Raw genomic sequence first — 57,249 nt, 5'->3', positions numbered from 1 at the left:
GAGCGGACCTGTCCTCGCAAACGATGCCGAGCACGGGCTCCTTCACCGCAGCAACTGCGTTCCGGCATGGATTCGGCTACGCCGAATACCAAGTCAACTGACGACACGACAACCCAAAACGCACCGCAGCAGGACAGCAGGACAGCAGGACAGCAGGACAGCAGGACAGCAGGATCCAGCAGCAGCGAAAGTCAGCAATGTCTTTCGGTCTGTCTGTGAACGTCCGTCGTTCACAGTGCGGCTGCACGCCAGAGTGGAAGACGACAGCCGACGCACGGATCAGCGCAGCAAGGTTTTATTGAGCGTCTGCGCGTGGCTGGCATCCCAGACTTCAAACGCGCGCGGCACACCTGCCGCGCGCGTCGCGCCGATGAAGTCGGTCGACGCGAACAAAAGCGAGCCCCGGCTAGAGGATATGGCTCAGTCTCAAGGCATTCTGATTGCGGTGCAGGAAATCGCCATTCAGGTCGAATGTGCGGGCTGTTCAGCCGGAACTGGGGACAACAAGACGCTTGCGCGCCGATCATCGCCGGTGGCCTCGATCTTCGTACCGCTCTGCAAACACTCCCGTTCTGACGACGGAGAAGTCGAACCATCCTTGGGACTTGCGCCATCTGTCATCTGAAATTTCGATCATCTGATCAAAAAATTTCTTGTTTGCCTCGGTCCTGTCACGTGAGTAAAGTGCGTTGGCATGAGACAGACCCTACATAAAACAGCCGTCCAATTAGTGGCCGATGCCAACGAGCAGATTGAGAGTCTTTCCGTAGAGGAGCTTGACGCGGAGATCCAATCGAACGGGCTGGTGCTTCTGGATGTGCGGGAAGCAGATGAGTATCGAGTGGAAGCCATACCCGGCGCTCTGCTTGCGGCAAGAGGCATGCTTGAGTTCTATGCGGACCCGACAAGCAATTTTCATCGCTACGGCTTGCAGCCTACCCAGCGAGTCGTTCTTTACTGCGGCTCCGGCGGGCGTTCTGCGCTGGCGGCATTGGCTTTGAAATCTATGGGCTATTCGAGAGTCGCACAGCTTCGAGGAGGCTTCAAAGCGTGGAAAGCGGAAGGCAAAGCGTGTACCCGCGACATCGTCGTTAAATGAGATCACGCGCGATCCATACACTCTGTGCGCTGGGCTTCTGCATGTCGGCCGTTACACAGGTGCTTTGATGAAATTTCGCAGGCGTTCCAGTGCACATTAATATCGTTCGAGTCACCTGCCCTGCAACGTCTACGACATCCACGCTACAGCTCGGACAGCCCTAAGTTTTGAGATTGCGAGCATGAACCTGCGATTCGTCGAAGCCTTCTACTGGGTAGCCTCCTTGCGCAGTGTGACGCGCGCGGCCGAGAAGCTGCACCTTACCCAGTCAGCCATGTCGAGCCGCGTGGCGGCTCTTGAAGAAGAACTGGGCGTTCTGCTCATGGACCGCAGTGATAAGCGGTTCAAGCTCACCGTGGCGGGGGCGCGCTTTCTGACCTACGCGAAGCGCATGCTCGAATTGCAGCGCCAGCTCAAGACCGAGATGGGGTCGGGGGCTCCCATGGAGGTTTCCATTCGTCTAGGAGCTATCGAGTCGGTGCTTCATTCCTGGCTGATCTTGTGGATCGAGCAACTGCGCAAAGACAATCCGTTGCTTGAGTTGGAGCTCACGGTTGAAACAACTCCCGTGTTGCTCGACCAGATTCGTCGCGGCGCACTGGACGCAGTGTTCGCCGCGCTGCCGGCGCCGGCAGAGGGCATCCGCAGTCAGGCGCTTGCGCCCATGGACATGGTCTTCGTGGGCAATAGCAAACTGCATCGCAAGCGGCACTATGCGCTTGCAGACTTCGCCGAGACCGACATTCTGACCTTCCAGCGCGGCTCGCAGCCGCACGTGACATTGCTCGACGTGCTGCGCCAGGGGCAAGTCGAGCCGCGCCGCGTGCACACCATCTCCTCCATCTCGGCCATGGTGCAGCTGGTGCAAGGCGGATTCGGCATTGCCACGCTGCCGCGCGATGCCGTGCAGCGGATGCTGGCATTTCCAGGTCTGCGGGCACTGGCCTGCGACACGGAGTTGAGGCCCTTGCCGATCCACCTGAGCTACCGGGAAGACCCATCCACCCCAGTTGAAAGTGTGACGCGTTCGGCACTGGCCTTCCTCGAACTGCAGGCAGAACGCAACAAGATCACGACCTAGGCTGAAGCGAAACTGACGGTCCGAGTGCGCGAATCTGTTTGCGCACACCCTGCTGCGAGGCAGCAGGAGCCTACGCGTCTGGTTTCTGCGCATGCGCCAGTGCGCTGTCCGTCGTGCAGCCCTCCCAAGCATTCTTCTAGTGCATGTTGCCCGCATCGGCTGGCCCCAGGCACCCACCTGAGCGTGTCGAAGGGCCCGGAAATCCCTTCGGTAAGGAGGCCGTAGACCCATGCAGCGGCAACGGAATCCTTGCAGCCTGATGGCCTTCGCGGCAGCAAGACTGCCTATCAACCAACGCTTCGTTCTGGTGCTTTGCAGCCCTAGGGTTTTTCCTAGGCACCAAACTTGGGTAATTGTGTTCGGACATGGTGCATCGGAAAAATCGATGAGCTGATAGAAAATCTTTGCGTTTGCCACTTACGAGGGGCCGCCAACAGAATCCTTACATCGTTATGCATTTGGCATTTCGAAATGCAAGGAAACACGGTGGAACTGGAACAAACACAAACACTGGCCGCCTTTGGCCCTCAAGGTCCCAGCGATGCAGCCCACGTGCGCGGCGTCATCCGCAAAGGGCTGTGGACGCAACACACCAGCGGCTTGGCAGACGGCTACGTGCAGGGGAACATCGTGATCCTGCCCGAGGCCCTTGCAAGCGATTTCATGCGCTATTGCCAGCGCAATCCGAAACCCTGCCCGCTGCTGGCAGTCGGCGAGCCCGGCCAGCCCGCGCTCCCCAGCCTGGGCAAGGACATCGATATCCGCACCGATGTGCCCCTGTACCACGTCTGGCGCCACGGCGAGCTCAAGGAAGAAGTCGCCGACATCACGGAACTGTGGCGCCCCGACCTGGTGACCTTCGTGCTGGGCTGTTCGTTCTCGTTCGAGTACGCGCTGCAGGAGGCCGGCATCCGCCTGCGCCACATCGAGGAGAGCCTGAACATCGCCATGTACCGCACCAACATAGCGACCGAGCCCGCAGGCCCGTTCAGTGGGGCCATGGTTGTGACCATGCGGCCCATGCCTGCGGCTGATGCCATCCGGGCGGTGCAGGTCACCTCGCGCTTTCCCAACGTTCACGGCGCACCGGTGCACATCGGCGACCCGTCGCTCATCGGCATCAAGGACCTGGGCCGGCCCGACTATGGCGACGCGGTGGAACTGGCACCCGGCGATATCCCTGTCTTCTGGGCCTGTGGCGTCACCCCACAGTCCGCCATCCTGACCGCGCAGCCTGCCTTCTGCATCACGCACGCCCCCGGTGCCATGTTGGTGACATCGCTGCTCAACCACCAGTTGGCCTCGTTCTAAGTAGTCCACCACGGCAAGTCGTTCAAATTATTAAAGGAGCAACTGAGATGAAAAAAACCCTCTGGACCCGAGTAGCCGCTGCGATCGGCGGCGCCTGCATGACCGTTGCCGTCCATGCGCAGCAGGAAGTCAAGATTGGAGTGATCTACCCGCTGACCGGCGCTGGCGCTGCCGCAGGCGCCGAAATGCGCAACGCGCTGGAACTAGCCGCCGACATCGTGAACAACGGTGCTCCCTCGGTGCCCAACCTGCCGTTCTCCGCCGGCAAGGGCCTGCCCAACCTCAAGGGCGCCAAGATCAAGCTCGTGTTCGCCGACCACCAGTCCAACCCGCAGATCGGCGCGACGGAAGCCGAGCGCCTGATCACGCAGGAAAAGGTGGTCGCCCTGATCGGTTCGTACAACAGCAACGTCACGGCCACGGCCAGCCAGGTGGCCGAGCGCGCCGGTGTTCCTTTCTTGAACCCCGAGTCGTCCTCTACCTCGCTCACGCAGCGCAACTTCAAGTGGTTCTTCCGCATCACGCCGCACGATGACTTGTTCGTGCATAACGCTTTTGAGTTCCTCAAGGAGTTCGAGGCAAAGCGCGGAATCAAGCCCAAGGTGGTGGCATCGCTCAACGAGAACGGCCTGTGGGGAACGGAAACGACCAAGCTGCAGACCAAGCTGGCGACAGAGTTTGGCCAGAACATCGTCAAGCAGGTGTCCTACCCGGCCAAGACCACGCAGCTCACGTCCGAGGTGCAGACCCTGAAGGCGGCCAACCCCAACCTGGTGCTGCAGTCGTCCTATACGGCAGACGCCATCATGTCCATCAAGACGTACAAGGAACTGGGCTTCTCGCCGGACATGATCCTGGCCAACAACGCGGGGTTCACCGACACCGACTTCATCCGCACGCTGGGCAAGGACGCCGACTTCATCATCACCCGCGAGACCTGGGCGCTGGACCTGGCCACGCGCAACCCGATGATCAAGGAGGTCAACGACCTCTTTCAAAAGCGCTACAAGATCAACTTCACCGGCAACAGCTCGCGCACCTTCACCGGCCTGATGGTGATGGCCGACGCGATCAACCGTGCGGGCTCCACCGAGCCCGAGGCCGTGCGCACCGCGCTCACGCAGACCAACATCCGGGCCGACGACATCATCATGCCGTGGAAGGGCGTGAAGTTCGACACCTCGGGCCAGAACACGCTGGGCCGCGGCATCCTGGTGCAGATCATCGACGGCAAGTACCACACGGTCTGGCCCTTCAACATGGCGACCCGCGAAGTGGTGTGGCCCATGCCCAAGTGGGACCAGCGCAAGTGAAGGCCCCACGGGCTGAATCCTGAAAGAAAACCATGACTGCGGAAATTCTGTTTCAGACGCTGGCCTCGGGCGTGATGATCGGGTTGATATATGCGCTGGTTGCGATCGGATTGACCATGATTTTCGGGGTCATGGACATCGTGAACTTCGCGCACGGCGAGTTCCTGATGCTGGGCATGTACTCGGCGTTCTGGATGTTCTCGCTGTATGCGCTCGACCCCCTCTACACCCTGCCGCTCACGGTGCTCATGCTGTTCGCGTTCGGGGTGCTGCTGTACCAGTTCGTGATCGTGCGCATCATCAATGCGCCCATGCTCTCGCAGATCTTCACGACCTTCGGAATCATGATCCTGCTGCGGGGGGTGGCCCAGTTCTTCTGGAAGCCTGACTTCCGCTCCATCGAGAACTCGCTGGTCAGCGGCACCGTCAAGGGCTTCGGCGTGCAGGTCGGGCAGCCCCAGCTGGTGGCGGGCATCGGGGCCATCGTCATCACCGGCCTCATCTACTTCTTCCTCAACAAGACACGCCTGGGGGCGGCGCTGGAAGCCACCGCGTCCGACAAGGAAGCCGCGCGCCTCATGGGCATCGATTCGCACAAGATGTTTGCGCTGGCCTGGGGTGTTGCTGCTGCCTGCGCCGGCGCTGCCGGGGTGCTGCTGTCCACCTTCTTTCCCATCTTTCCGGACGTCGGCGCGAACTTCATCCTGCTGGCCTTCGTGGTGGTGAACCTGGGCGGCTTCGGCAGCATCACCGGTGCGTTCTGGGCCGGGATCCTGGTCGGCGTGATCGAGGTGATGGGGGGGCTGCTGCTCGGGCCCCAGTACAAGACCGCGGTGGTGCTGGTGCTCTTCCTCGGAGTGCTCATGTTCCGCCCGCAAGGCCTCATGGGCAAGGCGTGATCACCATGAAAAACTCAATCCTTATCGCAGCGCTGCTGCTGGCCACCCTGGCGCTGCCGTCCTTCGTGGATGCGTCGCACCTGAACATGGCCATCCTCGTGCTCATGGCCGCCCAGCTGGGCGTGGCGTGGAACATGCTCGGCGGGTACGCCGGGCAAGTGTCCCTGGGCCATGCCGCGTTCTTCGGGCTGGGGGCCTACACCTCCACGCTGCTGCTGCTCAAGTTCGGCGTCAACCCGTGGATCGGCGCGCTGATCGGCGGCGCCCTGTCGGCCTTGCTCAGCCTGGCGTTCGGCTGGTCGTGCTTTCGCTTGAAAGGCCACTACTTTGCCATGGCCACCATTGCCGTGGCCGAGCTGGTGCAGATCTTCTTCAACGAGTGGGAATACGGCGGCGCCGCCGTGGGCCTGTACGTGCCCATGGACAAGCAGGGCTGGCTGTGGATGAACTTCGCCACCAAGCTGCCGTACTACTGGCTGGCGCTGGGCCTGCTGGTGCTGACCCTGGCCGCCAACTGGTGGGTGGAGCGCAGCTACCTGGGCTACTACTTCCGGGCCATCAAGGACGAGCCCGATGCTGCGCGGAGCGTGGGTATCAACATCGCCCGCTACAAGCAGGTGGCCCTGTCGTTGAGCGCCTTCTTTGCGGCGCTGGGGGGCAGCCTGTATGCCCAGAAGGAGCTGTTCATCGACCCGGGCTCGGTGCTGTCCACGGCGCTGTCGATCAAGATGGCCCTGGTGGCCATCCTGGGCGGGGTGGGCACGCTGTTCGGTCCGGTGGTGGGTTCCATCGTGCTCACCAGCATCGAAGAGTTCACACGCATCGTCTTCGGTGGCACGGGCCGGGGCACGGACGTGATCATCTACGCCACCATGATCATCCTGATCGCCGTGTACTACCCCATGGGGATTCTCGGATGGGTCAAGAGCTTCAAGGAGCGTCGTGCAGCGCGTGCCGACGCATCGCGTCAGGTCGCCGAGCATGCGGATGCCGTCAATGTGCAGCGAGTCAAGGCCGCCGGCCAGGGAGAGGTGTGATGAAGCTGCTTCAAGTCAAACAGGTCAGCAAACGCTTTGGTGGGCTGACCGCCAACCAGGACGTCTCGTTCGATGTGGACAAGGGCACCGTCGTAGGGCTCATCGGGCCCAACGGCGCGGGCAAGACCACCATGTTCAACTGCGTGGCGGGCTACTTCGCACCGACCGAGGGCAGCATCCTGCTGGACGGTCGCAACATCGCCGGCCTGCCGCCCGAGGCCTGCGCCCGTGCCGGCGTGGCACGCACCTTTCAGGTGGCGCGCAGCTTCACCAGCATGACGGCGTGCGAGAACGTGATGACCGGCGCCATGCTGCTGCAGCACAACGTGGCCAAGGCCCGGGCTTCGGCGATGCAGTGGCTGGCGTTCGTCAACCTGCACCGCTTTGCCGACAAGCCTGCGGGCAGCATGACCATCAGCGAGCAGCGCCGCCTGGCGGTGGCCCGCGCGCTGGCCATCGAGCCGCAGATATTGCTGATGGACGAAGTGATGGCGGGATTGAACCCGTCCGAAGTGCGCGAAGCCGTGGACGTGGTGCTCAAGATCCGCGAGCGGGGCATCGCCTGCCTGATCGTGGAACACGTGCTCGAGGGCATCATGCCCATCGCCGACAAGATCGTGGTGCTGGACCGGGGCGTGAAGATCGCGGAGGGAACGCCGCAACAGGTCTCCAGCGACCCGCACGTCATCTCCGCCTACCTGGGAGACGAATGAAAATGCTCGACATCAAGAACCTCAAGGTCTGCTACGACGACGTGCTGGCCATCTCGGACGTGAGCCTTACCGTGGAGGCCGGCGAGATCGTGGCCCTGGTGGGCGGCAACGGCAACGGCAAGTCGACCACCTTGCGGGCGGTGGCGGGCCTCAACGCTGCCGCAGCGGGGGACGTGTCCTTCAACGGCCAGTCCATCGGCGGCCTGCCTGCCCACCGGCGGGTGTCGCTAGGGCTGTCCCTGGTGCCCGAAGGGCGCCGGCTGTTCCCGCGCCTCACGGTGCTGCGCAACCTGGAGCTTGGCGCCTTCACCCGAGGAGACAAGCACGAGGTGGCCAGCAGCATCGACGAGATGCTGGGGCTGTTCCCCATCCTCAAGGAGCGCGCGACGCAGCTCGCGGGCACCATGAGCGGTGGCGAGCAGCAGATGCTGGCCATCGCACGCGGGCTGATGGCGCGACCCAAGCTGCTGATGCTGGACGAACCCTCGTGGGGCATCGCGCCCAAGTTCGTGACCAAGGTGCTGGATGTGATCCAGCAGATCAACGCCAAGGGCGTCTCCATCCTGCTGGTGGAGCAGAACCTGCACAAGGCGCTGGCCATCGCACACCGCGGCTACGTCATACAGACCGGGCGCATTGCGATGGAAGGCCCGGCCCAGACGCTGCTGCACGACGAAGGCGTCAAGAAGGCGTACCTGGGCCTCTGAGCCTTCGCGCCCGCGTGCCCGACCTGCCACGCCCAGCCAGCCAGTCGCCCAACGTTCCTGGAGTTCCTGTGAAAACCTTTTGCAAGACCGCACTGTGTGCGGTGGGGATGGGCTGCGCCTTCGCAGCGCTCGCCCAGGCCTCTGCAGCCCCTGCCCAGGCGCAATGGAAGCTGGCCACGGGCTACCGGGCTGAGTCGTTCCACACGCGCAATCTGGTGCAGTTTGCGCAGGAAGTCGAAGCCGCTTCGTCAGGGGTGCTGCGCATCGAGGTGTTCGCCAACAACACACTGGCAAAGCTTGCGGACATACCGGCCGCTGTGCAGAGCGGCAAGGCGCAGGCGGGTGAGACCATCATGACCAGCCTGGTAGCAGACATGCCCATCGCCGGGGCCGATGCCGTGCCATTCGTGGTGCACAGCTATGCCGATGCACGGCGCATGTGGAGCCTGCAGCGGCCGTTGATCGAGGGGCACTTCGCACGCAAGGGCCTCATTGCCCTGTATGCGGTGCCGTGGCCGCCGCAAGGGCTGTTTTCCATCGCGCCCGTGAAGTCGGCTGCCGACTTCAAGGGCACGCGCATGCGCACCTACAACCCGGGCACGGTGCGCATCGCCGAGCTGCTGGGCGCCACGCCGGTGGACGTGCCCATGGTCGAGGTCAACAAGGCGCTGGGTGCGGGGCAGCTCGACTCCATGATCGCCTCGGCCCTCACCGGCGTGGAGAACCAGGTCTGGGGCCAGATCCGCCAGTACTACGGCATCGACGCGTGGTTCCCCAAGAACATCGTGTTCGTGAACCAGCAGGCCTTCGACGCGCTCCCGACTGCGACGCGCCAGGCCGTCATCAAGGCGGCCGCCGAGGCGGAGACGCGCGGCTGGGCGATGAGCGAGGCCGTCGCCCAGGAGTCGGTGGCCGAGCTGCAGCGCAAGGGCATCAAGGTAGACCGTCCCACCGCCGAGCTCAACGCCGAACTCAAACGCCTGGGCGAGCGCTTCTCGCGCGAGTGGCTGCGCTCGGTGGGCGGCGAGGCCAACCAGCTCTTCATTCCTTACTACACGCAGCGCTGATTCCGTTCAGACGCCGGAGCCAAGAACATGCATTCCCCCCAGAACACCATAGAAAACTACCTGCTTGCTAAGGATGGCAACCGCCCACACCTTCTGGACGGGGCTTTTGCCGACTACGCATTGCTGCAGATGGAAGTGCGTCAGGGCGCAATTACTTTTCCACCGCTGGCGCAAGGGCGCGAAGCGATTGCCGAGACGCTGGTCCGCAACTTCAACCGCAGCTTCGAGAACGTCTACACCGTGTGCTTGGCCGACCCGCCAGCTTCGGACTGTGAATACTTCCAATGCGAATGGCTCGTGGCCATGACCGAAAAGGACAGCCGGGCCGTGCGTGTTGGCTGCGGCCAGTACGAATGGCGCTTCGCACCAGATAGTGGTTTGGCCCAAGAGCTGCGCATCACGATTGAAACCATGCAGTCCTTGCCTGCAGCCGACACCCTTTCCGTCATGACCTGGGCTACGGCGTGGGGCGGTCCGTGGTGCTCCAAAGCGTTTGCCTTGGCCAGCGCGCCGTCCATTGCAGGGGTCCGCGAAGTGCTGGAGCGCTTGGCTCCGAAATCTGCGGTTGCCACCTAACCCTGCCTTTCCCGCTTCTTTCTTCCATTGGAAACACCATGACCGAAATGACAAACCAAGTACAGATTCCCCGCTGGCAGTTCTGGATCGACCGGGGGGGTACGTTCACCGACATCGTGGGCAAGCGGCCCGATGGCACGCTGGTCACCCACAAGCTGCTGTCCGAAAACCCCGAGCAGTACAAGGACGCCGCGGTGGCGGGCATTCGCCACCTGCTGGGCCTGGCGCCCGGCGAGCCGGTGACGCCGGCCCAGGTCGAGTGCGTGAAGATGGGTACCACCGTGGCCACCAATGCGCTGCTGGAGCGCAAGGGCGAGCCCACGCTGCTCGTCACCACCCGGGGCTTTCGCGATGCGCTGCGCATCGCGTACCAAAACCGCCCACGTCTGTTCGACCGCCACATCCAACTGCCCGAGCTGCTGTACACCGAAGTGATCGAAGCCCGCGAGCGCATGGGCGCTCGTGGCGACGTGCTGCAGTCGTTGGAAGAGGCCACGCTCAGGGGCGACCTCCAGGCTGCCTACGGGCGCGGCCTGCGCAGCGTAGCCATTGTGTTCATGCACGGCTACCGCTACACGCAGCACGAAAAGGCAGCGCAGCGTATTGCACAGGAAGTCGGTTTCACGCAGATCAGCACGTCGCACGAAACCAGCCCGATGATGAAGTTCGTGAGCCGGGGCGACACCACGGTGGTGGACGCGTACCTCTCGCCCATTCTGCGCCGCTACGTAGAGCAGGTGGCCAGCGAGATGCCCGGGGTCAAGCTGTTCTTCATGCAGTCCTCGGGCGGCCTGACGGACGCGACCACCTTCCAGGGCAAGGACGCCATCCTGTCAGGCCCGGCCGGTGGCATCGTCGGTATGGCACGAACGGCAGGCCTCGCGGGGCACAAGAAGGTGATCGGATTCGACATGGGCGGCACCTCCACCGACGTGAGCCACTATGCGGGGGCATTCGAGCGCGAGTTCGAAACCCATGTGGCCGGCGTGCGCATGCGCGCACCCATGATGAGCATCCACACCGTGGCAGCCGGCGGCGGGTCGGTGCTGGCGTACGACGGCTCGCGGTTTCGCGTGGGCCCGGAGAGCGCGGGTGCCAACCCCGGCCCCGTCAGCTACCGCCGCGGCGGCCCGCTGGCCGTGACGGACGCGAACGTGATGGTCGGCAAGGTGCAGCCACGCTACTTCCCCAGCGTGTTCGGCCCGGCTGCCAACGAGACGCTGGATGCCGACGCGGTGCGTGCACGTTTTCAGGACATCGCCACGCAGACCCAGCGCAAGCCCGAGGAAGTGGCCGAGGGCTTCATCCAGATCGCCGTGCAGCAGATGGCCAACGCCATCAAGAAGATCAGTGTGGCGCGCGGCTACGACGTGACGCGCTACACCCTTCAGTGCTTTGGCGGTGCGGGCGGCCAGCACGCCTGTCTGGTGGCAGATGCCTTGGGCATGTCACGGGTTTTCGTGCATCCGCTGGCAGGGGTGCTCAGCGCCTATGGCATGGGCTTGGCCGATCAGAACGTGATCCGTGAGCAGGCGGTGGAGATGCCACTGGCCACCGAGGTGCTGCCCTTGATTGCCGAGCGGCTGGACGCGCTGGGCTCTGCCGCCCAGGCTGAGCTGGAGCGCCAGCAGGTCAGCGCCAACCCCGTGCAAGTGCGCTACAACGTGCATGTGCGCTACGAGGGTACCGATTCTGCGTTGATCGTGCCCTTTGGCGACGTGCCGGCCATCCAGTCTGCCTTCGAAGCGGCATATCGCCAGCGCTTTGCATTCCTGATGGTGGGCAAAAACCTGGTGATGGAGGCCGTGTCGGTCGAGGCGGTGATCGCCGGCGATGCCCCCGCAGAGCCGCGCCTGCCTGTGCACCCGCAACGCAAGCATCCGCTGCGCGAAACGGTGAAGATGTACTCGGGCAGCGAGTGGCACGATGCGGCCCTGGTGGTGCGCGAGGACCTGCGCCCTGGCGACGTGGTTCCCGGCCCCGCCATCATTGCCGAGAAGAACACCACCACCGTGGTGGAGCCCGGCTGGTCGGCGCGCCTGACCGACCTGGACCACCTGGTGCTGGACCGCGTCACCGCGCGCAAAGTGCAGTACGCCGCCGGCACCACGGTGGACCCGGTGCTGCTCGAAGTCTTCAACAACCTGTTCATGAACATCGCCGAGCAGATGGGCCTGCAGCTGCAGAACACTGCGTATTCGGTGAACATCAAGGAGCGGCTGGACTTCAGCTGCGCGCTGTTCGATGCCACAGGCAACCTGATCGCCAACGCCCCCCACATGCCAGTGCACCTGGGCTCCATGGGCGAGAGCATCAAGACCGTGATCCGTGAGAACGCCGGAAAGATGCACCCAGGCGATGTGTTCATGCTCAACGACCCCTACCACGGCGGCACCCATCTGCCCGATGTAACGGTGATCACGCCCGTGTATGTGGCGGCAGGGGCGGAGCCAACCTTCTACGTCGGTAGCCGCGGGCACCATGCAGACATTGGTGGCATCACGCCCGGCTCCATGCCACCGTTCTCCACGCGCATTGAGGAAGAGGGAGTACAGATCAACAACGTGAAGCTGGTGGATCGCGGCATCTTCCTGGAAGAGGAGGTGCGCACGCTGCTGGCCACGGGCGGCGGCACCACACAGTACCCCAGCCGTAACCCAGACCAGAACCTGGCCGATCTGCGCGCGCAGATCGCCGCCAATGAGAAGGGCGTGCAGGAACTAGGCAAGATGGTGGATCAGTTCGGCTTGGATGTCGTGCAGGCCTACATGGGCCACGTGCAAGACAACGCCGAAGAATCCGTGCGCCGCGTGATCACGCAGTTGAAAGACGGGCAGTTCACCCTGCCGCTCGACAATGGCGCGCGGATCAGCGTGTCGGTCAAGGTCAACGTGGCCGAGCGCAGCGCGGTGATCGACTTTGCGGGCACCAGTGCGCAGCAGACCAACAACTTCAACGCGCCGCGTGCGGTGTGCATGGCCGCGGTGCTGTACGTGTTCCGCACGCTGGTGGACGACGACATTCCGCTCAACGCCGGGTGCTTGAAGCCCTTGCAGGTCATCATCCCGCAGGGCTCCATGCTCAACCCCAACCCGCCGGCCTCAGTGGTGGCGGGCAATGTGGAGACCTCTACCTGCATCACCAATGCGCTGTTCGGCGCGCTGGGCGTGATGGCGGGCAGCCAGCCCACGATGAACAACTTCACCTTCGGCAACGCGCAGTACCAGTACTACGAAACCATTGCGGGCGGCAGCGGTGCGGGTGCGGTGTTCGATGCATCAGGCCGCGCGGTGCGCGGGTTCGACGGCACCAGCGTGGTCCAGACCCACATGACCAACTCGCGCCTCACGGACCCCGAGGTGCTGGAGTTCCGCTTCCCGGTTGTGCTCGACAGCTACGAGATCCAGCGTGGGTCGGGCGGCGCGGGGCGCTGGGCCGGCGGCGACGGCGGCGTGCGGCGCGTGCGCTTCCTGGAGGCCATGACGGCCAGCATCCTGTCCAACGGCCGGATCAACCCCGCCTTTGGCATGGCAGGCGGCCAGCCGGGCCGCGCGGGGTCCAACCGGGTGCTGCGCGCCAACGGACAAGTCGAGGAGCTGGGGCACATCGGAGCCGCGGAGATGAAGCCGGGGGACGTGTTCGAGATTTCCACCCCGGGCGGTGGCGGCTTCGGCGAGCGCCTGAGCGCCGGCTGAAACGTGACGTGCCCAGCAATGGAGGCAACGAAGAGCCGCATCGCTGGGCGCGCCTGTTCGGCACTCGCGCTCATTCATGTTGCGCCTGAATAACCTGAATTTTTTGAGCACTGGCCCCAGCCATGAGAAACCTATCGCTTCGCCAAAAATTGTGGCTTCCATTTGTTTTTGCTTGGCTCGGCCTGCTAGCACTTACTCTGATGAACGCATGGCAAACCCGTGAAGTTCAGTTTCAAGCACGACAGTCCGCGCTAGCCGATATTACGGACATGTCTTTGAGCATTATTTCCAACTTTGAAAGACAGGTTGCGTCCGGGAAAACTACGGATGAACAGGCTCGAATTTCCGCACTGGAGCAAGTGGCAGCACAGCGCTACGGAAAAGATGGATATGTGACATTGGTTCGAAACGACTCAGTTGTCGTTATGCACCCAATCAGGCCCGATTTAGCCGGGAAGGACATGAGTGGATTCAAGGATGCTAAAGGAAATTCACTTTACGTCGACATAGCCTCAACCGGGGCGAGTTCTGAAGGCAGGGGCTTTGTACATTATTGGTGGCCACGCCCAGGCAGTACTGATCCCAGTCCAAAGATCGGCTATGTCGTTCGGTTCAAGCCGTGGAACTGGGACTTGGTTGCAGGGGACTACGTGGACGATATAGAGCATGCATTCAGGGCCGCGCTTTATAGATCAGTCGGAATGCTTGTAATGCTTGGAGTTGTGATCTCCGGATTAACACTATTGGTCGCGAGGGAAATTGAAAAATCTGTTGGAGGGGAACCGAGCGCTGCAGCAAAATTCGCTCTAGAAATCGCAGAAGGTGATTTGAGGCGAGAGGTTCCTGTCCGACCCAATGATCGACGGAGTCTCATCTTCGCGATCGCTTTCATGCGCGAACGCTTGACGGACATACTGTACAAAATTCAGCAGGCAACGACCACCATCGACCAAGCATCGCGCGAAATTGCCCAGGGAAATAGTGATCTTTCTGCTCGTACTGAGCAGCAAGCCTCCTCGCTTCAGCAAACTGCTGCAAGCATGGAAGAGTTGACAGCCACGGTGAAGCAAAACGCCGACAATGCTCGGCAGGCGGCCGAGCACGTAATCACCACTGCAAGCACGGCGGAAAATGGTGGGAAAGTCGTGGCACAGGTGATTGATAGCATGCGGTCGATCACAGCTAGCTCTCGCAAGATCAGCGAGATCATCGGGGTGATCGATGGAATCGCATTTCAAACCAACATACTCGCCCTCAATGCGGCTGTCGAGGCGGCACGCGCAGGCGAGCAAGGGCGTGGGTTCGCAGTGGTCGCAGCTGAAGTCCGCGGATTGGCACAACGGAGCGCAGCGGCCGCGAAGGAAATCAAGGTCTTGATCAATGACTCCGTCAGTGAGGTAAATGCAGGTTCTGAGCTGGTGGAGAAAGCGGGAGGAACCATGGATGAAGTGGTTCAGTCCGTACAGAGGATCAATGCGATCATGCAAGAAATTGCATCTGCAAACTTGGAACAAACGGCTGGGATCGAAGAGGTCAACCGTGCCGTGACTCAGATGGATGTGATGACGCAGCAAAATGCCGCGATGGTTGAAGAGGCAAGTGCCGCAGCCGCTGCAATGGCAGCCCAGGTTGCTGTTCTACGGCATACGATCTCCATTTTTCATCTGAGCCCCTTGGAATCTAGTGCTGGAGCATGAGCTCGGACAGTGCGCACAAATTTTTCGAAGCCTTAGATCTTTGCATGTCATTCAACCACCGATACCTTTGGAGTACCGCCTTCGTCACCAGCTCCTTGCGTAATGAGCGTCTTTCGGAGACAGCCACTTTCTGCTATTTCCTGGCAATCATGGCTTTCGATTGGTTGCAGTTCACGCTCATTGCCACGACACCAAACACCAGCATCAGCTTGTGGTCCACGGTGGGTTCCTGGTCTACCTTTGCTGTCACCGTGCTTGGCCTTGTGTACCTCTATCGCATGAACGGCGGCAGCAATGGCAGGAAATTTCTGCAGCGCTATTTCCCGCTGTCCGTCACGGTAGGCTGGAAGTTCGTCGTCGCAATGTTTGTCGCCTTATGGCTTATTCCTAGGGTCTTGGCTGGGCAAAACCACGAAACGTTGGGCTGGAGCGCCACCGTTTCATTCACAGTCATCAATATTCTCATGTTCTGGCGCATTGGGGCTCACCTCAGGTCGCTGTCCGATGAACCTAGCGTCTAGCCGTTCCATAGAGAGAACGTCATTCGGCAAGCCGGGCGTCGCCTCCAATACCAAAGATGAGACCCCGATGACACACTGGAGTGCTTGAATGTTCAACATACGCTTGTACGTCTTGCTGTTCGCTACTCTTGCCACAACCAACGCAATGGCCACTTGCCCCTTGCTTGATCTGGTGGTGTACCAGGGGAAGGACTATCCCCTTGCGGGCTATACGAAGCCTCCACGGAACCAGGAAATTGACGACTGGGTCAGCACACTTCCCTCGTGTTCGGCTCCGGGTCAAGGTCGAGCTGTCTACGAGACCGACGGGAAGAACATTTTTCTCGTGAAGTTTCGCAGTTGTAGTTCCGAGCTCAGCGTCTCCGATGCCTACGGAACGGCAGAGTTAAAAATTCCTGCCAAGTGGCTCGATGGCAAGTTCGATGTTGCGCTGGGTAGCTGTCATGGCGGGTGGGATCCTGCAAAAGAATCCTTCATCGTCAAAGAAGGAGCACTTGTAGAGTTTTCGAAGACTCCCTAAATGAGCCAGTCACAAATTTTGTGCGGGTTAAAAGGTGCCAGCGACCAAGACAACCAAACCAAAGTCATTGCGCTGCAGTCAGTTTTTCAGGTGAGCAGCTACGATGGATTCCTTCCGAGCGGCAAACCCATCAGCTTCATATGCCGCGATTGCTAGAAAGCTCCAAAGATCGTTGATATCGTCTTCGGTCGCTGGCGTGACTTCACTTGCACTATCAACCACCAGTAACTTTGACACTGCAGTGAGCTCGATATAGACAGTGCTCGCTCAACCAATGAGCGTCTGGAAGGGAGGGATGGATGAAAGTCAAGGAATCTCGTTGCATCCCCAAGCGCTGCATGACGGACTCCGACCGAACGTTTTGCACAGATGTGAAAGCGACGACTTCGGAAAGCCTCAGCCCCGTGAACGCAAAGTCCAGGCATGCCCGGGCGCCTTCCGTTGCAAGGCCGTGGCCCCAGTGTTTTTTCCCCAGTCGCCAACCTACTTCTACACACGGGGAACATGGCAATACCGCTGCCGGCACATGCAAGCCAATGAAGCCGACGAACTCGCCTGTCGCCAGCTCTTCCGCCGCCCAAAAACCCCAGCCACGCTCTTCGATCAGCTCCCGGCAACGCAGAGCCATGCTGTCGCTCTCTTGTCGGCTCAAAGTCTCAGGAAAGTAGCGCATGACCTCGGGGTCTGCATTGAGTGCGGCAAACGGTTCAAGGTCGGATTGCCTCCACTGTCGAAGTAGAAGCCTGGCAGTGCGGAGTTCTGTCATTCAAGTCGCTATGTCAAGGTGAACCTGGGTACGGAGAACATCATCGGACAGGAAACCCTATTCTTGCCGAATCTCGAAAGCCGCCGGAACGACACAACCACTCCCAGGCGTCGGCCCGGGCCTGACGTTGTTGGAACGCTTGCGCGCCTGCGTGGACACGCTGATACGTTAGCCTGCGTGGCGCGCGAATCTGTAGACACGCCAGCCATCTTGAGCCGTGCGGCGCAGTGTGATGCCAAGAAGGCACGCCCCAGTGAACTCGACTTGTACCTGTGGCATCTCGATTTCTGTACCAAGGGCCAAACGACGAAGGCGATTGCCATTCGACTGAAAAGGAAATGTGGAGGCTAGGCGATCCAGCTTGCATAACTCTCGCGCAGAGATCGCCTGAAGTTCTTCGGCATTTGCTCCGACATGGCCATGCTTGACGGTTAGCTCAAATGCTTGGCCGAACTGCTTCGCTTCAAGCAGCCCAAGGAATCCATCGGCAACTTGAATCGCCTCTTGTGGCTTGTGCTCGGATTTGGCCCATAAGTAGAAGAATCCTAGCATCAGCAGCAAAGCAACTACGACGGTAAATGCTGCTCTCTTGTGGCTCATACGTCTCAACGTTTCTACGTCAGTTTGGGCGGAGCAGCCAACCGCAGCCAGACGCTTGCGCGTTACTTCAAAAATATACCAGTCTAGTGCTCGAAGACGGCCATATGCAGCATGCGCGCAGCGCAGACGCACAGGCCACCAGCATGCGAGCTACGGCGTATCCGCCGTGCCGTGACGATTGCGACGAAGCGTTTCCTTGGTCAATTCGGGAGTGCCGATTCGGTACTCTGGAAAGGGGCGCTACGTATCGCAGGGCGGGGATGGGCTTTAAACCCGCCCCTGGAGGCAAGCGAAGCGCGCGGCGCCGTAGGCGCGAGGGCTTGAAGCCCAAAGGCTGTGACGGCGAAGACGGCGCGGGGCACAGCCCGCAAAGCCCGGCGGCGCGTTGCGCCGACACGCTCACTGTCCGACTATTTCAGGACGTGCGCAGAGACATGTAGCCGATCTTCCCATCCGAGGAAAACGAAATGTCATCGATCAAGGCATCAGAAGAGTGAGCGCCATCAATACTTTCAAGCACGATGCTTGGAGGAACGCCTAGAACGCTCCTGGCGATGTCCCTCACGCGCTCTGTGCTGCCAACAGAGACATTGAATGAACCCTTGTCATGGCGAGTGCCGTCATCGTTCCAGGATGCCTGCATGTTCTTTGCGGCGGTGTGCTTCTTCTTTGCGATGTGGACGTGACGTTTCAGAGGAATTCTTGGATCCGCGGGGTCTACGCGGTACATCCAATCCTTGTTTCCCGACGGCATCCAGATGCTTTCCAACGTGATCTGCAGACCGCAGCGGCGAAGCGCATCGATTGAGACAAGAACGGAAATCTCATCTGGTTCCGCGTCGACATTCGGCTCTCTCAAAATTTCAACCACTTTCATGTGCATCATCCCTTCTGGTGTACTTGCTCGACCATAACAAATGAGCGAGCACGGCGGCACGCTCTTCTGGCTGGTCGGCATCAAAGCCGGGCGCGGCGACCGCCGCGCCCGGCTCTTCTGAATCAACTACCCTCCAGGCACGAGGAAAAGCGCAGGCGCATAGGGTGAGTGTTCGTGAGCTAGGCGCGGCCCGCCTGACCCTGAGGGCGAGCGTGCCAGATTCATTCAGCACCGCCATAGGTGGGTGGCTCGGATTCGTAGTGTCGGTAGGCATGATCGTGCTCTTCTGAAAGCAAGCGCCCTGCCGGGGCCGGGGCGCTGCTCTGCGTCGAAGATCAAGCGACAAGCGCTTCAGCAGGTTCGTGCACAACGGCGACCGGTGCCCCCGTACCGTCCTGATTCAAGCCGTCCTCGGGTGCTTGCTCCTGTTGCCCTTCAGCGCTGAAGATGGCAGGCATCCAGTCCGTCCCTGCGGCCAGCCGCTCGGCCTCGCTGGCAAGGTCGGCCTTCTTGAGCTTTGCCAGCCGGTTGACGTGTTCCGGCGCGTACTGAGCGACGGCTTCCAGAATCACCGCCTTGGCAGTGTGCGAGAAATACCCCTTGGCGGTCGGCTTCCACCATGGCGCCATGTCCAGCCCCACAGCCCGGGCCAGCACCTTGCCCGGCGCATCGGATTCTCGCGATGAAACAACGTCCACCGTCGATGCCACGCACGCGGCCAGCAACCGTACCAGCTCGTCCTGCGGCATCGCCAGCAGCACCGCGAATAGCTTGCCGTCATCCTCAGGCAGCTTCTCTCTCCACGCCGTTTGCAGTGCTTGCAACGCGATGGCGGCAGGCGACTGCGGATAGTCCGGGGCGTAACCCTCCAGTTCGCTCTGCGGCCGAGCGCTGACGCCGATAGGCAGTCCTACCGCGTAGCCGTGCTGCAGGACGCGCTGCACCATGCCATGCACCAGCGCGGCCAGTGCCGCCTGCGGGTTCCGCGCGAGTTCGATCTGCAGCGCCGCCGTGCGGTGCGCGCTCAGGCGCCGCGCCAGCTTCTCGGAGATAGCGGCCTGCTTCGGTTGCGGGTCGTTCTCGCCTGTGTCGTCACGGTCCGGGTCAAGACCCGCCTGTACCTTCGCCAACGTGCGCAGGGCCTTGGCTTCGGCCTCGCGCAGCAGACCGCGATGCACCACAGCCTCCCCTTGCCGGTCGATCGTGACGACGGCACCGGCCGCAGCGCGAACGCTCGGGCCATAGGCCAGCAACTCGGCTTCCAGCGCTTCCAGTTGTTCACCCAGACGTTCACCGTCATCCTGCAAAGTATCGGCCTTCTCTTCGTCCTCCGCTTCAAGCGCGGCGTCCAAGGCTGCACCGATTTCCTGGACCTTGGCTTGCAGCTTGGCAATGCGCTTCGCTTCGCGGGCGTTGGGCCTGCGCCGTTCCTTCGGCGCGCGCTGGAACGCTTGCAGGTCAGCATGGGTGGCGGCGGGAGCAGCATCCACCCATCCCCAGCCTTCGGCACGGACTTCCTCGGCGAGGCTCGCCAACTTCTCCTGCGCGAGCCGGTCGAGCAACGCCGCATCAGTCAGGTACACGCCAACATCGTCTTCGGCGAACAGGTCACGGCGCACGCCACCGCCTGCGGCCTCGTAGGCGTCCAGCCCGACAAAGCGCACCAGCGGATGGCGGTGAGCGTCGATCTCGCGCTCGGTCAGCCGTTCGCGCAGGGCGGATGGGCTGCGCTGCCAGTGCGGCGCGTCGTAGAACGCGGCTTCCTGCGCGGCGTGGTCGTCTGTGATTGCCAGGGCCATCAACTGGTCGAGGTTCACGGCATCGGCGCGGTAGTCGGCCATCAAACGCGGCGACACGTTCGCCAGCTTCAAGCGGCGCTGCACCACCAGTGGCGTGACACCAAAATCCGCTGCAATGTCCTCGACGGGTCTACCCTCCGCAATCAGCGCGGCGAAGGCCTCGAACTGGTCGGCCGCGTGCATGGCTTCGCGCTGCACGTTCTCGGTGAGGCTCACGGTGCGGGCAGACGCATCGGCCACCAGCAGGCAAGGCACTGGCCAATCCTTGGCAAGGCGACGCGTCTTCGCCAGCAGCTTCAAGGCGGCAAGGCGACGGCCACCAGCGACCACCTCGTAGTGCTCGCCATCGGCGGCAAGAACCACGGTCAGATTCTGCAGCAGGCCGACGCGGCCGATACTCCCAGCCAGCGCATCGATGGATGGCCCAGCCGTCTTGCGCACGTTGCGCCGCGACGGGCGTAGCCGCGAGAGCGGCACCAGCAGCATGCTTTGCGAGGGCTGCACCGGCATGAGAGTGTGCCGGGCTTGGGCTTCTTGAGAGGTAACAGCATTCATGGCGTAGCTCCTATCGATGAAAGAAGAAAACAAGGGAAAGAGGCGGAGAACAAGAGAGGGAATGGAGGGGCGGCGCCCCTCCGAAAATCAGGCTTTCAGCTGGCGCATGCCATCGGCCAGCAACCACAGGGCGCGGTTCAGGCGGAGGTTGGTGTCGATGCCCTGCACAGGGCGGGTGCTCTGTCGGCGCCCGTTGGCGGCACGGCCGTTCAAGCCACCTTTGATAAGGTTTTCCTGTGTGCGGTTGAACACGCTCCACAGGTCCGGGCGGCTGTCATCGACGCGGCGCGGCATCAGCACTTGGGTTTCGGTGATCGGCGCGGGCTTGTCCGGGTCGTCGTATTTCAGCGCCAGGGCAGCACGGGCGAACACCTCGGATTCCCCGGTGTCCAGCGTCACGGCCTGCATGGACTCGCGCGATGCCAGCGCCCGGTCGAAGCCGTGCAGCACCTCATAGGCGCCCTCGATGACCTGCCCGGCCACGTCGCCCTTGTGGGGCACGCGCACATCGGCCACGGTGTCGCCGCAGACAAGACCGTTCTTGCAGACGAAGCGAAACATGCCCGCCAACAATTGATAGCTGCTCGTCCCGTCATGGGAGTTCAGCAGAATGATTTCGTTGGCCTCGGCCGCGTTGATCTGGCCCGCATGACGCAGCCGGACCATGTGCTTGGTGAAGTCGCGGCGTTCTTCATCGCGCACGCGGGTCTGCGTCACCATAAAGGGCTGGAATCCCTCCTTGCGCAGTTCCGTCAAGACAGTGGCGGTCGGGATGTATGCGTACCGCTGGGAACGGCTCTCATGCGGCGCGTCCGCAAAGATGGACGGCGCCACGGTGCGGATCTGGTCGTCCGACAGCGGATGTTCGCTGCGCAGGACCGGGGAGCGGGAAGCGAAACGTGATGCGAGTTGCATGGTCTTTCTCCAATGAAGTTACTGCGGTTTCAAAGCTGACCGGATTCCAAGATTCGGAGCCCGTTGTGGCTTCGGTGGGTTCGGCGCATGGACCTGGGCCGGTCCGTGTTTGCCGCCGTCTTTCCTGAGTTCATCGCCCGCGAAGAACCGGGCCAGCGAGGGACTGGCCGTCAAGGAAGAAGCGCAGGGTTGGTGCGGCCCGCAGCGAAGCGAGGACTCGGCCCTGCGCGCCTTGACGGCCAGGCACCGCGGGCTACGGTCGCGGGAGAAAGCGATGAACTTGGGGGAAGACGAGAAGCGGCGTAAGGGCCAGGGGATGCGCAGAGACCCACGCCGCGCGGCGAGCGCCCCCGCGTGCCGGTGCACGCCTGATCAGATGGGTTTCAGGCGATCAGGCGCAGCCTGTTCGCCGGCACCGCAGGGGCGCCAAACGCAGTGCGGCGGGGATGGGCTGACCAGCCGATCCCCTGGAGAGCAAGCGCAGCGCGCAGGCGTCAGCCGAACACAGGGAGGGAACGATGAAAGCCCGCAGGGGGCGAGACTCGCGCAGCGAGGCTCGATGCGCAGCACGACAGCGCGGCCGGCTTCGCCGGCGACGTCCTGTTCAGTGGTTTTTACTCAACGGCGCAGCGAACTGATCAAGTACCAATGCGACGAACAGCAGGCCACGCATTGCGCTTCAGCGACGACAAACTTGAAGGTATGAATGAATCATTGTCACGAGTTCACTCTTCAACACCGGCGACTTCAGTGTCCTGCTCCGGGCCGCTTTGTGGATCACACCTTCCACTGCCGCGGAAAGCACGAGTACAACCATTTCAACGGCCGGATCGTTACGGCGACCAGATACCTCAACGATTTCTCGATAGCGCGCCAGGTACTCGGCTTCAAAAGCCCGATGCGCCGACCTCGTCCCCGCATCGCCTGGCACTTCGTCCAGCAGCACCCGATGAAGCGCAGGCTGAATGCTGTGCGCCGCGATCATGCCGCGAACGAGATCATCGACCAGTTGACTCAGTGACTCTCCATCGCTCCCAAGTCCGCGCATGACGGCCAGCACGTCGTCGAGGTGACGTCGGCGGATCGCGTTGACCAGCGCTAGCTTGTTGGGGAAGTACTGGTAGAGCGATCCGATGCTGACACCCGCGATTTCAGCGACCTCATTGGTCGTGAAGCCAGCCCAGCCTCGCTCACCCAGAACGCGAGCCCCTGCGCGAACGATGACCTCGACGGTGGCCCGCGACCGGGCTTGGCGCGGCTCTTTGCGCATCGTAGGCCGGGGCGCTGGAACGCGAGTAGACACGTGGAACCGTCCTCACAAGAATATGTACATCGTACTCACATTCTTGAACAGTAAAGGACGCTAAGACATGAGCACCCTCTCACTGCTGCGCACACTCTTCAACTACCGCGCATGGGCCAATGCCGAGTTGCTTAAGAAGATGGAGAACTTCGACATCGACCTGCACGCCCAGGATCGAGAGGCTGCTTTGCGGTTGGTGAATCACACCTACGTTGTCGACAAGATCTTCGCGGCGCACCTCATGGGCACGGGCCACGAGTTCACCACAGACAACACGGCGGACACGCCCCCGTTGAGGGATCTGCGCGCCGCACTGACGGCATCCGACGAGTGGTACCAGAACTTCCTGGAGACCGTGACACCGGAACAGTTGTCGGAGTCCGTGTCCTTCGTGTTCACGGACGGCGACAGGGGTTGCATGTCGAGGGAGGAGATGCTGACCCACTTGATCATCCACAGCGGCTATCACCGTGGCGAAGTCGGGCGCATTCTGTCTCGGCTCTCCCTCAGCCTGCCCTGGGACACGTTCGCGGTGTACCTCCATCAGGCTGAGCCCTCACGTCGGCTTGCTGCGTAGCAGCTCAGCAGCCCCCTTCGTTCTGTTGAAACGCTTTATCCTGATGCTCAATGCTCGACGCCACACCGCCGCAAGAAACGACTGCCCCTCAGGCAGGGAGCGCTGACCTTCAACGCGAGGTTCAGCGCCTGCTGGGCCGCTGCATGCTGCGACTGCAGCAGTACGAGCGCCTCCTGAAAGCCATCGTGGCGCACCACGAGCTCGCCGGCCCGGCGCACTAGCTGGCAGGGATCCTGGACGCCCGCGTCCAGGACGCCGCGACCAAGACGCTCGGCACGCTGATCGGCAAGCTCCTTGACAGCTACGTCGTCGTCGACGGCGTCGAGCGCGAGATCCTCGGCGACGACGCTCCCGCCGACGTGATCTCCTTTGGCTTCCGGATGAACATCCAGATGGCGGCCGAAGACTATGCCCGCACCCGCGATGGGCTCAAAGAACTGGCGGAACTGCGCAATGGACTTGTCCACCACTTCATCGAGCGGTACGACCTCTGGCAACCCGAAGGTTGTGCCGCAGCGCGGGAGTACCTGTTGGACTGCTACACCCGCATCGACGGGCACTACGAGCAGCTGCGATCTTGGGCCGAACACATGGAACAAGCCCGCCAGCTCACCGCATCGTTCATGCAGTCGAACGTGTACCAAGACTTCGTGGTCAACGGAATCGCACCGGACGGAACCGTGGATTGGACGGCTGCAGGCTGCGTCAGCGCGCTGCGCCAAGCAGCCACTGCGCTTGCTGTCGATGGTTGGGCGTCACTCGACGCTGCCATTGAATGGATCGGCGCCCGCCATCCGGATCAGACGCCCGAGAAATATGGCTGCCGCACCTGGCGCCAGGTGGTTCATGAATCACGACGGTTCGAACTACGTTACCGGGAGGAAGACGGCCGCAAGCTGGCTTGGTACCGCGAAAGAGGCAATGTCAAGGACTACCGCCGCTGACTCCACATCGAGATATCCGCCATGCGCCTTCGGCACCGGCACCGGCACCGGCACCGTTGGCGCAGCCTAGTGCTGGAGGCGGAGGCGCGCCTTCCGAAGGAATGGCGCGAGCCGCCAGCACGATAGCCGACGGCTCAGACACGCAGTCCTCCCAGAAGGCTACGCGACGATGCGCCGGGCCATCCGGGCTTCACGCGCATAGGTGCTGATGGATTTGTCCGCCTTGAAGTACAGGTCGCGCTCCACCGGCAGACGCAGCGACCCGCGCAGAGCGCTCAACTCCGCCAGGCTCACCCAACCCAGCTCAGGAAACCCCAGATTCAAATCGGCGAGTCCGAACGCATGATCGTCGTCATGCGGATCGATGCTTGAGATCAGCCAGGTCGCTCCGGCGTCGGGCGTGAACAGCTTGACCACCGGATACGGATCGAAGTCCGGGTTCTCGATGGATTGCCGGCCGTTGGTCAGCAGCTGTGCACGTTGTTCGTCAGTGATGAGCTTCGTCATGTCGTTCTCCTTGAACGGAATCAGGGCGGGATTGCCCGAGACCGCAAAGAGGCACGGCGCAGCGCAGCAGTCCAGGTTCAAAGACGGCCGCCAGGACGCCAGCGTGCGGAGCACGCGCAGACCTCGACGGCGAGAACGCCGTGACACGATGAAGGTCACAGCAAGCCAGCCCTACACACCACCTGCCTTGGCAAGCGAAGCGCGCAGGCGTCAGTGATCGGCGCCCGAAGGGGCGAGACACCGTGGGTGGCTCAATGCGCAGCACAAGAGCGCGGTCTGGCTTCGCCGGAGACGCCCGTATTCCCGTGGAACTTGAAATGCGCTTCTGCTCGAAACCGACGAAGCACAAAGCCCCTTTTGTTCCTTTACGCCGATCCGTGGAAGCACAGAAGAACGAAAGCGGCTTTACGACGAAGCACGGATGAACAGTACAGACCGAACGGGCGCGGCCCACACCGGCGCGGACCGATGCGGTCGACGACGACAGTGAACAGGCAAAAGCCCCGCCGAGAGGCGGGGCCGGCCAGGGCGACGCTCAGTCGCCCCTGCTGCGCGACCAGATCAGGTTGTGCGCGCCGTCCTCGCCTTCGACCAGCCGGGCGTAGATCGTCGCCGGGAACGACGGGTCATCCAAGGTCACCGAGACGTACGGACGGTCTGCACGGCTGAGCTTTTTCCAGCCCGCGCCGATGTCGAATCCACCGGCCGCGACGATGCGGTAGTCCGGTGCGTTCTCGCTGCCCTTGTCGTTGGGCACGATCTTGACCTTCACGTTCAGCGTGAGGGTGCGAACCGTGCCGGTGAAGCTGTCGTTCTGTGCGGTGAAAGTGCCGATGTGAGCCATGATTGAAAAGTCCTTCGAGGTTGATTCCAGGTCCGCGCCCATCGCGGCCTTGGCGTGAACCGGACGGCGCGGTGCCGGGCGCGCCGCACCCGCAATGCAATGAAGGGCCGCAACGCGAGTGGAGGACCGGCAGGCCCGGGAGATTCGGCTCGCGAGGAATCCGCGCAGCGGAGGGGAAATCTCTTGGGCAGGCCGGTTGCGGCGAACAAGCCCGAGGCGCACCGAACGCAGAGAGCGTGCGCCGTGCCCGCGCCAGGATTCACGGCAAATACAAGGCCGAGGGAGCGGACCTGTCCTCGACGGATGGATCGCATGGCTCAGGCACGTCCACCGCAGCAACAGCGTTCCGGCATGGATTCGGCAGCGCCGAACGTCAAGCCGGTTGACCACAAGACAAGGCAGGACGCACTGCCGCATCGATGCGGCCGACCGGAGTCTTGTCGCTACGGCAAAAGTCAGCATGCTGTCCGCCTGTCGGTGAACAGCCGTCGCCCCGGCGGAATCTGCCGGCGTCGAGGACGGCATGCCCATCACAAGCCCGCGCAGCACGGGCGGTCGCACGTCCGCGCACCGCGCAGGCGGGGCCTCATGCCTGAAAGCTCGGGCAACACCCGCTGGAATCCAGAAGTCAAAGCGCGCGCGGCACACCTGCCGCGCGCGTCGCGCCGATGGAATCGGCCGAAGCGAAAGATGATGGGAAAGCCCCAGCCAAAGCCGGGGCCCCTGCTCACGCAGCAGCGTGCGTTTCTGAGGAATCTTCAACCTCCACACCGCCCGCCTCGACCTCGATCGCGACCACTGGGTGTTCGTCGGCGATCACAGCCACCGGCTCGCCGAACATCACCGGCAACCATCCCGACCCTGCCGCCAGCCGCCCGGCTTCGCTGGCGATCTGCGCCTTCTTCAGTTTCGCGAGTCGGGGCATTTCACCCGGCGCGAACACCTGCACCGCTTCCAGCGTCTTGGCCTTCGACACGTGATTGAAGTACCCGGCAGCAGTCGGCGTCCACCAGTCGTGCATGTCCAGGCCCACGGCCTGCGCCAGCGCGGCAGCGGGAATCTCGCTCTCCTGCGATGCGATGGCTGAGACGGTGTAGCCTACGCACACGGCCAGCAGCGACAGCAGCTCGCTCTGCGGCATCGCCAGCAGTTCGGCGAACAGCGCGTCCGGGCCACTGGGCAGGCGTGCCGCCCAGGCCTCCCGCACCTCGCGCATGCCCACGGTAGCCGGGGCCTCGTCCACGTCCGGCGCATGGTGCGTCAGCCGGTCCTGCGGGAACGCTGTGATGTTGAGGGGCGTGCTGCCATAGCCTTCGAGAATGACGCGGTGCGCCAGTTGATGCACCACGGCCACCAGCGCCACATGCGGGTGCCGGGCGACCTCCGCCTGCAACGCAGCAGTGCGATGCGCGCTCAGGCGCTTCGCCAGTTTTCTCCGAGATACCGGGCTTGGCCGGTTGGGCATCCTCGGTATCCGCGCCGCTGCCGGTTGCTTCCCCGGCCTCCTGCCGATCCTGCGCCCGCAGTGCCTTGGCCTGTTCCTCCCGCAACAGCCCGCGATGCACGACCACACCGCCCATGTGATCGACCGACACCACGGCTCCGGATATCGGCACCACACCTGGCGCGTAGACCATCAGGGTCTGCTCGATGGCTTCCAGTTCGTTGCAGAGCCGGTCGAGTTCTTCATGCAGCGCCTGCACGCCGTCATCGGACAGGTCGGCATCTTCGTCATCGAGCTTGTCCTGGACCTTGCTCTGTTCGGCTTCCAGCTTGGCGATGCGCTTGGCCTCGGCCTTGCTCGGCTCCCGGCGCGTGCGGCGCGCCCGCTGGAACGCGTGCAGTTCGGATGCCGTGGCACGTGGGGCAACTTCCACCCAGCCCCAGCCTTCCAACTGCGCCGATTCAGCAGCGGCGGTGAGCTTGTCGCGCGCCAGCGCGTCCAGCAATCCCGCGTCGGTGAGGAATGCCCCGCTTTGCTCGTCCGAAAACAGATCGCGCCGGATACCACCGCCCGCTGCCTCGTAGGCCTCCACCCCGACGAAGCGCGCCACCGCATCGCGGCTGGCGTCGATTTCTTCATGCGTTAGGTGATCGCGCAGCGATTCCGGGCTGCGCTGCCACTGCGGGGATTCATACCATGCGGCCTCCTGCGCCGCATGGTCGTCGGTGATAGCCAGCGCCATCAACTGCTCCAGCGAAACCGCATCGGCTTGGTAGTCAGCCAGCAATCGCGGCGAGACGTTGGCGAGTTTGAGGCGACGCTTCACGACCAACGGCGTGACCCCGAAATCCGCCGCAATGTCTTCCAGCGCCCGGCCTTCCGCAGCAAGGGCCTTCCAGGCGAACAGTTCATCCACCGGCGACATGGATTCCCGGTGCACATTCTCGGTCAGGCTCACGGTACGTGCCGACGAATCAGGCACCAGCAGGCACGGCACCGGATGGTTCCTGTCCAGCTTGCGGCGCTTGGCCAGCAGCTTCAATGCAGCGAGCCGCCGCTTGCCCGCGACCACCTCGAAGGACTCGCCATCGGCCGATGCGATCACGGTGAGGTTCTGCAGCAGGCCGACCCGAACGATGGAAGCTGCCAGTTCGGGAATGGCGGTGCCCCCGCTCTTGCGCACGTTGCGATTCGACGGCCGCAGCTTTGACAGCGCGATCAGGTGCAGTTTGTAGGGTGTGACCACCGGGACGGTGATGGCCTCACTTGCGGCGCTGGTGCTTGTGCTGGAAGCAGCGGCGACAGCCGCAGCAGCAGCCACGGCATGCAGGGCATGGGCTTCGGAATGGGTAACGGTGTTCATGGTGAAACTCCTTGTCCCGCTCGGGGACTTTTGAAAGAAGGAAGGAAGAAAACGAAATCTCTGGCATTAGTTCATGGCTTGGGTCTTCGCATCGGCACGCTCCTGTGGTTTTGAAAGCTCACCGGATTCCCAGATTCGGAGCCCGTTGTGGCTTTCGTTGGTTCGGCGCATGGACCTGGGCCGGTCCCTGTTCGCCGCCGTCTTTCCCGAGTTCATCGCCCGCGAAGAACCGGGCCCGCGGTGCTTGGCCGTCAAGGAAGAAGCGCAGGGTTGGTGCGGCCCGCAGCGCAGCGAGGACACGGCCCTGCGCGCCTTGACGGCCAGGCACCGCGGGCTACGGTCGCGGGAAAAGCGATGACGGAAGGGAAAGACGATCAGCGGCCCAAGGGCCAGGAGATGCGCCATAGCCAACGCCGCGCGGCGAGCGCCCCGGCGTGCCGAAGGCACGCCTGGCTGGGAGGGAGGCAGAGCGCGCAGCGCGTCATCGGCGCGACGCACAGCCCAATCAGGCGCAGCCTGTTCGGGAGGACTGTCGGGACGCCAAGTGCGACGTGGCGGGTTCGGCCGCAGGCCGCCGATGAAGTCAGGACACGCGCGCAGCGCGCACGCCGAAGAAGAAGACAAAGAGGGCCAAAGCCCTCGCTGCCTACATGAGCCCCTTCTCGGCCATCGACAGGACTGAGTCGCCCGCCACGATCAGGTGGTCCAGCACGCGTACGTCAACCAGTGCTGCTGCCGACTTCAACGTCTGCGTCAAGAGCTCGTCTGCCCGCGAAGGCTCCGGCGATCCGCTGGGATGGTTGTGCACCAGCAGCAGAGCACTTGAGTTCCGGCTCAGCGCGTCCTTGACCACCTCACGTGGATACACCGATGTTTGGCTCACGGTGCCCCGGAACATCTCCACGTAGTCGAGCACCCGGTGCTGCGCATCCAGATGGACCACCGCGAAGATCTCATGCGGCAGATTCCCCAGGCGTGCCCGCAGGAAGTCCTTGACCACCGCCGGCGACGTCAGCACGGCAGTCCCACGCACCCGGCCGGCCAGCACCCGCTGCGCGGCCTGCAGCACCTCATCGGCATCGGCAGGACGGTACTCGCCCGCGACATCGCGAACGAGCAGTGAAGAAGCAGCAGAGGAAACGGCAACGAAGGAATCGAGGGAAGAGAACAGATCGTGCGACATAACGAACTCAGTCATCGGGCGGGATTGCCCGAGACCGGAACCGGCACGCCGCAGCGCAGCTGTCACAGGTTCGAAAACGGCCGGCAGGACGCCAGCGTGCACAGCACGCGCAGACCTTGACCGCGAGAACGGTGTGCAAGGATGAAGGGAACAGCAAGCCAGCCCCTCACCACCGCATGTGGTTGGCAAGCGCAGCGCGCAGGCCGGGAGTTCAGGGACGGCCGGAGGCGTCAGGGATCAAAGCCGCATGGCCGCGACTCGACACGAGGCGCGGGGCAACGCCCGCGAGCCCGACGGCGGCAAGCCGGGACGCCGCCGATGGCGTTCGCTACAAACTCTGTTACAACTATGGACTGACGTGAAGTGACGGTTCTTTCGGCTCGTTTTCCGTCAATCGTTGGGCTTTAATCAATACAGATAGGGAGACGGCGCAGTGACTCTCGAAGATACGACAGTAAAACCTTTCAAATTGGAGTTTTCCAATCGCGTCATCGAGCACCTCGGCATCAAGCTGTATCAAAACAAGCCTACCAACGTCGTTGCCGAGTTTCTTTCGAACTGCTGGGATGCAGATGCAACCCAGGTTCACATTGATCTCACGGCGCATGGAGTAGACGGACGCCCTACCATCGTCATTACCGACAATGGACGAGGTATGACGCGAGACGAACTGACGGACGAGTTTCTCGTCATAGGTAGAAACAGGCGCACTTCTCCTGCTGAGCGCACGCCGGGAGGCCGCCTCCCCATGGGGCGAAAGGGAATTGGAAAGTTGGCTGGCTTCGGGATCGCTGGGACGGTTGACGTCGTGTCGGCCCCGAACAGTCTGCTGAGAAAAGACGAGCCCAAGCCAGAACAGAAGTTCTATTGGCTACGGTTTTCTCTCAGAGACCTGGTGGCGAAGTCAGGATCAGCGCTTGCCGGTAGCTATGAGCCGGAAGTCGTTGCCGATGGGGTTAATGAAGCGGACTTCAGAAAATTGTTGTCCGATAGTGGTCACGAGAAAGCGTATTCTCATTTGTTGGCGCACGCTACCGCAGGGGCGGGGGGTGTTTGTGTTTACCTCAGAAACACGACGCTCAAGAAGGCGATGAACGTTGAGACGCTTATTCAGTCCATGGGGCGGCGCTTCACCGTTTCGATGCTCCGACCTGACTTCATCGTAAAAATCAATGAGAAGGCCATCACGCCTGATCAGGCGCTCCCGCCGTTGCACGACTTCGGGTTTGGCGATTGGAACAATCCCATTCAAGAGACCTTGACCATAGGCGGGGTCGAGCGGGCGATTAAATATTGGATCAAGTTCGTCAGCCTCCAAGGATCCGATTGGTCAATCGAGAATGCGGGCATTGGTGTGTATGCGCACGGAAAGATTGCCCAAGACCGCCCGTTCTTCTTCGACGTAAAGGGCAAAGAGATTCTCAGTCGGTATTTGTATGGAGTCATTGAAGCAGACTGGTTGGACGAGCTGCCCAACGACGTCGTGTCCACTGATCGACGTTCGATCGATTGGGACACGGACGACACCATGGCGTTTCAGCAGTGGGGGCACTCCAAAATCTCAGTTTGGCTTGAAGAGTTTCGGAAGTGGCGCGGCCTCCAGCCCAAAAAAGAAATCATCAAGCGCATTCGTTTGGTCTCGCCAAAATCTACCCTGACTGGTGCTGAAGAGGAGGCGCTTGCCGAATTGCTGAGCGAGGTATTGCCCAATCTGGCCAACGATGAGGAGGCAAAGGATCGCGCGACCAAGAGTTTCACAGAGGCGTGGACGCATGCTCCCACCCGGCTATTGACGAAGAGTTTGTGGGAGAAAGTTTTCTCGTCGTTGGACTCCGATTCGAGCGTCTTTGCGGAACTGGTGGAGAGCCTGCGCAAGAGCATGGTGCCGGAGGCAATGGGATTGGCCGTCACGATGGCGCAGCGCATTGCGGCCATCACCGTCATGCGGCGCATGATTGAACAAGACAAGACGGAAACGCACCTTCAGCGCTTGATCGAGACGTTCCCATGGCTTTTGGGACCAAAGTGGGAGCGGCTGACCGCCAACGAGTCCATCAAGACGCTGGTGACGCAAAAGCACCGCCCGGACGAAGGATTGGGGGAGTGGTCAATTGCAGGTGACAAGATTCGGCTCAAACCCGATTTCGTGTTTTTGAGTGATCCCGGAGGGCAGGAAGAATTCATCGTTTTCGAGCTGAAAGGTCCCGAGGCTGGGAAGACGCTTCAGCCTGCCGAGTATTCTCAACTGAGTGAGTATCTGAAGATCATCCGTGCCGTCTATGTGGACAGGAACATCGGCGTGAGCGGTTTGCTCGTTGGCCATGACAAGGGTGGTCTTGATCTGTACGACAACCGAATCACCGTCAAGACGTGGACGGAGGTCTTGGCAGAGGCGAGGAACCTTCACGTGGAGTATTTGCGCGCGCTCCTGCTGGCTTCCGACCCAAGTGCAAACGACGCGAGATTGAAGCAGATTGCAGACTTTGGCGGAAAGGAGACTATGGAGTTGCTCGCCCGCCTTGCCCCGCTGGGAGATTTCCCCAACGTCATCACCGACATGCTAGATCTGTTCGATGGTGCGGCGCCGTCTTCCCTGCCCTTGACCCCGGCGACAGGCATCGATTCTGGAACGGAGTCGCCTTAGTCCGCGGCTACGGTGTGGTCTTGATGACGTGGGCAGATGGTCCAAACAGGCGTAAAAGGGTGGTCTTGCCGGTGGGACTGATTGGATCGACACGGTTATGACTCCACCCCCAACTAACAAGCGATCAGGATATGCGGACGTTGCGCAAGCAACGAGGCGACGGATGCAGGCGGTCCAAAGGCGTAACACGGCCCCTGAATTGCAAGTACGGAGTGTCTTGCATGCGCTGGGGCATCGTTTTCGTCTGCACCGCAAAGACCTACCTGGAACGCCAGACGTCGTGCTTCCACGGCACAGGAAAATCGTTCTGGTCCATGGCTGCTTCTGGCATGGGCACGAACAATGCAGGCGCGCAAAAGTCCCAGTCAACAATGCAGAAACGTGGCGTGCCAAGATCGAAGTGAATCGAGCACGGGACGTGAGAAACGTTGCTGCGCTTCGCGCCCTGGGTTGGGACGTGCTGGTCGTCTGGGAGTGTGAGGTACGAGATCAGATGCAGCTCGCCCGCCGCTTGCGTGAATTTCTGTCGGCACGCTGAGCTCGATCAGAACTCCGATTTCGTCGATCCCAAAATCCCCCGCCGTTCATTCGCCGACGATCTTCGTGTTGGAGGTTTGGCATGGTCGAAGTAACTACGAGGATCTTCCCGTTCATCCTTCTTGGCTGCTGCTGCAAGCTTCGTCCAGCCTTTCATGCACCGCTCGTCACTCAAAGCCATTGGCGCACGCTCCCACTCGCGTTTCAGGATGCCATGGAGCACTTCACCGTGTAGTTTGGTGAAGGCGGGTGGAACGGCTTCGCCGATCATTTCCCGCACGTTGGTGTGGCCCAGCTTTTTCAGCGAGTCACCCCATTGAAAGTCCTTGGGAAACGTTTGAAGCAGTGAGCATTCAAGAGGGCTGAGGAGTCGGTTCTGAGTGGGATGAATCGTGTAGTCGCTGCCGATGTGGCCGCTGGCGGTGGTCACGGTTGCCGCTGGCCTGTCACTGTGCATGCGCCTGTAACTGCTTTTGAATCCCTTCACGAGTCGATAGCTTCCGTCGTCTTCCTTAACGATGGGGCGAAGGAGGGGGGCGCTGCAAAGGGGACATGTGACGGTCTCTGGCGTCACTTTGACTGGGCCGCAGTGATAACAAACGTCGTTGTCCCAAGCGCTGCGCCCGGTAGCATGAGGAATCGCGGCAACCATGGCGTAGATGCGTTCATCCCACACCGGCACTGAGTGGAAGCCTGCGTATTCGCTAGCAGTCGCAGCCTCTGGACTGGCCGCGTCCAAGGCCGGAAGCGCGAAGCTCTCGAGCGCTTCCGAAAGCGTGATCGGGCGAGCGTTGCCAACGTCGGGCGCATGGGTCGCCCGCGGGAAAGGCGTACGACCAATACGGAGCAACTCCTTGAGGCCAGGCAGATCCTTGCGGACGAATGTCAGGAAGGCGCGATTTCGGGACTGGGGTACGCCAAAGTCACACAGGTCGGTGACCAGTGGAAACGCCACATACTCGTCGGCCAAAGCCGTGATCAGGTAGTTCGCTGCCGAAACCGGCTTTTTGTCTTTTGGGTGATGCACCTTGCGCGTAAAAAATGCCGGGACGTTTTCGACGACGAGAAGCGCAGGCTTCAATTCCAGTGCCACGTTGGCGACGACCGTCACCAGCAGATTCCGCTCGTCTTTGGAGCCGGCGGCCGCGTCATCGTGGCTTCCCTTGCCGGAACGCGCCGAACTCATTCCTTGGCAGGGCGGGCAAGCGCACAGCAGTGCTGGGCGGGCTTTGCCCGCCCGGGCGCGGTACTTCTTGATCACGGTCTTCCACGTCTTGCGGAGATCGCCCGCAACACCTTCGGCACCTGGGTGATTCAAGAGGCAAACGTCGAGTCGACGTGGATCCAGCTCAGCCATCACGTCGAAGCGAAAGCCCGAGTCACGATAGCCGACGTCGCCGGCGCCACAGTTGGAGAAAAGGCTGACGGCCCGCAGTTTGCTCATGTTCGTTTGCCTTGCCGCTTTTGGGCGCCTAAATCGTGTACGTCCAGAAACTGCTCGTGGACCTTCTTGGCCCGGGTGAGGAAGTCTCGCCACGACATCCGCTTGACGCGATTTTCTTTCTCAAGGCCCTGGAACGAGCGCAGATTGGCGCTTTGCTTGAGCTTCTGTCCGTCCGCGACGAGGTCGATCCTCCACTCCCGATAGAACTCCGCCACCGTCTCCTTGTTCTCCGAAAAAAATTGTTCGAAGGCATCAACGTAATTGATGAGCCGAGCGAAGTCAGTGTCGTCGAAAGCATGCCCTGCCTTCTTGATTTCGACGATGTGCAACAGCCCATCGATACTGACCAAAGTGAAGTCCGGGCGCTTGCTTTCGTGATCAATCGCCAAGGACACGTCGGTGCCATGCTTCTTCTTCCAGAACTTTTCAAACGCGTGCTTGAAGTTCTTCAAGCTCTGATTCTTGGTGATGACGGTCCACGAGGGCTCAATCAACCAAGGTGCATTGGCGATGAGCGCTTGAAATTGGTCCTCGTCCATGGACTCGTCGATGATCTTCTGCAGGTCGTTGATCACGCGCACGCGTTGCGCTGCAATTTGCGCGTATGAAGCGAGCTCGGCGATTTGTGCCTTACTGAAGATGTCGAGCATCTGATCCATCGACGCTTCGCCCTTCGTCACCTGATTCGTAAATTCGTGAAAGGCTTCCATCAGCGCTTGATGCGGAGCGACCGACAAAATGATCTGCGACAGATCTTCAACGTAAACGTCGTCGTCAAGTTCGTCCTCAGCCGCGAAACCGCCGAATTTTTTTGCCAGCTCAATGGCCACCCGGGCCACCTGTTTGTCCCCGAATCGCTCCCTTGCACGTTCTTCGATCTTCGATTTGCGCAAAAACTCGTCGCGCACGCGCACGCGGCGGGGTTCACGCGAGATCCGGGCAATCTCTTTGATCAACTCGGCGCCCCAACGCCGCAGAAGTTGACCGTAGTCCGAGTCCCAGAGAATGTCCTGCCGGTCCGTCCTAACGAGGTCGTCGCCTTGGTCGAGATCGAGCCATTCGGCTTCTACTTGCCCAACCAAGTAGGAACGCATCGCGAATTCCCCCGTGAAGCCAGCGGGCTGGTTGAAGTCGCGCGTGACGCCTGCGATCTTCCCTCGGGCGTAGATGCGTACCCCCATCATTTCTTCATTCTTGTACGCTTCCTTGGCCATGCCTAGCCAACCGGAAACGGGAAGGATCGTGCCATCGTCGTCGATCACGGGTCGGCTGGATAGGTCGATCTTCGATCCCGGCAGCAGCGGGATGTCCAAAGGGTTGACTTTGACTGGCTTGGCAGCGCCGTTGGTCACGTCAACGATGAGGATCTTGAAGTCGGGCCTGGCGAACGTGAAGCGAACGGCGAGTTGCCGAAGAAAGGTTTCGAGTTCCGGGACCCGCTTCGCCAGGAACGACGTGAGGCGGATTCGAGTACCGGACTTTTTGCTCCAGGTCTGATCGTCGCGGCCCACTTCCAAGGGGACCGATTCGTCTTCGTCAGTGACGATCTTGTCGAAGTCCATGAAGAAGTGCGTGACGGCGAAGCCTTTGGCAGTCTTCGGCCCACCTGCAGACCAAACTTCAATACGTCGGCAGATGCCGAAAGGGGCAAGCTTACCGATTCCCTTGCGCCCCATCACCGGACGCTTCTTCTTGCGCGACTTGCTGCCATCTTGCCCTTTACGAGTGCGGCGATCTGCGCCAACCCGCAAATAGAAACCGATGGCCTCCTCTGGCGTCATCCCGTGACCATCATCTTCAACGTCGATCACGTAACCCAAGTCGTTGAGTTTCCCCCCCGCCTTGGAAGCCAGTTGGAGGTTCAGAGGCAGCCGGACGGTTACGGTTTCGGCGTCTGCGTCGTAACCATTCGCAATGAGTTCGGCAACGACGGCACTAGCTTTGTCGTAGAGCTTGACGCCAAGCTTGTCGACGGTCAGTCGTGAGATCCGCAGATGGTAAGGAGATGCCTTTGCCGTCGGCTTCTTGGCGGTTGGAGAGGCCTTGATGGAGCGGCCTGCTTTGCCGCCATCGGCCGGTACTACGCGGCGAGAAGATGTAGCCATCGGCACTCCATGTTGTGGCGGCCGCAACTTGCCACCGAGCTTTCTTGTTGTCGTCCGTGCGCGCATACGTCGCACACGGTATTATCGCATGATCGCCGATAGGAGCCGACTATGTCCACCAGGGCGAGCAAGGACCACCCAGCCGTTCAGTCAGGTCACGCCAAACCAGTGGTGAGGCGCGCGTTTTCCATGCAGGAAGCTGACGCGCAGCTCATCGAAACGCTGCGGCTCAGGTGCGCCACCCAAGGCATGCTGATGAACCAAAGCGAGGTCGTTCGAGTCGGTTTGCGAGTGTTGGCCGAGATGACGGACGCGGCGTTGTGTGACAGAGCTTCACGGATCGAACGACTAAACATGGCGAGCCGTTCAAAGAAGTCTGCACGACAGACGGACAATTGATCGCGATGCTTTGGTTCCATGTTGGTTCCGTAACCGGTAAAGCGCCCGCTCCTGGCGGCCTCGGGCGGCTGGATTGCTAGCTGTTCGAGGACAAACGGTCCGTACGCTCGAAAACGCCGGCTCACGCCCTGCTGGGTTTGCTTGAGCCGTTCTGAGAAGCATCCTCTGCTGCGTTGCCCGTCAGAGGAGCTCTATGCACTTCCATCAATCCTTACCCAAGACAAATCCGTCCAAAGCGCCGCCCGCCTTCTATCGGCTATGTGACGTGATACGCATCACCGCGCTCAGCCGCTCGACGATTTACCGGCGCATTGCAGAAGGGCGTTTCCCGGCACCCGTCCATCTTGGCGGACGGGCGTCCGCCTGGCCGAGTGAGGCCCTTCAGGCATGGATAAACGATCCCGACGCCTATCGGGCTGCTATGCCGCAACCCTGAACCCATCCTCGTTGCCGACGCCTGCGGCGGTGGGACTACCGGCCGGCCAAGACTGTACCGGCGTAGTGCTCGAACGCATGTCGTTCGCGGACGCTACAACTTTGCCAGCAGCCAAATCGTCCAACAGATCAGCCCACAGCTGAATCATCCGACAGCGCTGGTCGAGATGAGTGGTGCGGTCATAGCTGCCGCCCAGCTCCTCATCGGACACGTGGGCCAGATGTCTCTCAATGATCTCGCGATCCCATCCCAGCAGTTCCCGGATCAACGTGCGAGCAGTGGCCCTGAAACCATGCCCCGTGATCTGCTCCTTGGTGTCGTAGCCAAGCGTGCGCAACGCGCTGTTGACCGTGTTGTCGCTCATGTAGCGCGTCTTCTCAGAACGCTTTGCCATGCTTCTGAAGATTGGTCCCGTGGGACCAGTCAGCGGGAAAATGTCCCGCAGGATGGTGACAGCCTGTGTCGGCAGCGGCACGAGATGCGCCGGCGTGCGCATGTCCCGCTTCTTCCACTCCCGGAGCTTCATTTTTTCGGGCGGGCAGCGCCACAGCGCCTGGTTGAGGTCGACGTCTTCCCAATGGGCAAGTCGCAACTGCCCAGGCCGTTGGAACAGGAGCGGTGAGAGCTGGAGCGCCGCGCGGGTAATGACGTTGCCGTTGTAAGCACGCATGTCGCGGAGCAACTGACCAAGTTTCTGAGGGTCTGTGATGGCGGCGTAGTGGCGCGCACGCGGGGGCGGCAAGCCACCAGTGCGACTGCTCACGAAGTTTTTGCCCGGCTCCAGAGTGCCCACGTCGACGGCATACTGGAACACGTGCTGCACTGCTTCCCGCACCCGTTGGGCCGTCTCCAGATTGCCGCGCTCCTTGATGCGATGCAGGCATCGCACCACCTCCGTGGGTGCGATGGTGTCCATGGCCAGGGCACCGAGCCAAGGGAAGACGTGCAGTTCCAAGTGGCGCATCACCTTCTCGGCGTAGCTAGCCGACCACTCGCGATCCTTCCGCGCCTGGGTGTGCCAGGCGCGGGCGGTCAACTCGAACGTGTTGAGGCGAGCCACACGGCCACGCTCCTCGTCCACACGGCGCGCCTCCCTGGGATCGACGCCATCGGCGCGCTTCTCGGCCTCGGCACGCGCCTTCTTGCGTGCGGCCGCAAGCGTCACCACGGGGTAATGCCCGAGGCTCAGCTTGGCTTCTTTGCCGAGTAGCTTGTAGCGATAGACCCACACCTTGCCGGTCGGACGCACGCGAAGGTAGAGACCCTCGCCGTCCGCCAGCAAATATTCCTTGTCACGCGGCGTTGCCGCCTTGATCTGAAGCTCGTTGAGTTGTCCCATGGTGTACCCAAAATCGACTGCGGTTGAAAAGCAGTCTGGGGTACACCGTTGGGTACACGCAAGAACGGGACGTTGTGGGATTCAGAGATACCGCTTGAGCCGCCCTTTCGGGCTAAGCCCTTGATTTACAAGGACTTCTGAGCTGACTTGGGATCTACTGAGAAAGAAAGATGGTGGCCTGGGGCGGAATCGAACCACCGACACAAGGATTTTCAATCCTCTGCTCTACCGACTGAGCTACCGGGCCTAAGCCTCAAATTATAACCAGAAAAAAGAGGCGTTCTGAAACTCTGACGACTTAATTGCGTTTGCCGCGGCCCAGGTCCACACCGAGCTGGCGCAGCTTGCGGTACAGGTGGGTGCGCTCCAGGCCCGTTTTTTCGGCCACGCGCGTCATGGAGCCGCCTTCGCGCGCCAAGTGGAATTCGAAGTACGCCTTCTCAAAGCCGTCGCGGGCTTCACGCAGCGGCCGGTCCAGATCGAAGCCTTGGTGCGCATGCGGGCCGGGGTCTTTCGTCACCACGGGCAAGGCCGCCACCGGAGCGCCCTGTGCCTCGGGTGCGGTTGGGATGGCAGCAGCGGGCGGTGGGGTGGCGGCCGCCGTGGTGGCCGATGCCGCCGGCTGGGCGGCGCTGCGCGCCAGGCCCTGTTCGACCGCTTTGAGGAGCTTCTGCATCGTGATGGGCTTTTCCAGGAAGGAAAAGGCGCCGATGCGGGTGGCTTCGACCGCAGTGTCGATGGTGGCGTGGCCGCTCATCATGATGACCGGCATGGTCAGCGTGCCGGCCATGGCCCATTCCTTGAGGAGCGAGACGCCATCGGTATCGGGCATCCAGATATCGAGGAGCACGAGGTCGTACGCATTGGCGGCACGGGCGGCGCGGGCCTGCGTGGCGTTCTCTGCGAGGTCCACGCTGTGCCCTTCGTCGTTCAGAATTTCCGACAACAGGTCACGGATGCCCAGTTCGTCGTCGACCACCAGAATGTTTGCCATGGGTTTTGATCAGCCTCGCGATACGTTTCCAAGTGTTGTTAATGTGCCACCACGTGGCCAGGGGCGAATGATAGCGACACTTGCGCGCCCAGCACCACCCCTTCTTCCACCCGATTGACAAGATCGACACGGGCCCCATGCTCGTCAGCGATCTTCTTCACTACAGCAAGTCCCAGGCCAGTGCCTCGCGGCTTGGTGGTTACATACGGTTCGAAGGCGCGCTGAAGGATGTGGTTGGGAAATCCGGTTCCGCTGTCGGTCACCGTCAGCCGCACGCGCCGCGACGACTGGCTCCAGCGCGTGGTGATGCGCACGGGTGCGCCGGCGGCCCCGCCCTGCTCGCGGGTGGGCTCGCTGGCGTCCTGCGCGTTCTGCAGCAGGTTGTGGATGACCTGGCGCAGTTGCTGGGCATCGCCCGCGATCTCGGGGCAACGGGGATCGAGTTCGGCCTCCACGGGCACGGTCGCGTTCTCGGCGCCGTAGAGCTGCAGCACGTCGGTGACGAGGGCGTTCAGGTCGAGCGCATGCAATTCCGCCGCGGGCAGGCGGGCATAGTCGCGAAACTCGTTGACCAGCCGCTTCATCGCATCCACCTGATCGACGATGGTGCGCACGGATTTGGTCAGCACGGCCTGCTCGGCATCCGGCAGCTTGCCGGAGAGCTTCATCTCCAGGCGCTCGGCGGACAGCTGGATCGGTGTGAGCGGGTTCTTGATTTCATGGGCCAGGCGCCGGGCGACTTCGCCCCAGGCCTGTGCACGCTGGGCCGAGACGATTTCGGAGATGTCGTCGAACACCAGGAGGCGCAACGCGTTGGGCAGCTCCGCCCCCCGGGCCACCAGGCTGGTGCCATTGGCGGCCACCCCCGAGGCGGGCGAGCCGTAAAGGTCGAAGGAATGCTGCCAGTGGTCCAGTCCATGCTGCTCGCGGTCGCCCAGGAAGGCCTCGAAGTGGCCCTGCACGGCACTGGCGAATTCGGCCAGCCCGGGCACGTCGGCCAGCGGCCGGCCTTCGAAGGCGGCCATCGGGGCCCGCAGGATGCGGGTGGCGCCGGGGTTGGTGGAGCGGATGCGCCCCTCGGCGTCCAGCACGATCACGCCCGCGGTGAGGTTGTCCAGAATGGTCTGCAAGTGGGCCCGCGCCGCATCGACCTCCCCCATGCTGTGCTCGACGGCGGTGCGGGCGTCGGACAACTGCTGGGTCATCACGGCGAAGGAGCGGGTCAGCCCGCCCAATTCATCGTTGCCCTGCAGCACGGCCTTGGGGCTCAGGTTGCCCGATGCGACCTCGCGCACGCCCTCGGCCAGCACCAGCAGGGGGCGTGCCAGTTGGCGGCCCAGCAGCACGGCGAGCAGCACGGCCCCGAAGACGGCCAGGAACAGGCTCAGGGTGAGCGTGCCGATGTACATGCGCCGCAACCCTTCGCGTGCCAGGGCGCGCTCCTGGTACTCCCGGTTGGCTTCCTGCACGGCGATGGCGTTGGACACCAACACCTGCGGCAGCCGCAGCGTGGCCTGCAGGTAGCGGGGTTCCACCAGGAGCCCCACGCTGGCGTTGCCGACGGCCACGAGGGTCTTGACCCGCGCGTTCTGCACGGCAGCGGGGTCGGCGATGTCGTCCAGCCCCTCGATCTGGAAGGTGGCGCGCTGCTGGCGCGCGTTGCGCAGCAACTGGGCGCTGGGCCGCTCGGGGCTGAGATCGAACCGGGATTGCCCGGCACTGGCCACCGGCTGGCCCGCCGTGCTGAACAGCACCACGTCGCTGGCCCCCAACTGGTCGCGGATGCGTTCGAGCACCACGCCGGCCGCCGCGTCGGGCACCTGCGCCAGTTGGCTGCTGGCGGTGCGTGTTTGCATGGCCATGTCGCTGGCGATCGTGTCCAGCGTCACCCGGGCCAGGCTGACGCCGGCGGACAGGGCACCCTCCACCTTCACGTCGAACCAGCTTTCGATGGAGCGCGACACGAACTGGTAGGAGACCACATAGATCAGCAGACCGGGCAGCAGCCCCACGACCGCAAAGATGCCCGCCAACTTGACCAGCAGGCGGCTGCCAAACCGCCCCCGCCGCAGCCGCACCGCCAGGCGCACCACGACCCACACCAGCACGGCGAGCAGCAGCACGGCCACCAGAACGTTCAGGCCGAACAGCCAGGCGTAGTTGCGCTCGTACAGCGCGCGGTTGTTGGTGGCGACGGTGAGCAGGAAAAGCAGCACCAGCCCGATCGCGCACATGATCGCCACGCCCACGCCCAGGGCCCAGCGGGAGGCACGGGCTTGCTGGGGCGTGCGGGGAACGCTGTGGTCGTCGGTCATGGCGCGCGCTCGGCCACGGCGCGCACGCTGCGCGACAGCATCAGGTCCCAGCCCGAGCGTCCCACCGCGCCGATCTGGAACGGGCGGGGCAGTTGGGACATGTCGAGGCGGAACTGGAAATGCACGGTATACGGCCCGCCGGAGACCTCGTCCGCGTCGGCGATCTTCCAGCGGCTGATGCGCTGCATGGCGGAAAGCGCGTCGCCCAGTTCGTCGAAGTTCTGGCCCAGGGCAACCCCCAGCCCGGTGTTGGCGAACGGCGTGGCGGACTGATTGAGGCGCCACCGGCGCGTGAGCGGCTGGTAGCTCAGGCGCAGGTAGCGCACCGAGTGGGCCACCGCCTTGTCGTACCAGTACCAGCGCTCGCGGACCACATCGGCCTCGGCCACGAAGTACATCGAGATGCCCTTGTAGAGGGCGTCTTCCGCCAGCTCGGGCAGGTCGAAGTGCAGCGTGGTCGACAGGTACAGGCCCTCGTCGTTGGCTTCGACGCGCAGGTCGCCCGCGTCGGGCTGCGCCATCACCGCCGGGGACCACAGCGCCAGCCACATGCACAGCAACGCGGCCACGGCCACCGAAAGCCACGCGGCAGGGCGCGAAGCGGTCCGTTCAGCCGGCATGTTTTTGCAACAGCGCGTAAAAGAATCCGTCATGGTCACCCGGACGATTCTCCGAGACGCCGCCGCTTTCGTCCGGTTTGCCGGGTATTAAATGGCCGGGAGATTGCAGCAAACGGGCGTCGGTGTTGCGCGCAAGAAACGTTTGCACCTGTGCTTCACCCTCGGCACGAAACACGGAGCAGGTGCAGTAGAGCAGCCTCCCGCCGGGCTGCAGCAGCGGCCAGAGCGTGGCAAGCAGGCGGGCCTGCTGCTGGGCCAGTTGCTCGATGTCGGACTCGCGCCGCAGCCAGCGCACATCGGGATGACGTCGGACGATGCCCGAGGCCGTGCATGGCGCATCCAGCAAGATGGCATCGAACCGCCCGCCCCCACTGGCGTCCAGCCACCCGTCCTGCGGCCGTGCCGCATCGGCCACGAGGACCTGGGCCCGCACCCCCACCCGGTCCAGCGTTTCGTGGATGCGGGTGGCGCGGTCGGCGTCGATTTCCAGCGCCACGACCTGCATCGGCGAGGCGGCACCCGCGTATTCGAGCAAGTGCGCGGTCTTGCCGCCGGGCGCGGCGCAGGCGTCCAGCACGCGCAGCGGCTGCGACAGGTCCAGCCCCTCCAGCAGCAGCGGCGCCGCCATCTGGGCCGCGGTGTCCTGCACCGAGACGTGGCCGTCTGCAAAGGCCGGCAGTTGCTGCACGGCCACCGGGCGGTCCAGGACGATGCCGAACGGCCCTGCGGGAAATGCTTCCAAATTGATAGCAGACAGCCCTAGTAAATATTGCGCCGGAGTCGTTTTTTGCACATTGACCCGGAGCGCCATCGGCGCGTGGGCATTGTTGGCCTGCAGGATCTGCTGCCAGTGCTGCGGGTGGTCCTTGCGCAGCCGGGCGATCCACCAGGCCGGGTGGTTCCACTGGGCGACCGGATCGCCGTCGGTGGCGGCCACCAGCGCATCGCGTTCGCGCAGAAAGCGGCGCAGGCAGGCGTTCAGGAACGGCGCCTGCGCTTGCGATGCCGGGTTGCGCTTGGCCGCTTCCACCGCCTGGTTGACAAGGGTGAACGCCTCGTAAGGCGCCTCGTCGGGCGACCAGGCCAGCGCCAGGGCCGTGCACAGCAGGGCATCGGCTCGTGGCGGTGGGTTGCGGGGCGCCAGTTGCTTGCGCAGCGCCTGCGCCCGGCCCAGGTTGCGCAGCACCTGGAACAACAGCGCCTGCACCCCGGGCCGCAAGCCCGGCTCGACCGCGGCCAGGGCCGCCGTGCCCGACTGCCCGCCGCGCACGGCCTGCAGCGCGGTCACCACCGCATCCAGCTGGCGCCACAGCGCGGGCTCCATGCGGCGTTCGCCCTCCGCGGGGGGCGGAAAGAAACGGGAGGGCGGGCGCGGCTGCGGATCGGTCATGTTCTGTCTGAGCCTGTCTTGAATAGGAAAAAACCGGTTGCGGTTGCGGACGCCGTCGCGGCCACGCCTTGAATCAATGTCAAACCACCCACGCCCCTCCCGGGATGCGGGGATGGGCACGCAGCCTACAACGTTCTGGCCGCCTTGAACCCGAACAGCCACGCCAGCAGGCGCGCCGGGAACTGGCCGATGGCCTGGTTGTACTGCAGCGCCGCATCGTTGAACTGCCGCGTGGCCAGCGCATTCTGGGCCACCAGCTCCTGCCACCGCTGCGCCCACAGGGGCAACGCCGCGCCTTCGCCGGGCGCGGGCGGAACCTCCGCCACGCGCACCATGGCCAGCCAGGCGGCTTCGAGCACCTCGCGCCCCGTCAGCAGCGCGGCCGCGGCGCCGGCGTCCAGCGGGCGGGCCCGCGCGACGGCCAGCGACGCGCCGAACTGGGTGGTGGCGGCCCACAGCGCCGCCCGCGCATCGGCATGGGCCGCGGGCGCGGGACCCTGCGCGGCCTCGTATTCACCCAGCATGGCCATCATGCGCATGAGGTGTGCGTCCAGGCCACCGAAGGCCTGGATGGCGGCCGAGCGCAATCGCACGATCCGGTTGTAGGCACCCACGGCCCAGAACAGCAGCAGGGCAAGAAAAATCCAGGAGGACAGCATTGCATCTGCCGAGCCCGCAGGGGTCCGCGGGCTCGGCGCAAAAAAGAGAAGACGGATAAGAAAACGCTCCCGGTCTGCCATAGCGCAGAGCGGGAGCGTTTCAGGGAGCGTACCGTGGCTTATTGGGCCGTGGCGTCGCCCAGGCTGGTGGTGCTTTCGACGTCGGAAGAGTCTTCGGTCGTGGCAGCCATTTCAGCGGCTTCGGCATCGGCGATGGCGCGGCGCTCGGCGTCGTCCATGGCTTCCTTGGCCTTGCGCGCCTGGTGGTAGGCCAGGCCGGTACCGGCAGGGATCAGGCGACCCACGATGACGTTTTCCTTCAGGCCACGCAGCTCGTCGCGCTTGCCCATGATGGCAGCCTCGGTGAGCACGCGGGTCGTTTCCTGGAAGGAAGCGGCCGAGATGAAGGAATCGGTCGACAGCGAAGCCTTGGTGATCCCCAGCAGCACGTTGCTGTACGTCGAAGGGATCTTGCCTGCGGCCTGCAGCGCCTCGTTCGTGTTCAGGATCTCCGAACGCTCGACCTGCTCGCCGGCGATGTAGTTGGACTCGCCCGGGGCCTCGACCACGACGCGGCGCAGCATCTGGCGAACGATCACCTCGATGTGCTTGTCGTTGATCTTCACGCCCTGCAAGCGGTACACGTCCTGCACTTCATCGACGATGTAGCGCGACAGCTCTTCGATGCCCAGGAGGCGCAGGATGTCCTGCGGATCGGCCGGGCCGTCCACCACGGACTCGCCCTTGTTCACGACCTGGCCTTCGTGCACCAGAATGTTCTTTTCCTTGGGGATCAGTTCATCCCAGACCTTGCCGTCCGGATCGGTGATCTGCAGGCGCACCTTGCCCTTGGTTTCCTTGCCGAAGGACACCGTACCGGTGATCTCGGCCAGCATGCCCTTGTCCTTGGGCGAGCGCGCTTCGAACAGTTCGGCCACGCGGGGCAGACCGCCGGTGATGTCGCGGGTCTTCTGGCCTTCGACCGGAATCCGCGCCAGCACTTCGCCGGGGCCCACGTCCTGGCCATCGCGCACCTGGATCAGCGAGCCGATCTGGAAGCCGATGGTCACCGAGTGGTCGGTGCCGGGGATCTTCACTTCCTGGCCTTGCGCGTCGATCAGCTTGACCTGCGGGCGCACCACCTTGGCGGAGCCGCGGCGCTTCGGATCGATCACGACCAGCGTGGACAGACCCGTCACATCGTCCACCTGCTTGGCGACCGTGAGGCCTTCCTCGACGTTCTCGAACTTCACCTGGCCGGCGAACTCCGTGATGATCGGGCGGGTCAGCGGGTCCCAGTTGGCGAGGATGGTGCCGGCCTTGACCGTCTGGTCGGCCTTGACCGCCAGCGTCGCACCGTACGGCACCTTGTGGCGCTCGCGCTCGCGGCCGTGTTCGTCATGGATGACGATCTCGCCGGAACGGGCGATCACCACCAGCTCGCCCTTGGTGTTGCTCACGTAGCGCATCGTGGCGTTGAAGCCAATCACGCCGTTGGACTTGGCCTCCACGCTCGATGCGATGGCAGCGCGCGAAGCGGCGCCACCGATGTGGAACGTGCGCATGGTCAGCTGCGTGCCGGGTTCGCCGATGGACTGGGCAGCGATCACCCCCACGGCTTCGCCGAGGTTGATCAGGCCGCCGCGGCCCAGATCGCGTCCGTAGCACTTGGCACACAGGCCGTAGCGGGTTTCGCAGGTCAGCGCCGTGCGCACCTTCACCTCGTCCACGCCGGCGACTTCGAGTTCCTCGATGAGGTCTTCGTCGAGCATCTGGCCGGCAGGGGCCAGCACTGCGCGCGTTTCGGGGTGCAGCACTTCGTCGGCCGTGGTGCGGCCCAGGATACGGTCGCGCAGCGATTCGATGACTTCACCGCCCTCGACGATGGCGCGCATCAGCGAGCCATTGGAGGTGCCGCAGTCTTCTTCGGTCACCACGAGATCCTGCGTCACGTCCACCAGACGGCGGGTGAGGTAGCCCGAGTTGGCCGTCTTCAACGCCGTATCCGCCAGGCCCTTACGGGCACCGTGGGTGGAGATGAAGTACTGCAACACGTTCAGCCCTTCACGGAAGTTGGCCGTGATGGGGGTCTCGATGATGGAGCCGTCCGGCTTGGCCATCAGGCCGCGCATGCCGGCCAGCTGGCGAATCTGCGCTGCGGAGCCGCGGGCGCCGGAGTCGGCCATCATGTAGATGGAGTTGAACGACTCCTGGTCCACCTCGTTGCCGTGGCGGTCGGTGGTCTTTTGCTTGGCCAGCTGGGCCATCATGACCTTCGACACTTCGTCGCCGGCCTTGCCCCAGATGTCCACCACCTTGTTGTAGCGTTCGCCAGCCGTCACCAGACCGGACACGTACTGCTGTTCGATCTCCTTCACTTCCTTCTCGGAACGCTCGATGATCCCGGCCTTTTGCGGCGGCACCAGCATGTCGTCCACGCAGATGGAAATACCGGCGCGCGTGGCGAGGCGGAAACCGTTCTGCAGCAGCTTGTCGGCGAAGACCACCGTCTCCTTCAGGCCGCACTTGCGGAAGCTCACGTTGATGAGCTTGGAGATTTCCTTCTTCTTCAGCGCCTTGTTGATGTTGCTGAAGGGCAGGCCCTTGGGCAGGATCTCGGACAGCAGCGCACGGCCGGCCGTCGTTTCCACCAGCGACGTGGAAGGCACGAATTCACGCGTTTCCTTGTCCTTGGTCCACTCGGTCAGGCGCACCGTGATGCGCGCGGCCAGCTCGACCTCGTTGGCATCGAGAGCGCGCTGCACTTCGCCGGTGTCGGCGAACACCAGGCCTTCGCCCTTGCCGTTGATGCGATCGCGGGTGGCGTAGTACAGGCCCAGCACCACGTCTTGCGACGGGACGATGGAGGGCTCGCCCGAGGCCGGGAACAGCACGTTGTTGGAGGCCAGCATCAGCGTGCGGGCTTCCATCTGCGCTTCCACGGACAGCGGCACGTGAACGGCCATCTGGTCACCGTCGAAGTCGGCGTTGAAGGCCGCGCAGACGAGCGGGTGCAGCTGGATGGCCTTGCCTTCGATCAGGATGGGCTCGAACGCCTGGATGCCCAAACGGTGCAGCGTGGGCGCACGGTTCAGCATGACCGGGTGTTCCTTGATGACCTCTTCCAGGATGTCCCACACCACCGGCGTGCCGGATTCGACTTCCTTCTTGGCGGCCTTGATCGTCGTCGCGATGCCCATGGCTTCCAGGCGCGAGAAGATGAAAGGCTTGAACAGCTCCAGCGCCATCAGCTTGGGCAGACCGCACTGGTGCAGCTTGAGCGTCGGGCCCACGGTGATCACGGAACGACCGGAGTAGTCCACGCGCTTGCCCAGCAAGTTCTGGCGGAAGCGGCCGCTCTTGCCCTTGATCATGTCGGCCAGCGACTTGAGGGCGCGCTTGTTCGCGCCCGTCATGGCCTTGCCACGGCGGCCGTTGTCCAGCAGCGAATCGACGGCTTCCTGCAGCATGCGCTTTTCGTTGCGCGCGATGATTTCCGGGGCCTTCAGCTCCAGCAGGCGGCGCAGGCGCGAGTTGCGGTTGATGACGCGGCGATACAGGTCGTTCAGGTCGGAGGTCGCGAAGCGGCCACCGTCCAGCGGCACCAGCGGACGCAGGTCCGGCGGCAGCACGGGCAGCACGTCGAGAACCATCCACTCGGGCTTGATGCCGGACTTCTTGAAGGCTTCCAGCACCTTCAGGCGCTTGGCGTTCTTCTTGACCTTGACTTCGGAGCCAGTCAGATCGCCGCGCAGCTTTTCGATTTCGAGGTCGATATCGATGGCTTCGAGCAGGTCCTTGATGCCTTCCGCGCCCATCTTGGCGATGAACTCGTCACCGTATTCCTTGCGCTTGGCGTCGTAGTCGTCCTCGGACATGATGCTGAACTTCTTCAGCGGGGTCATGCCGGGGTCGGTCACCACATACGCTTCGAAGTACAGCACGCGCTCGATGTCGCGCAGCGTCATGTCCAGCACCAGGCCCAGACGCGATGGCAGCGACTTCAGGAACCAGATGTGGGCGCAAGGCGCGGCCAGATCGATGTGGCCCATGCGCTCGCGGCGCACCTTGGTCTGCGTGACTTCAACGCCGCACTTCTCGCAGATCACACCGCGGTGCTTGAGGCGCTTGTACTTGCCGCACAGGCATTCGTAGTCCTTGATGGGACCAAAAATCTTGGCGCAGAACAGACCGTCGCGCTCGGGCTTGAACGTGCGGTAGTTGATGGTCTCGGGCTTCTTCACTTCGCCGAAAGACCACGAACGGATCTTCTCGGGCGACGCCATGCCGATGCGGATGGCATCGAAATGCTCGTCCGGGGTGAATTGCTTGAACAGGTCGAGTAGTGACTTCATAAACCTAGTCCCTTCGATTAAGAACGTTCGAGTTCGATGTCCAGGCCCAGGGAACGGATTTCCTTGACCAGCACATTGAACGATTCCGGCATGCCGGCCTCGATGGCGTGTTCGCCCTTGACGATGCTCTCGTACACCTTGGTACGGCCCTGCACGTCGTCGGACTTCACGGTCAGCATTTCCTGCAGCACGTAAGCGGCGCCATAGGCTTCCAGCGCCCACACTTCCATTTCCCCGAAACGCTGGCCACCGAATTGGGCCTTGCCGCCCAGAGGCTGCTGCGTGACGAGCGAGTAGGGACCCGTGGAGCGGGCATGCATCTTGTCGTCCACCAAATGGTGCAGCTTCAGGTAATGCATGTAGCCGATGGTGGTCGGGCGCTCGAAGCGCTCGCCGGTGCGGCCGTCGAACAGGTACGCCTGCGTGCGTGCGGAGGTCAGGCCCTTGCGCTCGGCGATGTCGTCCGGATAGGCGATCTTGAGCATGTCCTTGATCTCTTCTTCCGAAGCGCCGTCGAACACCGGGGTGGCATACGGCACGCCGTTGGTGAGGTGACCGGCCATGGCCATCAGTTCATCGTCGTTGAACTGCGACAGGTCTTCCTTGCGGCCGCGCGAGTTGTACACCTCTTCGAGGAACTTGCGCATGTCGGCCGCCTTGGCCTGCTCCTGCAGCATGTTGCCGATGCGCTGGCCGATGCCCTTGCCGGCCCAGCCCAAGTGCACTTCGAGCACCTGTCCGATGTTCATGCGCGATGGCACGCCCAGCGGGTTCAGCACGATGTCGGCAGGGGTGCCGTCGGCCATGTAGGGCATGTCTTCGACCGGGACGATCTTGGACACCACACCCTTGTTGCCGTGGCGGCCGGCCATCTTGTCGCCGGGCTGCAGGCGGCGCTTGACGGCCAGGTACACCTTGACCATCTTCAGCACGCCCGCAGGCAGCTCGTCGCCTTGCGTGAGCTTCTTGCGCTTTTCCTCGAAAGCCAGATCGAAGCTGTGGCGCGTCTGCTCCAGCGAGTTCTTGATCGACTCGAGCTGCGTGGCCACTTCGTCTTCCGCCGGGCGGATGTCGAACCAGTGGAACTTCTCGACGGAGGCCAGGTAGGCCTTGTCGATCTTCGTGCCCTTGGCCAGCTTTTGCGGGCCGCCGTTGGCCACGCGGCCGTTCAGCAGCTTTTCGATCCGGTCGAACGCGTCGGCTTCCACGATGCGCAGCTGGTCGTTCAGGTCCAGGCGGAAGCGCTTGAGTTCGTCGTCGATGATCTGCTGGGCGCGCTTGTCGCGCTGGATGCCTTCGCGGGTGAACACCTGCACGTCGATCACGGTGCCTTGCGAGCCCTGGTCCACGCGCAGCGAGGTGTCCTTCACGTCGGAAGCCTTCTCGCCGAAGATGGCGCGCAGCAGCTTCTCTTCGGGCGTCAGCGTGGTCTCGCCCTTCGGCGTGACCTTGCCCACCAGCGTATCGCCGGGTTGCACTTCGGCACCCACGTAAATGATGCCGGACTCGTCCAGACGGTTCAGCTGCTGTTCCGACAGGTTCGGAATGTCGCGCGTGATTTCTTCGGCGCCCAGCTTCGTGTCGCGGGCCATGACCACCAGTTCCTCGATGTGGATCGAGGTGTAGCGGTCTTCTGCCACGACGCGTTCGGAGATCAGGATCGAATCTTCGAAGTTGTAGCCGTTCCAGGGCATGAACGCGATCAGCATGTTCTGGCCGATGGCGATCTCGCCGAAGTCCGTCGATGCGCCGTCGGCGATCACATCCCCCTTGGCCAGCACATCGCCCTTCTGGACGATGGGGCGCTGGTGGATGTTGGTGTTCTGGTTGGAACGCTGGTACTTGATGAGGTTGTAGATGTCCACACCCACTTCACCGGCCACCGCTTCCGCGTCGTTCACGCGGACCACGATGCGGGTCGCATCCACATAGTCCACCACACCACCGCGGTTGGCGGTCACCACGGTGCCCGAGTCCACGGCCGCCACGCGCTCGATGCCGGTGCCCACCATGGGCTTTTCCGGACGCAGCACGGGCACGGCCTGGCGGGACATGTTGGCGCCCATCAGTGCGCGGTTCGCGTCATCGTGCTCGAGGAACGGCACGAGCGAGGCGGCCACCGACACGATCTGTGCAGGCGACACGTCCATGTACTGCACGCGCTCGGCGCTCAGCAAGGTCGACTCGCCCTTTTCACGTGCCGACACCAGGTCGCCCGTGAGGCGGCCTTCCTTGTCGAGCGTGGCATTCGCCTGGGCGATCACGTACTTGCCTTCTTCGATGGCGGAGAGGTAATCGATCTGGTCGGTCACCTTGCCGTCCACCACACGGCGGTACGGGGTTTCGATGAAACCGTACTCGTTCAGGCGGGCGTACAGGGCCAGCGAGTTGATCAGCCCGATGTTCGGGCCTTCCGGCGTTTCGATAGGGCACACGCGGCCATAGTGGGTCACGTGCACGTCGCGCACTTCGAAACCGGCACGCTCGCGGGTCAGACCACCCGGGCCAAGGGCCGATACGCGGCGCTTGTGGGTGATTTCGGCCAGCGGGTTGGTCTGGTCCATGAACTGCGACAGCTGGGACGCACCGAAGAACTCCTTGAGCGCCGCGGAGATCGGCTTGGAGTTGATCAGGTCGTGCGGCATCAGCGGCTCTTGTTCGGCCTGACCCAGACGCTCCTTCACGGCCTTCTCGATACGCGCCAGACCGGTGCGATACTGGTTCTCGGCCAGCTCGCCCACGCAACGCACGCGGCGGTTGCCCAGGTGATCGATGTCATCGACTTCGCCGTTGCCGTTGCGCAGGTCCACGAGGATCTTGACCACGGCCAGGATGTCTTCGTTGGAGAGCACCATCGGGCCGGTGGATTCGTCGCGGCCGATCTTGGCGTTGAACTTCATGCGCCCCACGCGCGACAGGTCGTACGTGTCGGGGTTGTAGAAGAGGCGCTGGAACAAGGCCTGCACCGCGTCCTCCGTCGGCGGCTCGCCGGGGCGCATCATGCGGTAGATCGCCACGCGCGCAGCGAATTCGTCCACCGTTTCGTCGATGCGCAGCGTCTGCGAGATGTAGGCGCCCTGGTCGAGTTCGTTCGTGTAGATGACTTGCAGGTCCTGCACGCCGGCGGAGCGCAGCTTCTTGAGCAGCGCTTCGGTCAGCTCTTCGTTGGCCTTGGCAATGATTTCGCCGGTGTCGCCGTCGACGATGTTGCGCGCCACCACGCGGCCGATCAGGAAGTCTTCGGGCACGCTGATGTGCGTGGTGCCGGACTGCTCCAGTTCGCGGGTGTGGCGGGCCGTGACGCGCTTGTCCTTGGCCACGACCACCTTGCCCGACTTGTCGGTGATGTCGAAACGTGCCACTTCGCCACGCAGGCGGTCGGAGACGAACTCCATCTGCGCGCCGCTGTCCATCAGGCGGAAGTTGTCGTTGACGAAGAAGTTCGCCAGGATCGATTCGGGGTTCAGGCCGATGGCCTTCAGCAGGATCGTGACAGGCATCTTGCGGCGGCGGTCCACGCGGAAATACAGGATGTCCTTCGGATCGAACTCGAAGTCCAGCCACGAACCGCGGTAGGGAATGATGCGCGCCGAGAACAGCAGCTTGCCCGAGCTGTGGGTCTTGCCCTTGTCGTGCTCGAAGAACACGCCGGGCGAGCGGTGCAGCTGCGAAACGATCACACGTTCCGTGCCGTTGATGATGAACGAGCCTTTGTCAGTCATCAAAGGCACCTCGCCCATGTAGACCTCTTGCTCCTTCACTTCCTTGACGACCTTGGACTGCGACGTGGAGGACTCGCGGTCATAGATGATCAACTGCACCTTGGCCCGCACGGCCGAGGCAAAAGTCAAACCACGGGTCTGGCATTCACGCACATCGAATGCCGGCTTGGCGAGGTTGTACTCGATGAACTTCATCTCGACAAACCCATTGTGCGAGACGATCGGGAAAGCAGCGTCGAACGCGGCCTGCAAGCCTTCTACGGTTCTTTTCTGGGGGGCTTTGTCAGCTTGCAGGAACGCGGTGTATGCGTCCTTCTGCATCTGCAGCAGGTAAGGGACTTCCAGCACGCTGTCGCGGCTGCCGAAACTTTTGCGAATCCGCTTGCGTTCGGTATAGGAATAGGCCATGAGATCTCCGGGCAAAGACATGAGTCCTGGGTCTTCGACGACTGACCTGCAAGGGCGCTTCCTTGCAGGCTTGGCGGTTGGCCACTACCAACCATGGCGGACGGCGATGCGTTGCACATCACCCGAACCAAGGTATCTTCTGCTGTCGGGATGGTCAGAAGACACTAGAAAGCAGTGGCGTGGGCACTGCTTTCTGGTGCGCTCTGGGCGTGAACCCCATAAGCACCAAAGGCTGGGAGCCCTTGCGGAGCCCCCAGCCCTGGAATCCAGGCGAATTACTTGAGTTCAGCCTTGGCGCCAGCTTCCACCAGCTTCTTGACGGCAGCTTCGGCGTCGGCCTTGGCAATGCCTTCCTTGACGTTCTTCGGAGCGCCGTCCACCAGATCCTTGGCTTCCTTGAGGCCCAGGCCGGTGATTTCGCGCACAGCCTTGATCACGGACACCTTGTTGGCGCCGGCTTCGGTCAGCACAACGTTGAATTCCGTTTGCTCTTCTGCAGCTGCAGCAGCACCGCCGCCGCCGCCAGCAGCAGGAGCGGCCATAGCGGCTGCGCTCACGCCAAACTTTTCTTCAATGGCCTTCACCAGCTCATTGAGTTCCAGAACCGTCATGCTGTCCAGCGCGGTCAAAAATGCGTCTTTATCGAATGCCATTTTTATTTCCTAACAATTGGTTGGTTGTCTGTCGGGCAATCAAGCCGCGACAGGTTCGGCGGCCGTTTCGGCAGCGCCTTCGCCTTTTTTGGCCGCCAACGCGCCCAGCACAACGGCCGTACGCGAAATGGGGGACATAAGCAAGCCGCAAATCTGAGCCAACAAAACTTCCTTGGGAGGAATGTTAGCCAGTTGCTTAACGCCGTTGATATCCAGGGCTTTGCCACCGAAAGCGCCACCGCGAATCACCAACTTGTCGTTGGTCTTCGCGAAATCGGCCACCACCTTAGCGGCGGCCACAGCGTCTTCGGAGAAGCCATAGATCAGCGGACCGGTCATCTGGTCTGCCACCACGTCAAACGCGCTGCCAGCCACAGCACGGCGAGCCAGGGTGTTCTTCAGAACACTCAGGGTCACGCCCTTGCTGCGAGCATCAACACGCAGTTTGGTCATGTCGGCGACCGTGATGCCACGGTACTCCGCGATCACAAGCGTTTGAGCTTTAGCGGCGAGGCTGGTCACTTCACTGATGACCGCTTCTTTCTCACTGCGATTAAGACTCAAGGTCTACTCCTTAAAATGCGCACTCGGCACAGGCCTCATACGCGCTCTTGTTGCAGCGACCAACTGTTCAGGAAAATTTTCCATCTGCAGCGGGATCGCCATCTGCGTTGGCATAACTGTGGATTTAAGCGCGACCGGTTCGCGCACCAACGGTCTTGGATGGCCTGCGGCGACCGAAGCAGCCGCAGCCCACCACATCAAACCCATCCGGGGATGGATTCGAAGATTTCTTGCAATTACGCTGCGATGGATTGCGTATCCACGCGGACACCCAGGCCCATCGTGGAAGACACAGCCACCTTGCGCAGGTACACGCCCTTGCTGGTTGCAGGCTTGGCCTTGGTCAGCGCTTCGATCAACGCAGCCAAGTTGCCTTGCAGCTTGTCGTTGTCGAACGAGCGGCGGCCGATCGTGCTGTGCACGATACCGGCCTTGTCGACGCGGAATTGCACTTGACCTGCCTTGGCGTTCTTTACGGCCGTAGCGACGTCAGGCGTCACAGTGCCCACCTTGGGGTTTGGCATCAGACCGCGTGGGCCGAGGATTTGACCCAGCGTACCCACAACGCGCATGGCGTCGGGGGCGGCGATCACCACGTCGAAAGGCATGTCACCGGCCTTGACCATCGCGGCCAGGTCATCCATGCCAACGATGTCAGCGCCAGCAGCCTTGGCTTCTTCAGCCTTGGCGCCTTGGGCAAATACCGCCACACGGGTCGTCTTGCCAGTGCCGTTCGGCAGCACCACGGCGCCGCGAACCACTTGGTCAGACTTCTTGGCATCAATGCCAAGCTGAACAGCCACATCGATGGATTCGTCGAACTTGGCCGTAGCGGCTTCCTTCACGATCACAACGGCGTCAGCGAACGCGTACAGCTTGTTGCTGTCGACTTTGCCTTGCAGGGCTTTTTGTTTCTTGGTCAGCTTGGCCATTTTATAAACCCTCCACCGTCACGCCCATCGAGCGAGCGGAACCGGCCAGCGTGCGCACAGCGGCGTCGACATTGGCAGCGTTCATGTCCTTCATCTTGGTCTTGGCGATCTCTTCGAGCTGCGCGCGCGTGATCTTGCCGACCTTGGTGCTCAATGCGTTGGCAGAGCCCTTTTCAAGCTTGATGGCCTTCTTGATCAAGGTCGTCGCAGGCGGCGTCTTGATGATGAAGGTGAAGCTCTTGTCGGCAAAAGCCGTGATGACCACGGGCAGTGGCAGACCTGGTTCCACACCTTGGGTCTGCGCGTTGAACGCCTTGCAGAACTCCATGATGTTGAGACCACGCTGACCCAGTGCAGGGCCAATTGGTGGGGATGGATTGGCCTTACCAGCTGGAACTTGCAGCTTGATAAAACCGACGATTTTTTTCGCCATGGTTTACTCCTTGCGGGTATTAGCGCCTAGGCCAGTGGCCTCAGCTCCCCGGGGTTTACGACTCATCAAACAATTCGCACCGAGTCGAAAAATGCGAATCCGAACAATCAGGTTTTTTCGACCTGACCAAATTCCAACTCTACGGGGGTAGAACGGCCGAAGATCATCACGGACACGCGTACCCGGCTTTTTTCGTAATTGACTTCTTCGACAGAGCCATTGAAATCAGTGAACGGACCTTCTTTAACCCGAACCAGTTCACCCACCATGAATTCAATCTTGTGCCGAGGCTTGTCCGTGCCTTCCTGCATTTGGCTGACGATCTTCTGAACTTCTTCTTCAGAAATAGGAGCCGGGCGATTCTTGGCGCCACCAACAAAACCCGTCACCTTGTTCGTGTGCTTGACCAAGTGCCAGGTGTCATCGTCCATGACCATTTCCACGAACACATAGCCGGGAAAGAGTCGACGTTCGGTGGTCTTGCGCTGACCATTCTTCATTTCAACGACCTCTTCGGTCGGAACGAGAATGCGGCCGAACTTCTGCTGCATGCCAGCGCGACCGATGCGCTCCACGATGTTGCGCTCAACCGCCTTTTCCATGCCGGAATAAGCGTGAACGATGTACCACCGCAAATCAGGATTCACAGGAGTGGCCGGGCTGGCAGCGTCAGTGCCGCTGACTTCGATAGCGTCCGTCATTACTTTCTCCACCCCAGAATCAAATCGTACAAAACCCATTCCAAGGTCTTGTCAGTGAACCAGAGAAAAAGCGCCATGATGACAACAAACGCAAAAACGTATGCCGTCATTTGAAGCGTCTCTTTCCGCGTGGGCCAGACAACCTTCTTGACTTCACGCCAGGCATCCTGCGCGAAACCCACGAACTGACGGCCAGGCTCAGACACCAAAAACACAGCTACCGCAATTGCAAGCCCGACAAGCAACACAGCCCACTGGACAATCGGCCCTTGCTTTCCAAGCAAATAGAATCCGGCAATCGCTGCAAGAACAATTGCCACCACCGCAGCAAGCTTGGCTTTATCAGCGCCCGTACTAACAGTTTCAACTTGAGACGTGGCCATACTTAACTGGTTTCTTACTTTAAGTTTCGGCATCCACAAGACACCGAAGCCCGCCAGGGCCTGGCGGGCTTGTAATTGCCACGATCAAGTGGCAGGGGCAGTAGGAATCGAACCTACAACCTTCGGTTTTGGAGACCGACGCTCTGCCAATTGAGCTATACCCCTACATTCACGCTTTAAGCAATGATCTTGGCCACGACGCCGGCGCCGACGGTACGACCGCCTTCACGGATGGCGAAACGCAGGCCTTCTTCCATGGCGATGGGGTTGATCAGCTTGACGGTGATCGACACGTTGTCGCCG

51 protein-coding genes and 2 tRNA genes are annotated in these 57,249 nt (G+C 62.2%); 20 read left to right on the top strand and 33 right to left on the bottom strand.

What is annotated here, in order from left to right:
* The first annotated feature begins 253 nt into the window (after nt 1-253).
* From AVME950_RS21075 to AVME950_RS21005, 15 genes are all read left to right on the top strand, one after another.
* Complete coding sequence (locus AVME950_RS21075) at nt 254-625, top strand: hypothetical protein (protein ID WP_284431298.1); 372 nt, start codon at nt 254-256, stop codon at nt 623-625.
* Nucleotides 626-694: 69 nt separating this feature from the next.
* Nucleotides 695-1,099 carry a rhodanese-like domain-containing protein gene (locus AVME950_RS21070; protein ID WP_284431297.1) on the top strand — a complete coding sequence of 135 codons (405 nt, stop codon included), beginning with the start codon at nt 695-697 and terminating at the stop codon, nt 1,097-1,099.
* A 181-nt stretch (nt 1,100-1,280) separates the two neighbouring features.
* A complete protein-coding gene (locus AVME950_RS21065) occupies nt 1,281-2,180 on the top strand; it encodes a LysR family transcriptional regulator (RefSeq protein ID WP_284431296.1) in 900 nt (299 codons plus the stop codon).
* A gap of 471 nt (nt 2,181-2,651) precedes the next feature.
* On the top strand, nt 2,652-3,491 hold the full coding sequence (locus tag AVME950_RS21060; protein WP_502869436.1) for a putative hydro-lyase: 840 nt from the start codon (nt 2,652-2,654) through the stop codon (nt 3,489-3,491).
* 47 nt (nt 3,492-3,538) lie between these two features.
* Nucleotides 3,539-4,804, top strand: coding sequence for an ABC transporter substrate-binding protein (locus AVME950_RS21055; RefSeq protein WP_284431295.1), 1,266 nt, complete (start codon nt 3,539-3,541; stop codon nt 4,802-4,804).
* A gap of 32 nt (nt 4,805-4,836) precedes the next feature.
* The gene (locus tag AVME950_RS21050; protein WP_056168550.1) at nt 4,837-5,703 is read left to right on the top strand and encodes a branched-chain amino acid ABC transporter permease; all 867 of its coding nucleotides are present in this window, start codon (nt 4,837-4,839) and stop codon (nt 5,701-5,703) included.
* A gap of 5 nt (nt 5,704-5,708) precedes the next feature.
* Entirely contained in the window at nt 5,709-6,740 is a 1,032-nt protein-coding gene (locus AVME950_RS21045) for a branched-chain amino acid ABC transporter permease (protein WP_284431294.1), read from the top strand.
* Nucleotides 6,740-7,453: an ABC transporter ATP-binding protein gene (locus AVME950_RS21040; protein WP_284431293.1), complete on the top strand. Its 714-nt coding sequence runs from the start codon at nt 6,740-6,742 to the stop codon at nt 7,451-7,453. Before AVME950_RS21045 ends, AVME950_RS21040 begins: the two co-directional genes overlap by 1 nt.
* Before the next feature lie 2 nt (nt 7,454-7,455).
* On the top strand, nt 7,456-8,160 hold the full coding sequence (locus tag AVME950_RS21035; RefSeq protein WP_284431399.1) for an ABC transporter ATP-binding protein: 705 nt from the start codon (nt 7,456-7,458) through the stop codon (nt 8,158-8,160).
* Between the two features lie 68 nt (nt 8,161-8,228).
* A complete protein-coding gene (locus tag AVME950_RS21030) occupies nt 8,229-9,227 on the top strand; it encodes a TRAP transporter substrate-binding protein (RefSeq protein ID WP_284431292.1) in 999 nt (332 codons plus the stop codon).
* Nucleotides 9,228-9,254: 27 nt separating this feature from the next.
* Complete coding sequence (locus AVME950_RS21025; protein ID WP_284431291.1) at nt 9,255-9,803, top strand: hypothetical protein; 549 nt, start codon at nt 9,255-9,257, stop codon at nt 9,801-9,803.
* Between the two features lie 38 nt (nt 9,804-9,841).
* Nucleotides 9,842-13,498 carry a hydantoinase B/oxoprolinase family protein gene (locus AVME950_RS21020; protein WP_284431290.1) on the top strand — a complete coding sequence of 1,219 codons (3,657 nt, stop codon included), beginning with the start codon at nt 9,842-9,844 and terminating at the stop codon, nt 13,496-13,498.
* A gap of 122 nt (nt 13,499-13,620) precedes the next feature.
* Nucleotides 13,621-15,195, top strand: a complete 1,575-nt coding sequence (locus AVME950_RS21015; RefSeq protein ID WP_284431289.1) for a methyl-accepting chemotaxis protein — start codon at nt 13,621-13,623, stop codon at nt 15,193-15,195.
* Between the two features lie 44 nt (nt 15,196-15,239).
* Nucleotides 15,240-15,716, top strand: a complete 477-nt coding sequence (locus AVME950_RS21010) for a hypothetical protein (RefSeq protein WP_284431288.1) — start codon at nt 15,240-15,242, stop codon at nt 15,714-15,716.
* A gap of 88 nt (nt 15,717-15,804) precedes the next feature.
* Nucleotides 15,805-16,236 carry a hypothetical protein gene (locus AVME950_RS21005; RefSeq protein WP_284431287.1) on the top strand — a complete coding sequence of 144 codons (432 nt, stop codon included), beginning with the start codon at nt 15,805-15,807 and terminating at the stop codon, nt 16,234-16,236.
* Nucleotides 16,237-16,314: 78 nt separating this feature from the next.
* Here the strand turns inward: AVME950_RS21005 and AVME950_RS21000 are convergent, their stop codons facing one another.
* The 7 genes from AVME950_RS21000 to AVME950_RS20970 form a co-directional block, all read right to left on the bottom strand.
* A complete protein-coding gene (locus AVME950_RS21000; protein ID WP_284431408.1) occupies nt 16,315-16,473 on the bottom strand; it encodes a hypothetical protein in 159 nt (52 codons plus the stop codon).
* Nucleotides 16,451-17,002 (bottom strand): GNAT family N-acetyltransferase, encoded by a 552-nt coding sequence (locus AVME950_RS20995; RefSeq protein WP_284431286.1) that lies wholly within the window; start codon nt 17,000-17,002, stop codon nt 16,451-16,453. The genes AVME950_RS21000 and AVME950_RS20995 overlap by 23 nt, the downstream gene beginning before the upstream one ends.
* A 168-nt stretch (nt 17,003-17,170) precedes the next feature.
* A complete protein-coding gene (locus AVME950_RS20990) occupies nt 17,171-17,602 on the bottom strand; it encodes a hypothetical protein (RefSeq protein WP_284431285.1) in 432 nt (143 codons plus the stop codon).
* A gap of 415 nt (nt 17,603-18,017) precedes the next feature.
* Nucleotides 18,018-18,479, bottom strand: a complete 462-nt coding sequence (locus tag AVME950_RS20985; RefSeq protein WP_284431284.1) for a DUF6367 family protein — start codon at nt 18,477-18,479, stop codon at nt 18,018-18,020.
* Nucleotides 18,480-18,814: 335 nt separating this feature from the next.
* Entirely contained in the window at nt 18,815-20,833 is a 2,019-nt protein-coding gene (locus AVME950_RS20980; RefSeq protein WP_284431283.1) for a ParB/RepB/Spo0J family partition protein, read from the bottom strand.
* A gap of 87 nt (nt 20,834-20,920) precedes the next feature.
* A complete protein-coding gene (locus AVME950_RS20975; protein ID WP_284431282.1) occupies nt 20,921-21,748 on the bottom strand; it encodes a DUF932 domain-containing protein in 828 nt (275 codons plus the stop codon).
* A gap of 679 nt (nt 21,749-22,427) precedes the next feature.
* Nucleotides 22,428-23,018, bottom strand: coding sequence for a TetR/AcrR family transcriptional regulator (locus AVME950_RS20970; RefSeq protein ID WP_284431281.1), 591 nt, complete (start codon nt 23,016-23,018; stop codon nt 22,428-22,430).
* A 100-nt stretch (nt 23,019-23,118) separates the two neighbouring features.
* Between AVME950_RS20970 and AVME950_RS20965 the strand changes: the two genes are divergently transcribed.
* Complete coding sequence (locus AVME950_RS20965) at nt 23,119-23,628, top strand: DinB family protein (RefSeq protein WP_284431280.1); 510 nt, start codon at nt 23,119-23,121, stop codon at nt 23,626-23,628.
* Nucleotides 23,629-23,675: 47 nt separating this feature from the next.
* Here AVME950_RS20965 and AVME950_RS20960 read toward each other — a convergent pair whose 3' ends face one another.
* Nucleotides 23,676-24,095, bottom strand: a complete 420-nt coding sequence (locus AVME950_RS20960; RefSeq protein WP_284431279.1) for a hypothetical protein — start codon at nt 24,093-24,095, stop codon at nt 23,676-23,678.
* Between the two features lie 63 nt (nt 24,096-24,158).
* On the opposite strand from AVME950_RS20960, the gene AVME950_RS20955 reads away from it, so the two are divergent.
* Entirely contained in the window at nt 24,159-24,572 is a 414-nt protein-coding gene (locus AVME950_RS20955; protein ID WP_284431278.1) for an OST-HTH/LOTUS domain-containing protein, read from the top strand.
* Between the two features lie 159 nt (nt 24,573-24,731).
* Here the strand turns inward: AVME950_RS20955 and AVME950_RS20950 are convergent, their stop codons facing one another.
* The 5 genes from AVME950_RS20950 to radC all read right to left on the bottom strand — a co-directional run bounded on the left by AVME950_RS20950 (nt 24,732) and on the right by radC (nt 29,928).
* On the bottom strand, nt 24,732-25,079 hold the full coding sequence (locus AVME950_RS20950) for a DUF2958 domain-containing protein (protein ID WP_284431277.1): 348 nt from the start codon (nt 25,077-25,079) through the stop codon (nt 24,732-24,734).
* A gap of 535 nt (nt 25,080-25,614) precedes the next feature.
* Nucleotides 25,615-25,923 (bottom strand): DUF736 domain-containing protein, encoded by a 309-nt coding sequence (locus AVME950_RS20945; protein WP_284431276.1) that lies wholly within the window; start codon nt 25,921-25,923, stop codon nt 25,615-25,617.
* A gap of 727 nt (nt 25,924-26,650) precedes the next feature.
* A complete protein-coding gene (locus AVME950_RS20940) occupies nt 26,651-26,899 on the bottom strand; it encodes a hypothetical protein (RefSeq protein WP_284431275.1) in 249 nt (82 codons plus the stop codon).
* A complete protein-coding gene (locus AVME950_RS20935) occupies nt 26,850-28,730 on the bottom strand; it encodes a ParB/RepB/Spo0J family partition protein (protein WP_284431274.1) in 1,881 nt (626 codons plus the stop codon). Before AVME950_RS20935 ends, AVME950_RS20940 begins: the two co-directional genes overlap by 50 nt.
* Before the next feature lie 646 nt (nt 28,731-29,376).
* On the bottom strand, nt 29,377-29,928 hold the full coding sequence (gene radC, locus AVME950_RS20930; protein WP_502869435.1) for a RadC family protein: 552 nt from the start codon (nt 29,926-29,928) through the stop codon (nt 29,377-29,379).
* 418 nt (nt 29,929-30,346) lie between these two features.
* Here radC and AVME950_RS20925 point away from each other — a divergent pair, with 418 nt between their 5' ends.
* Both AVME950_RS20925 and AVME950_RS20920 read left to right on the top strand, forming a co-directional pair.
* Nucleotides 30,347-32,557, top strand: coding sequence for an ATP-binding protein (locus tag AVME950_RS20925; protein ID WP_284431273.1), 2,211 nt, complete (start codon nt 30,347-30,349; stop codon nt 32,555-32,557).
* A gap of 97 nt (nt 32,558-32,654) precedes the next feature.
* Nucleotides 32,655-33,095, top strand: a complete 441-nt coding sequence (locus AVME950_RS20920) for a very short patch repair endonuclease (RefSeq protein WP_349817244.1) — start codon at nt 32,655-32,657, stop codon at nt 33,093-33,095.
* Between the two features lie 6 nt (nt 33,096-33,101).
* On the opposite strand, the gene AVME950_RS20915 is transcribed toward AVME950_RS20920, so the two are convergent.
* The 3 genes from AVME950_RS20915 to AVME950_RS20905 form a co-directional block, all read right to left on the bottom strand.
* Nucleotides 33,102-34,538, bottom strand: a complete 1,437-nt coding sequence (locus tag AVME950_RS20915; RefSeq protein WP_284431271.1) for a DNA cytosine methyltransferase — start codon at nt 34,536-34,538, stop codon at nt 33,102-33,104.
* A complete protein-coding gene (locus tag AVME950_RS20910; protein ID WP_284431270.1) occupies nt 34,535-36,643 on the bottom strand; it encodes an ATP-binding protein in 2,109 nt (702 codons plus the stop codon). The genes AVME950_RS20915 and AVME950_RS20910 overlap by 4 nt, the downstream gene beginning before the upstream one ends.
* 155 nt (nt 36,644-36,798) lie before the next feature.
* Nucleotides 36,799-37,062: a hypothetical protein gene (locus AVME950_RS20905; protein ID WP_284431269.1), complete on the bottom strand. Its 264-nt coding sequence runs from the start codon at nt 37,060-37,062 to the stop codon at nt 36,799-36,801.
* 173 nt (nt 37,063-37,235) lie between these two features.
* Here AVME950_RS20905 and AVME950_RS20900 point away from each other — a divergent pair, with 173 nt between their 5' ends.
* Entirely contained in the window at nt 37,236-37,478 is a 243-nt protein-coding gene (locus AVME950_RS20900) for a helix-turn-helix transcriptional regulator (RefSeq protein ID WP_284431268.1), read from the top strand.
* Here AVME950_RS20900 and AVME950_RS20895 read toward each other — a convergent pair.
* The 17 genes from AVME950_RS20895 to AVME950_RS20815 all read right to left on the bottom strand — a co-directional run.
* A complete protein-coding gene (locus AVME950_RS20895; protein ID WP_284431267.1) occupies nt 37,462-38,817 on the bottom strand; it encodes a tyrosine-type recombinase/integrase in 1,356 nt (451 codons plus the stop codon). The genes AVME950_RS20900 and AVME950_RS20895 overlap by 17 nt on opposite strands.
* Nucleotides 38,818-38,988: 171 nt before the next feature.
* Nucleotides 38,989-39,064: transfer RNA gene (locus AVME950_RS20890), tRNA-Phe, on the bottom strand.
* A 51-nt stretch (nt 39,065-39,115) separates the two neighbouring features.
* Nucleotides 39,116-39,811, bottom strand: a complete 696-nt coding sequence (locus AVME950_RS20885) for a response regulator (protein WP_284431266.1) — start codon at nt 39,809-39,811, stop codon at nt 39,116-39,118.
* Between the two features lie 38 nt (nt 39,812-39,849).
* Entirely contained in the window at nt 39,850-42,126 is a 2,277-nt protein-coding gene (locus AVME950_RS20880) for a sensor histidine kinase (protein ID WP_284407167.1), read from the bottom strand.
* Nucleotides 42,123-42,746 carry a DUF4390 domain-containing protein gene (locus AVME950_RS20875; protein WP_284431265.1) on the bottom strand — a complete coding sequence of 208 codons (624 nt, stop codon included), beginning with the start codon at nt 42,744-42,746 and terminating at the stop codon, nt 42,123-42,125. Before AVME950_RS20875 ends, AVME950_RS20880 begins: the two co-directional genes overlap by 4 nt.
* Nucleotides 42,736-44,070, bottom strand: coding sequence for a 16S rRNA (cytosine(967)-C(5))-methyltransferase RsmB (gene rsmB / locus AVME950_RS20870; protein ID WP_284431397.1), 1,335 nt, complete (start codon nt 44,068-44,070; stop codon nt 42,736-42,738). Before rsmB ends, AVME950_RS20875 begins: the two co-directional genes overlap by 11 nt.
* 191 nt (nt 44,071-44,261) lie before the next feature.
* Entirely contained in the window at nt 44,262-44,795 is a 534-nt protein-coding gene (locus AVME950_RS20865) for a LemA family protein (RefSeq protein ID WP_272566791.1), read from the bottom strand.
* A gap of 119 nt (nt 44,796-44,914) precedes the next feature.
* Complete coding sequence (gene rpoC / locus AVME950_RS20860; protein ID WP_272566789.1) at nt 44,915-49,150, bottom strand: DNA-directed RNA polymerase subunit beta'; 4,236 nt, start codon at nt 49,148-49,150, stop codon at nt 44,915-44,917.
* Between the two features lie 17 nt (nt 49,151-49,167).
* Complete coding sequence (gene rpoB, locus AVME950_RS20855) at nt 49,168-53,280, bottom strand: DNA-directed RNA polymerase subunit beta (protein WP_284414555.1); 4,113 nt, start codon at nt 53,278-53,280, stop codon at nt 49,168-49,170.
* Between the two features lie 275 nt (nt 53,281-53,555).
* The gene (gene rplL, locus AVME950_RS20850; protein WP_272550599.1) at nt 53,556-53,933 is read right to left on the bottom strand and encodes a 50S ribosomal protein L7/L12; all 378 of its coding nucleotides are present in this window, start codon (nt 53,931-53,933) and stop codon (nt 53,556-53,558) included.
* 39 nt (nt 53,934-53,972) lie between these two features.
* A complete protein-coding gene (rplJ, locus tag AVME950_RS20845; RefSeq protein WP_272566785.1) occupies nt 53,973-54,497 on the bottom strand; it encodes a 50S ribosomal protein L10 in 525 nt (174 codons plus the stop codon).
* A gap of 236 nt (nt 54,498-54,733) precedes the next feature.
* On the bottom strand, nt 54,734-55,429 hold the full coding sequence (gene rplA / locus AVME950_RS20840; RefSeq protein ID WP_272566783.1) for a 50S ribosomal protein L1: 696 nt from the start codon (nt 55,427-55,429) through the stop codon (nt 54,734-54,736).
* Between the two features lies 1 nt (nt 55,430).
* Nucleotides 55,431-55,862: a 50S ribosomal protein L11 gene (gene rplK, locus AVME950_RS20835; RefSeq protein WP_092941599.1), complete on the bottom strand. Its 432-nt coding sequence runs from the start codon at nt 55,860-55,862 to the stop codon at nt 55,431-55,433.
* A gap of 107 nt (nt 55,863-55,969) precedes the next feature.
* A complete protein-coding gene (gene nusG, locus AVME950_RS20830; protein ID WP_272566782.1) occupies nt 55,970-56,563 on the bottom strand; it encodes a transcription termination/antitermination protein NusG in 594 nt (197 codons plus the stop codon).
* On the bottom strand, nt 56,563-56,946 hold the full coding sequence (secE, locus tag AVME950_RS20825; RefSeq protein ID WP_284431264.1) for a preprotein translocase subunit SecE: 384 nt from the start codon (nt 56,944-56,946) through the stop codon (nt 56,563-56,565). The genes nusG and secE overlap by 1 nt, the downstream gene beginning before the upstream one ends.
* A gap of 89 nt (nt 56,947-57,035) precedes the next feature.
* Nucleotides 57,036-57,111: transfer RNA gene (locus AVME950_RS20820), tRNA-Trp, on the bottom strand.
* An 11-nt stretch (nt 57,112-57,122) separates the two neighbouring features.
* On the bottom strand, nt 57,123-57,249 hold a 127-nt coding region (locus AVME950_RS20815; protein ID WP_456057495.1), incomplete at its 5' end, for an EF-Tu C-terminal domain-related protein.

Source organism: Acidovorax sp. SUPP950 (assembly GCF_030158935.1).
In the GTDB taxonomy this organism is placed as follows: domain Bacteria; phylum Pseudomonadota; class Gammaproteobacteria; order Burkholderiales; family Burkholderiaceae_C; genus Paracidovorax.
Note: the sequence above shows the minus strand (reverse complement) of the source record. Positions and strands in the feature narration are given on the sequence as shown.

Excerpts from the sequence above, each read along its gene's own strand:
- AVME950_RS21070 (WP_284431297.1), top strand. The coding sequence starts at position 695 with ATGAGACAGACCCTACATAAAACAGCCGTCCAATTAGTGGCCGATGCC.
- AVME950_RS21065 (WP_284431296.1), top strand. The coding sequence starts at position 1,281 with ATGAACCTGCGATTCGTCGAAGCCTTCTACTGGGTAGCCTCCTTGCGC.
- AVME950_RS21060 (WP_502869436.1), top strand. The coding sequence starts at position 2,652 with ATGCAAGGAAACACGGTGGAACTGGAACAAACACAAACACTGGCCGCC.
- AVME950_RS21055 (WP_284431295.1), top strand. The coding sequence starts at position 3,539 with ATGAAAAAAACCCTCTGGACCCGAGTAGCCGCTGCGATCGGCGGCGCC.
- AVME950_RS21050 (WP_056168550.1), top strand. The coding sequence starts at position 4,837 with ATGACTGCGGAAATTCTGTTTCAGACGCTGGCCTCGGGCGTGATGATC.
- AVME950_RS21045 (WP_284431294.1), top strand. The coding sequence starts at position 5,709 with ATGAAAAACTCAATCCTTATCGCAGCGCTGCTGCTGGCCACCCTGGCG.
- AVME950_RS21040 (WP_284431293.1), top strand. The coding sequence starts at position 6,740 with ATGAAGCTGCTTCAAGTCAAACAGGTCAGCAAACGCTTTGGTGGGCTG.
- AVME950_RS21035 (WP_284431399.1), top strand. The coding sequence starts at position 7,456 with ATGCTCGACATCAAGAACCTCAAGGTCTGCTACGACGACGTGCTGGCC.
- AVME950_RS21025 (WP_284431291.1), top strand. The coding sequence starts at position 9,255 with ATGCATTCCCCCCAGAACACCATAGAAAACTACCTGCTTGCTAAGGAT.
- AVME950_RS21020 (WP_284431290.1), top strand. The coding sequence starts at position 9,842 with ATGACCGAAATGACAAACCAAGTACAGATTCCCCGCTGGCAGTTCTGG.
- AVME950_RS21015 (WP_284431289.1), top strand. The coding sequence starts at position 13,621 with ATGAGAAACCTATCGCTTCGCCAAAAATTGTGGCTTCCATTTGTTTTT.
- AVME950_RS21010 (WP_284431288.1), top strand. The coding sequence starts at position 15,240 with ATGTCATTCAACCACCGATACCTTTGGAGTACCGCCTTCGTCACCAGC.
- AVME950_RS21005 (WP_284431287.1), top strand. The coding sequence starts at position 15,805 with ATGTTCAACATACGCTTGTACGTCTTGCTGTTCGCTACTCTTGCCACA.
- AVME950_RS20995 (WP_284431286.1), bottom strand. The coding sequence starts at position 17,002 with ATGACAGAACTCCGCACTGCCAGGCTTCTACTTCGACAGTGGAGGCAA.
- AVME950_RS20990 (WP_284431285.1), bottom strand. The coding sequence starts at position 17,602 with ATGAGCCACAAGAGAGCAGCATTTACCGTCGTAGTTGCTTTGCTGCTG.
- AVME950_RS20985 (WP_284431284.1), bottom strand. The coding sequence starts at position 18,479 with ATGAAAGTGGTTGAAATTTTGAGAGAGCCGAATGTCGACGCGGAACCA.
- AVME950_RS20980 (WP_284431283.1), bottom strand. The coding sequence starts at position 20,833 with ATGAATGCTGTTACCTCTCAAGAAGCCCAAGCCCGGCACACTCTCATG.
- AVME950_RS20975 (WP_284431282.1), bottom strand. The coding sequence starts at position 21,748 with ATGCAACTCGCATCACGTTTCGCTTCCCGCTCCCCGGTCCTGCGCAGC.
- AVME950_RS20970 (WP_284431281.1), bottom strand. The coding sequence starts at position 23,018 with ATGCGCAAAGAGCCGCGCCAAGCCCGGTCGCGGGCCACCGTCGAGGTC.
- AVME950_RS20965 (WP_284431280.1), top strand. The coding sequence starts at position 23,119 with ATGAGCACCCTCTCACTGCTGCGCACACTCTTCAACTACCGCGCATGG.
- AVME950_RS20950 (WP_284431277.1), bottom strand. The coding sequence starts at position 25,079 with ATGACGAAGCTCATCACTGACGAACAACGTGCACAGCTGCTGACCAAC.
- AVME950_RS20945 (WP_284431276.1), bottom strand. The coding sequence starts at position 25,923 with ATGGCTCACATCGGCACTTTCACCGCACAGAACGACAGCTTCACCGGC.
- AVME950_RS20935 (WP_284431274.1), bottom strand. The coding sequence starts at position 28,730 with ATGAACACCGTTACCCATTCCGAAGCCCATGCCCTGCATGCCGTGGCT.
- radC (WP_502869435.1), bottom strand. The coding sequence starts at position 29,928 with ATGACTGAGTTCGTTATGTCGCACGATCTGTTCTCTTCCCTCGATTCC.
- AVME950_RS20920 (WP_349817244.1), top strand. The coding sequence starts at position 32,655 with ATGACTCCACCCCCAACTAACAAGCGATCAGGATATGCGGACGTTGCG.
- AVME950_RS20915 (WP_284431271.1), bottom strand. The coding sequence starts at position 34,538 with ATGAGCAAACTGCGGGCCGTCAGCCTTTTCTCCAACTGTGGCGCCGGC.
- AVME950_RS20910 (WP_284431270.1), bottom strand. The coding sequence starts at position 36,643 with ATGGCTACATCTTCTCGCCGCGTAGTACCGGCCGATGGCGGCAAAGCA.
- AVME950_RS20905 (WP_284431269.1), bottom strand. The coding sequence starts at position 37,062 with ATGGAACCAAAGCATCGCGATCAATTGTCCGTCTGTCGTGCAGACTTC.
- AVME950_RS20900 (WP_284431268.1), top strand. The coding sequence starts at position 37,236 with ATGCACTTCCATCAATCCTTACCCAAGACAAATCCGTCCAAAGCGCCG.
- AVME950_RS20895 (WP_284431267.1), bottom strand. The coding sequence starts at position 38,817 with ATGGGACAACTCAACGAGCTTCAGATCAAGGCGGCAACGCCGCGTGAC.
- AVME950_RS20885 (WP_284431266.1), bottom strand. The coding sequence starts at position 39,811 with ATGGCAAACATTCTGGTGGTCGACGACGAACTGGGCATCCGTGACCTG.
- AVME950_RS20880 (WP_284407167.1), bottom strand. The coding sequence starts at position 42,126 with ATGACCGACGACCACAGCGTTCCCCGCACGCCCCAGCAAGCCCGTGCC.
- AVME950_RS20875 (WP_284431265.1), bottom strand. The coding sequence starts at position 42,746 with ATGCCGGCTGAACGGACCGCTTCGCGCCCTGCCGCGTGGCTTTCGGTG.
- rsmB (WP_284431397.1), bottom strand. The coding sequence starts at position 44,070 with ATGGAGCCCGCGCTGTGGCGCCAGCTGGATGCGGTGGTGACCGCGCTG.
- AVME950_RS20865 (WP_272566791.1), bottom strand. The coding sequence starts at position 44,795 with ATGCTGTCCTCCTGGATTTTTCTTGCCCTGCTGCTGTTCTGGGCCGTG.
- rpoC (WP_272566789.1), bottom strand. The coding sequence starts at position 49,150 with ATGAAGTCACTACTCGACCTGTTCAAGCAATTCACCCCGGACGAGCAT.
- rpoB (WP_284414555.1), bottom strand. The coding sequence starts at position 53,280 with ATGGCCTATTCCTATACCGAACGCAAGCGGATTCGCAAAAGTTTCGGC.
- rplL (WP_272550599.1), bottom strand. The coding sequence starts at position 53,933 with ATGGCATTCGATAAAGACGCATTTTTGACCGCGCTGGACAGCATGACG.
- rplA (WP_272566783.1), bottom strand. The coding sequence starts at position 55,429 with ATGGCCAAGCTGACCAAGAAACAAAAAGCCCTGCAAGGCAAAGTCGAC.
- rplK (WP_092941599.1), bottom strand. The coding sequence starts at position 55,862 with ATGGCGAAAAAAATCGTCGGTTTTATCAAGCTGCAAGTTCCAGCTGGT.
- nusG (WP_272566782.1), bottom strand. The coding sequence starts at position 56,563 with ATGACGGACGCTATCGAAGTCAGCGGCACTGACGCTGCCAGCCCGGCC.
- secE (WP_284431264.1), bottom strand. The coding sequence starts at position 56,946 with ATGGCCACGTCTCAAGTTGAAACTGTTAGTACGGGCGCTGATAAAGCC.